Below are 57,671 nucleotides of genomic sequence, written 5' to 3'. Positions count from 1 at the left end.
TTCGATAGAATTCTTGGAGCAAGTTACAACACTCGATCTGTTTTAGAATCTCTTATAGCACACACTCCTCAGTTTTATCATTGTAAACCAGGTAGAGTTGATAATGTAGGTAGAAATTCAGCTAAAGTCAAAAAAGGACATAAACATTTAGTATGGATGCCTGATAATCCGCATCCTCTTGGTCAACTTGCAGAAACTGAAACTGCTGTCATTATCTCTGAAGTTCCTAGTAATGCAATTTATTATGATCCTATTGATATTACTAATACCCAGAGCCAATTTGAAATAGATGACATTGATATACAACGTCGTCATTCACAAATTCAAGTGGCATTGATTAGAATTGGTGAACAGTTAGGTTTTAGAACATGGATAGCTCAAAATGATAGAGGAATCTTGTATAATAATCGCAGAATTTCTGAAATGTCGAGTGTAGTAAAATCACTTGATACCGAAAATATGATTTTTCCTCACGCAGGTGCCGTTAGATCAGCTCACCTAATTGATTGTATTTGGTTTAAGAATGGGAGATTAATGCCAGCTGTTATGGAGGTTGAACATAGTACGGGTGTAACAAGCGGGTTGACTCGCATGAAGAATTTTTACGATCATATCCCACCATATCGAGATACTCGTTATGTAATAGTTGCTCCAGACGAAGAACGTGGGAAAGTAGTCCGTGAAGCTAATCGACCACAGTTCAGAGATTTAAATACAAGATTTTTCTCATATTCTGCAGTCGAAGAACTTTATTCTTTATGTCAAAGAAGACGAATTCGAGGAATTACAGAAGAGTTTTTAGATAGTTTCATGGAATCAGTTGTAACTGATGCAACTCATTTGCCATATTCATAATATGATCCAATATAATAAGAAAATTTTTCTAATCCTGAAATACAAACTTTTAATGTTGTATTTTAGGATTTTTTTATAAGGATAAGAAATACTGTATGAAAAACGACCATTATGTATACAAAAATGATTAGTCTTTCACAAATGTGTATTTAGTTGGTCTATTACATAATTTAAAGTCTATTAACTCATCTTTTTATCAATATGCTTTAAATAGCGTTTTTTACGTAAATAAGACAAATAGAACCTGCGTTTGTATTTCGACATCGAAATGCAAACGCAGGTTTTACAGATTCATTCATTGAATTAGTACAAACAAGTATTTTATACAGTCTCACAAATTAAACATATTTTAAGTTAAGCAATCAGTAAATACACTTATTTTAGTCTACCGTAATGACTATCGGATACCACTTCCAACCATTCTGGTGAACCAGCTGTGATTGCAATATGCTGGAACCAACTATTTTTAGAAGCTCCATGCCAGTCCTTTACTCCGTCTTGTGTGACGACCACATCTCCAGACGTTAGAAAACGGGCTTCTTTCCCTTCTTCCTGATACCATCCTTCGCCACCTGTCACTAAAAGAATTTGATACCCACCTCGATGGATATGCCAGTTGTTCCAACAGCCTGGCTCAGAGGAACGATGACACTCGAGGTGATTCTGCCAACTTGTGCCTGATGAATGGCGTTATACCATAGGTGATTATCATCTAATTACTTACATTCAAGATGAGATAGTCACTACCTTGCTGGACATTAGAGCAATGTCTATAAATGATATCTATGTATGCGTAAAAAATTTACATCATTCGTGCGGATTTCAATATACATCGCATATTCTGCTGCGAGGCACTATCCAAAATCGTCCGTATCGATAAATATATTGATACCGATTCGATAGAAATGATCTAACGAGCATTAATTAATTACTATCTATATAAATTTAAGGTTTTCGACAAGTTCTATCATGGTTTCAGCAATTTATTCGTTTCTATCATGAAGAATAATGCTCAGGTCTTTTAACTGGATTGGGTCCGTTAGAATTCTGGATTCAAGACAGTTAAGAGTTTTCTATTACTTTAACTACATTTAATAAAAGCAGTTCACCACAGATACACATATTTTTAAATAAAATATAGAGAGTATACAAAAAAGAAACGACTTTAATAATTAGTCGTTTCAAAAGGCATTACTTAAAATTATCCCTTCTAATTCCTACTGCAAGATAATCAGCTTATTTCCTGCATATTTTTTAGTTCTTCTACCCCATAAATTATTTGTGTTTGTCTAACTTTTAATTCTTTATTAAGAATTAATAATTGTGGTGTAGTCTTAACATCAAAAGCTCTATAAGCATCGTCACTAAGTAAGACATTATTATCCATGTCGCCACTGTAGTTCGATGGGAAGACAATTTTTACATTAACGTGAAGTAAATGGCGTTGATTAAAAATTTCTTTGCACGTTACACATGTTTCTGACAGAAAAATAAATGATAAATCTTCTTTCACGGTATTTAGTTCACTCAGTTTAATCGTTTTTTTATTAGAATTTTTAAAAGTAATATCGCCTAATTCCATATCATTTAAAGCTTGATTTTTATAAGTAAGATTCTCTTTCGAAAGTTTGACTAAATTTTGTAGTGTTTTCATTAAAAAGTAAATAATTCCTGATTGGATAAGCAATACTGTAGCAAAGATTAAGTATAAGACTGTATTTTTCATTATTTTTTCTCCTAACATGATTATGATTATGATTATTAGTTTAAAATTTGTTTTGCGTATTTTAACGCGTATGTCGTAAGTATAAGAGTAAATCCTAATTCTAAAATGACTAAGTTAAAGCCAGTAGAACTATACGTTTCTAAATGAAAAAGAGAATAACTTATGCCCATCAAAATTATATTCCTAATTAACAATAAAGATTTAGGAATATTGATCATATCCATAACACCACCACATTCGCATTTTTCTTTAGCGAATAAAATAATGTATAACGTATAAAGCGTTAACAAAGATAGAATTAAAAAATTTGCTTCTATATAGAACAAAAGAATGATTGGTAATATACATTCAATTATTCCAAATAAAACAGCGATTTGTGAAAGATTTTTAAACCCAATCGATTTTACCATGGGATTGATATCTCCCAAAATGGTCGCATAATAATTTTTTTTAGAAATTTTACTCAGTCCTGCTGAGAAAAACAATGTTATAAATATTATTTTGATTAAAGTAGAAAAATAGAAATCAATCAAAATACGGACACCTCACTTTTAGTTAGTAATTTTATTCTTTTGTTCCTCAATTCATAACAATGAGGAGTTATTTCTTTTAGCCTTGGATCATGTGAAATTAAAAACACAATTTTTCCTCGTTGTTTTAATAAATTGAGATCTTGAATAAGCATTTTAATTTTCTGGTCATCTAGATGATTAGAAGGTTCATCAAAAATATAGACATCACACTCTTTCAATAAAGTTCTGGTTAAAAATAAGAGTTGCCACTGACCACCAGAGAGATCAATACCATCCTCAAATTCTAAATCAAGAATTTTTGAAAAATCACTTTCAAATTGTTGGTAAAAACTATTTACCAGTTTAAAGTCGCTATGTAACACAGAATCGTGACTACTTAATAAATTGTGTAGAAAATCTCCGACCATTTTTATATTCCATTGATGTAGCACTGAAGCTTTTTTCTGCATAAAACTTTTTAAAGTCTCTTTGTCTAATAAATAGTTATTGTTGAGACTAACTTGAATATTAGAATCATAAATCCCAGTCAGACAGTTTAAAAGAGTACTTTTGCCTTCCCCATTTGCTCCCTGTAGCGTAAATATTTCTCCACTCTTAATCGTAAGTGGTTCTTCAACTTTCAATATTTCTTTATTAGGAAAAGCATAATTTAAACGCTGCAAGCTAAATGTATGTATATTTTCTTCTAAAATAGTGTCTTCAGGTAATGACTCTTTTTTCGAAGAGATATCTGTACTTTCTAATTTTAAATGAGTAATAAACTCTTCAATATACCTAGTTCTATTCTTAAACTCTCTTAATTCCACGTAATTATCACCTAACTGTGAAATTGAGGACTGAAAGTTATTCATGCTTTGAAGAATCAATACAATTTTAGCTGCAGAAAACGTAGCAGATTTCCAAATAAAGAAGCAAATAAAAATAAAACTGCTTGTCATAATCATTTCAGTAGAAATGTTAAAATGACTAAGTTTCTTTAATTGTTGAGCTTTTATAGATGTAATTTTTTCATAATGTACAACCCATATTTTAAATAACTTTTTAAAGCTGTTATTCAAGTAAATTTGTGGTTGGTTTTTTGAGAACTTCATTTCAGACAATAACTTATCATTCATTCTTGTATCATTTAACAATTCGATCGTTTGTTCAAATTGAAGCTTACCTATGTAACGGTTTACTGCAATCGACAAGATACTCGCAATCAACACAGATAATACAATGAAAATATTTAAACTTAACACTAACAAAAGAGTTCCTGATAATGTAATCAAATTTCTAATAATAGAAAAGAAAGTCTGATATAAGCCTGAAATTTCTTGATCAAATCCTTCTATGATCGATACTTTATTTTGAAATTTTGGTGATTGTAAGTATAAAAAATCTTGCTGTGAATAATAGGTATTCAATGTTTCAACAAAATTCTTTTTTATGTTCTTATTAAGATGTAAAAGAACAATCTTCATATAATCATTTATAACTGGACCGCTTACAATGCTTAAAATTAATAAAAATGAATACAGGATAAAAGAGTCCAGAGACTGATGCTCAGTTACAATCTCAACAATCTTTGTAAAAAGATATACACCTGCAACCGGAAATATTCCTAAAAGAATATTTCCGAATATCAGTTTAATGATATTCTTATCGAAATAGCGGAATAACAAAAAAAACATATTACCTCCTAAATAATTTGAATATTGACAACAGTTAAATATTAACTCATAATCCAATATATAGCCAATATTAATTGTTGAAATCCAATATAAGGTTTCGGAGGTACTATGCTTGTTCTCTTTCTGATCATTTTAATTATTTATATCGCAATACTTTTTAATTTTTCTAAATTATCTAAACGTTCTAAGGAAAATTTACCTATTGTCCTTTCCTTATCTGATATGATACCGTTGGATATAGTTGGAAAAAACGTTTCTTCTGTATTTCCAGAATCAGTTTCAAAAAGTATTCTTCCAGATCAATATTATGTATGGGTATCTAGTACTTGCAATGCTTGTGAGAAGTCCTTAAAAGAGGCCTGTGAACTACTAGATCATAATAACAATATTGAGAAAAAATTATTAATTCTAACTACTGAACCCAATACAAAATATCAAAAATTACATTCTAAATTTGAAGAAGTATCTTTATTCGAAAAAATCTCTACTTATGATATGGGAGAAATTCTTTATTCAACACCTTGTTACTTTAAGGTAGATGCGAACAAAAAATTTTCTGATATTTCACTTAATCCTAATTTTCAGATTTAATATCTTTACTTGAAAGGAGGTGAGAAAAATGACTAAGTTCTTCCAAAAATTAGTGGATAATGGTCCACAATACATTGTTGTATGTTCAAGCACTTTTCGTGATTTCAAATGCCGCAATAAAAGTGGTTGTGGTGGTGTAGGTAGCAATGCTACATATTCTTATGACCGCGATCGTGGTACAGGTACTGACTGTGGCGGTTACAAATTTGAGAACTGCGGATGTTTCATCTAATCAAAAATCCGTAAATATCAAAAAAGAGCATACTCTATGCTCTTTTTTGGTATTTACTAATATACTTGAGGTATCCATCAATGAATGCTAAAAAAATGTATATATTTACACTAACTATTCTAATAGTAGTTGTAATTATAAAATTTACATCGGCTTATACTTACGTAACATATATTAAGGCTCCAGAAAAAAAATATGACACGTTCGACTTTTTTGAGCGAAAATCGACTGGAGTATCTGTTAAAAGACCTGAGGGTGATGGCTATGACCTAAGAACTTCTAATCAAAAAGGTGGAAGCGGAGGCAGCCCGGGTGCAGATACTTCTAAAAGTAGTCTTTGGACAAATACGAAAAGTTTAGTTAAAACAACTAAGTCCTTTACTATCCCTATAGCCTTAGTTGTTTCTATCATTTTAATTTACTTCTATCGACGTAATAAACGTAAAAAAAGACAGAATACTTCTGTTAGTTTTTCAAAAAGTGTAGATGATCTTCAACTTGCCATGCATACAGTGAAACCATTACATACTGAAGAAAATCAATTAATTGATTTCAATTCTAGTTTACGCAAATTAATTTTTACATTTAATGAATCACTATCTTCCAAGCTAAAAAGAAAAGAACATGAAACACTCTCAGAATGGTTTAATCGTATTCACTTTTCTCCAACAAATCATTTTGTATACGAAGAACATCGTTACGGAGAAGTTACTCTCGACAAATTAAATTCGGATGACATTAATTTATTAACTAAAGAAATGAAAGAATTTTTAGGGGGATAAACCTATGCATATTCAAGAACTACTTAAAGAAATCAATACTATCTATCTTGGGAAACCAGAAGTAGTTGAACTATGCTTTACAGCATTGCTAGCTGATGGACATATTTTATTAGAAGATGTACCAGGAACAGGTAAAACGATGTTAGCCAAAACTATATCTGATAGTTTCCATGGAAAGTTTTCACGGATTCAGTTTACTGCTGATTTACTTCCATCTGATATCATTGGTACTGACTTCTTTAATCTCAAAACACAGGAATTTGAGAACAAGCAAGGACCCATTTTTTCAAATATTGTATTAATTGATGAAATCAATCGCGCAGTTCCACGTACACAATCTGCGTTACTTGAAGCGATGGAAGAGCGACAAGTAACTATCGGAAGAGAAACATATCTCTTACCTTCTCCATTCTTTGTTATCGCAACTCAGAACCCAATTGAATCATCCGGAACTTTTCCTCTCCCTGATGCTCAACTGGATCGTTTTATGATGTGTTTAAACATGGGATATCCTGAATCACATTATGAAGTACAATTACTTGAAGAAATTATGACAAGTACACGACGTTCAACTAATCTTTCTATCTCGTTCAATGAATTGATTGAGCAAAAAAAATCAATTTCAAACATTATTATTTCTAAAGATATTTTGCAATATATTGTTGATTTAGCGGGTGCAACGCGTTCTCATCGATATGTAGAAACTGGAGTTAGTCCTCGTGCTACTATCGCCTTGGCTAAAGCAGCACGTAGTTATGCTTACTTAAAAAATCGCGATTTTGTTATTCCCGAAGATATCAAACATTTGGCACCTTTTGTTTTAGCTCATAGACTTACTTTGTCAATAGAAGGTGAAATCAAAACTACAAAACAAGAAATACTACTGGAAATTTTAGGTCAAGTTCACGTACCGGTAGAAGTAGGGATGTGATTATGTGCATACTACATCAGATATTCCTTTCTACTTAGAGAGGAAACTAATTCCCATACACATCACTTTTATTTTAATCTTTTTATTTTTTCCTTATACATCTTGGATTTCTTATATTTTTGCTATACTTTTATCCTTATCGATTTACATTGAGTTGTATCGGAAAAAGTTACAATCAAAATTCAAAGTTACATTTTCTCAGGAAGATCAAATTCTTTTTAAAGAAGAACGCAGCACATTTTCTATGAAAATTGAGAATAGAATTCTTATGAATGATATGAGCAAGGTTATTCAAATTCGTAAACCACATAGTAATGCGTATTCTGTAACATTTAATAATGAAAACGATACAATTTTCCAATTGAGTGAACTTCCTGATACGTTAAACTTTGATATTGTCGGTCATCAACGAGGACCTTTCCTCCTCGATGAATTTGCAATTATGGTGAAATTACCTTTAGGCATAGGTAATATCGTAGTCTCAGTACCTCCTCTCTTAAACTGGACTGTATATCCATCGATTGAGGTTAAAAATCCAAGGAAAATCCGTACTTTATTTAATTTAGGAGATCGAGCTACCAATCATTCTCCAATCAAAGATCGCTCGCAGCAAATTTCATCACATCCCTATACTATTGAACCTTCGCGACAAATCGATTGGTTTGCAACTGCTAAGCGAGGTAGTCTACAAGCTAAAATTTATCAGCCAAGTGCACAAGATACATTTACTATTATGCTTGATCTTTCTGCTTTAAATGGACCCGGTCTTCATCATCAGTATGAAGAACTCATTTCTCAAACTGCACTTGTAAGCAGAGAACTTATTTCAGAAGGCGGTAAAATCGAGCTATTTATTAACAAAATAGATGGGACAGGTAGAGTGACACATCTAAAAATACAAGAAGGTGCTGGTCACTTAAAGAAAATCTTGTATGTTCTTTCACAACTCTCCGAACGTGATGTATATGTCCCACATGTTAGATATAATTCTTACGTCAATCGAGTAAAAAATAAACAAAGTCAGTTGGTAGAAATCGCATTACCTTAATCATCAATCTTTAGAAATTAAAATTTTTGCTCATAGTGAACTGAGCCCTGAATAGCGGAAGATTGATAAAAAAAACCATTCGGTTTTTTTCAGATTGTAGACAAACCCTCATTTCGTAATTGAAATGAGGATTTGTTGTATGTAATGGTGACTAACATATGAATAAGACACGTTCAATTGTTTCCTGATATTTTCGATACAACGCTCGATTCACATCTGTTTGTCTGAGATGCTCTACTTAGTCCATCGCTTCTTGCCAGAGATGACCGAGAATGATTTTTCTGTGATCACGACTCTGCGTACACCGCGAAAGGCGTGGACATGTCTCGCAAATACGAGGATCAGAGACATACTCCCAATATTTATCCCGTGTCGTCGTCCGATAATGGAGAACTTGATTGTTTTCGCATAAATAACAGTCATAATGTTCGTCATAGTAAAAGTCTTTTGTTTTTAACATTCCTTTCACGCCTCTGGGGCGTGTACAAGGGAAGACGACACTGTCGTGGACATTGCCAGGTGTTACAATCATTCCTAGGATAAAAACATGCCGATTCAGATGGTATGACACGAATAAGCGAATTGCTTCTAACGTTCCTCCTTCACGTAATAGCCACTCTCCGGATCTGTCGTACTCTCCTTTATCTGACGTTCTTTAACACTCTTCGTTTTTGGGATGAAGGGCTTTTTTCCATGTAAGATCCGATCCTCTTGAACTAATTCGTCTTTTTACTGTTGGGCAGCGCGTCGAACGAGCTTCTTCTTGAAGTTTCTTTGTTTGCGTTCGCCTTGATGTGGGTTGAGTCGATAAAGATGACCGAAGGGGCACACGAACCCGACTTCGACTCCTTGGGTGAGGACGCGATAAAAAAATACTCTCAAAGACGTCCGTCCCCTGAAAGCGACGGACGTCTTTCTTCCCGAATGTAGAGAAATGGGGTACCTTCTGCCAGCCCAAGACCTAAAAACCAACGGTACGGTACGCCATGTTAGTCTCAATCTCTTTGATGGTACGTCGCATGGAAAGAATACCGAATACATATTGAAGAAGCGCCATCTTGATTAACAGGACGAGGTCGATGCTTGGTCTGCCGGTGTTTTCGCTATGCAATTTCTCAACGGCACGATAGATGAAGTCGACATCGATGACTGCATCGATTTTTCGGACGAGATAGTCTTCGGAAAACGATTCGAGGTGAATAAAAAAAGCGTACTCTTTCTTATTTAAGAGAAAAAACTGCACTTTGTCTTTAGTCTGAAAAGTGTACGCTGGCGAACACTTTTTTATCAAAAAATCCAAAACTAGTTTTTATAATAATGAGGATGAACTAGTATTTTAAAATTTTTCATTGATTTATAATAGAGAAGTCAGCTGTGGAATATCAATAAAGAAAAGTGTTATGAAAAGGATTATAAAAATTGGTCTTATTAAATTAGAGAATATAAAACAAAGAAAGGTGACGTAGGGTTACTGGTGACTACACAATTACTCAAGTTCATATCTAACTCATCAAGGAAAAACAGACCGGAAATGCGGTCGCCGAGATTGCGAAGTACTCTGCTAAAAGTAATGACATGGGCGTCAGTCTAGCAATATTCTAGACCTTCTACAATTCTTTGAAGGGTAAGCAAGTCATTTCTTGTAGTGGTCTCTTTAAAGAGTACATGTTGAAGTACAAAGCAAATGAATTAGAACATTACATGGAGAAGGATAAGAGCGAATACTTTTACAAAATCATGGCGAACTGGATTGCTGATTAATCTGAAGTTGTGCTGGAGTAATCCAGTTAACAGAACTCGAAAAATTAAAATACAATGGCAAAAATATTGATGAATTTGATATAGATTGATTTTACGAAAGGGTTGTTTAGATGAGTAAAAGTAAAGAGAATAATTTTTGGAAAACTTCATTTTTTAGTGGTATAGGTCCTGTTATTTTTACAGGTTTAATTACATTTTCGATAGCGTATATGAATTTAATTGCTGATGGTAAAACTAAGCCGATAAGTTTTAAAGGTTTCTCTCTTTCGGAAGATGTTCAGTTTATTTTACTTTTATCTTTTGTGGTTTTTATAGTTCTTTTAACTTTGAGAAGTATAAGAAATGCGATAGTTAAGTACAATGATTCAAAGCAAGAAACAGAAAGTTTAGGCGGGTCTTTTTATGGCGGCAATATTAAAGGGAACTTAGTTTTTAGAGAAACTTCAGAAGTGAGTTTTTTCTTTGAAACTGAATCTACAGTTTCTTCGGATCTTTATGGTAATGACAATTCTCCAATGATTTCCAATGTATATGTCAACGATATTTCTGGACCTTTTTGTAATCAAGATGATTTAGAATATGATGGGGTATGTGGTACAGAATTAACTGAATCTAAAACTTTTTTTGGACGCTACACATACGAATGTGTCGGTTGCGGAAAAAGAATAAAATCAAATTATTCTTCTCCCACACTAAGAGCAAAGGTTGAAAAACTTACTCTATCTTCGTTAAAGAAACAACTTAAAACAGGGCAGTTAAAAAGATAATTTTATCTTTTTGTAAAACATTAAATCTAAAGGAGAACGGAAATGGCTCAACAAATCTTTTTAAAAAAACAAGAGAAGATCGAAAAAATTCTTTCTGAATACGAAAAACAACCAAGTATTGAAGAATTAAAAAGAGCATTCAAATCTTTTTATCCTGATGATTGGAATAAAATAAACGCTAGATATAATAAGCATGAACAAAAAAGTAAAGGTAAACCTTTCCCTATGCCTCATCCTGAAAAGTACTTAGAAAATATATTCAAAGTACATTTAAAGAAAAAGAAATTAGAAGATCAAAAAATGATTGTGTAATGCAGAATAGGAGTGCAGACTTGTGCGACGGAAACGTACACAGTTCTGCACTCCTTTTGCGAAAAAAGAAAAGGACTTGCCAGCACCCACAAATTCATCCTAACGTTTAAGTTGCGAAACAAGAACGTTAAGGAGATGAAAGGAATACTAACAATGTCCGAAATTAATTGTATCAAATTTTTAAGGAACCATAAATCCTATTCCATCAATAAGATCGCGAAAGATCTTAACCTAAACTGGTGAACTGCTAAAAAATATGCCGATGAGTCTTTTCTACCAAAAGAAAGTCATTCTTCAAAGCGTGGCATGATGTACGGCACCCGTTGGGGCGAAATGATCGAGGACTGGCTACAGGAAGATGCGATGATGAAAAAGAAACAACGACGAACCAATAAAAAACTATATGAGACATTATGTACATATGGATTTGAAGGGTCCTACCGGACCGTCTGTCAATTCATCAAAGAATGGCGCCTAGGTCGCGATGTAGAAAACGATAGTCGGTACGAGCGTTTGGCCCATCCTCCCGGAGAGGCGCAGGTAGATTTCGGTGTCATGGAAGTCGTGAAAGACAGTCATGCGGTCGATGTGCATGGCCTGATCCTATCCATGCCGTATAGCAATCGGACAGCTGCGGTGGCGTTACCCGCAGAGAACTAGGAATGCTTCCTGACCGGGCTGAAGAGACTGTTCGAGGAGATTGGAGGCGTGCCGCAGCAATTACGTATCGATAATCTTCCGGCAGCCGTCGCTAAAGTACGTACGACAAAGGAAGAAGCCATCTATACGGACGCCTTCCAACAATTCGTGGCGCACTATGGTTTCGAAGTACAAAGCTGTAATCCCTACAGTGGGAATGAGAAAGGGAGCGTCGAAAACAAGGTAGGGTATGTCCGTTACAACTTCCTCGTCCCTTCTCCCGTAATGAATGACTTCGAATCATTGAACCGAAACCTCGCTTCATCCCTCAGGGATGATATGGAACGTATCCATTACGAAAAGAAGGTACGCATCAAGGATCTAGTCGCGGCGGAGCAAAAGCACCTTCTTCGACTGCCGGAAGAAGAATTTCCAGTATTCAGGGAGGAACTGTTGAAAGTGAACAAGTATGGAGAAGTGACTATCGATCAAACGAAGATCCTCGTTCCATCAGGTTCTCGACATGGACAAGTGAGAGCAATCCTGAAATGGGACCACATGAAAATCATTTCTCGTCACGGAGAAATACTGTATGAAGAAAAGCGACCATACATGATGACGAAACGTGTATTGCCATGGGAAAGTATCCTCAATGAGTGGTACAAAAAACCATGTAGTTATGGTCATTCGCGCCACGCAGAGTACCTCCCCGGACGAATTCGGGAGTATCTGAACATCCACAATTTGATAATCCGTAGAGAACGTCTGGGATGGTTACGCTCTAAATTAGTCATGCATTCGCTCAACGAGATCGATGAACGATTGTATGAGTTACTGAGTCAGAGTGATGCGTATTCCGACATCGAAGAGCATCCCTACGATGTCGACTGGAGTAAATATGACAGTCTGAACCGTCCATGGCAAAGTGAGGTGCAACCGTGAGTTTAAAAGAGATGTGCAAGTCCCTCCGATTAGCTTACGTCGCTGAAATTTATGAATCGATTCCGATGGAATCGTCCGAGAAGTTTCTCACGATACTCTTCGAGACGGAGATGAGACTTCGTGAAGAAGCAAAGGCAGAACGGCTCATAAAAAAAGCGAAGTTCATTAATAATAAATCGCTTGAAGACTATCGCTGGCATGACAATATTTACTTCCCCCGTCACCTGAAGAAAGAGGAATTGATGTCACTCTCTTTCATCGATCATCAACAAAATGTGGTACTCACAGGTGCCCCCGGCACTGGTAAGACACATCTTGCGATTGGTCTAGGACGGGAAGCCTGCCGCAAAGGAAAAGAGGTGCGTTTCTTTCGTGTTTCGGTGCTCGTAGAGCAACTCACAAAAGCATGGCGTGATGGAAAGCTGAGTAGCTTCCACTCACGTCTCGAATCTGCGGATCTTATCGTATTAGATGAAATGGGCTATCTTCCATTATCCAAAGAGTCCGCAGAGCTCCTCTTTCATCTCATAACAGACTGGTACGAAAAGAAAAGTATCATCATCACATCGAATCTAGAATTCAGTCAATGGAATCGTGTTTTCGCAGATCCAAGATTGACGTCAGCACTTGTAGATCGCGTTATCCATCATGCGCATATTCTGACATTCACGGGTGACAGTTATCGAGTTACACACGCATTATCACGAAATTGAAGCCTACTGGCAAAGTTCTGTACTTTTTTCTGCAATTCACTGCACAAACCTATTGCAAAATACAAAAATGATTGCAAAATCTTTAGATTTATAGAGTTTTTTATACTTTTAACGTTTTTTCTATATAATTTTTTAAATGTGTATGTAGACCTTTTTTAAGATTTTAATGTAGAAATTAATAAGCATGGTAATAAGATTCTAAAGGTGATGCTTAAGCGTCACCTTTTTTCGTGTCCAAAACATGAAACGACATCTGTCTTTAGTGGCGCAACCATTCTCTTTTTACCTCGTAGAGACCGTCTCTTGCTTTGCAAGAGTATAGCGGGCTATGTTCATATAAAATCAACGCCGACAACTTCCCCTCTCGCTTCTCTCGGTCTTTGTTTGGATAAGGAGGAAAAAACTATGTCGATCGAATTCGCCTGGAACGCTCAAAAGAACCAAATGTCTGACATCAAAGGCAAGGAAAGAGAACAAGAACGAGAAGGACAAATCAAAAATGACATGATAGATCGAAACCGCCCCCACCTCAATTAGGACCTCGTACAAAGTGAATTAAATCTCTATCAACGAGCAAAAGAACGGGTCGATCAATTCAAGTCTGAAAACAAACGAGTTCAAAAAATCGGTCATCACTTATCCGAATATCATCACCATTCCAGAATCTACAGCAAAGAAAATATCGAACGAACAAATGCACGATTACTTCAAAACGTATCATGATTATTTCGTTGATCGATTCGGAAAAGAGAATGTCCTCAGTTCGAAAATCCCCCCGACGAATCGACGCCTCACATACACCTTCACTTCATGCGCATCGACAAAGAAAACGGACGATAATGAATAAGGCGACATTGAACGAGATCCATGACAAGATTCCGGAAAGGCTGCGGGCAAAAGGATTCGATATTGTGCGCTGATCGGGAGAGAAAACGAAAGAGAAACTTGATATTCACCAGTACAAGGCAAAAAAAGAATTTGAAAAAGAAGTCGAGAGTATTGGGAAAGAAATAGAAACACTCAAGTTCAATAAATCGATGATTAGTCGTGAGATCTACCAAGAGAAAAGTCGAGCGTCCGTAGAAATCATGAGCATCAAGAAGAAAGCCAAACAACAGATTGAGGATATCCGAACAGAAGCCAAGCAAACCTTCTCTTTGATACAAGAAAAAGTGTAGACTTTCAAATTCGATATGACAGAACAACAGGAACGTCTCATCATGGACACACAGGACATGAACCGACTTTTGGATGCCACAAAGAAAGACATCGAGGAACATCAAAAACAACTCTTTGAGCGAATCGGTGAATCTCGATCTGAAGCCGAACCTATTGAACAAAGTATCGATGTCGAACGATACGTTTTTAGAACTAAAAAAGCGAGCGGAAGTCGCGGGACGGATGCAACGGGCATTGCGAATCTCTGAGCAACGAGTCCAGACGCTGGAGAAGGATAATAGACAAATGGAGAATAGCGCTTTGAAGCGTCAGAAAGATAGCCAATTAGGTGAGATGTTCACCTTGGGAGTCGAGGTCTTCAAGCGAGTGATCGACAAGATTCGAGACATGGTAGCGGCTCAACGGGATAAGGACGGGAATCCACAAGTAACGAAAAAGTTGATGGAACACGCTTTGTGATATGCGAAAGAATACGTCGGTCAGAAGATGAACATGCAGAAAGAAGCCACGCCACGAAATGAGTACGAAGAGATCGGGAGAGACATTGCGATCAAATCGCTTGCTGCCAAATAGAAAGAAAAGGGATACGGCTCTGGTTTAGAGCGTTAGGAGTCCGTACGCCCGTTTCTAAGCTATAATATTGTCAACTGACGGAATAACGAATAGAACCCCTCAGAATCACTCGCAGGGCGTTGAACCGAACCCTGAATGGTGGACAATTGATAAAAGACCCCATTCGAGGTTCGGTTCAAACTCTAGAGCTCAATTCATATTTAATAATCACTATTATTTTTTATTTTTAGCTTGATATTCTTATCATTTGTGTTAATAGTTTTTATGATATTTTCAATTTTTTTTACCAGTTTAATTTTATTTTCAGAGAAATAAGGATTTCCCAATTTATCATGGCCCAATTTTAGATTTAAAAATGCTCGAAGGATAAACTCTTCATTAGTAAATCTTTTATTAATGTTTTCAAAGCTACGAATGAATACAAATATTATTCCATAAAAAATACCTAGTGATTTTATAAAATCAATCATTGATGAGAATAAGATGCCCCACCAATTTGTCATTTCTATTTTTGTTATTTCAATTCCAAATGATATTACATAACCATAAATTGCTGTTGCGAACAAAGCAAGAAACGCAGTAAAAAATTCAAAGATTCCAAAGATTCCAACTGTATGTTTGGAAGTTTTTAAATAAAATAAATTATAAGAAATTAATAAAGTCAGATATACTCCGAAAAATAGTAAAAAAATCGAAAGTACTATAAATAAAATTAGAAGAGTATTTTGAGTATTTAAACTGTACTTTTGAATGAAAGTAGAGGTACTTGTAACACCTCTATGGAATAGAGAAACTTGTTTACTTGTAAACAACCAAAAAATTAATGGCGGCATCAAATAACATATATAGAGTAAGATACTCAGAAGTAAAACTTTTAATTTTTTCAAATTTATTTTTTCCTCCTATGTCTTGAACGATTTTTAATAGTCGACCTTCGCACAACATTTAATTTATATAAAGTAAACTACTTTCTCACTACACACACTTCAATTAGTTCATGACTATATTCTTTTATATGACTCTAAAGTCGTACCTCCTATCTTTTACTACAAGTAATTTTATCAGTCTTCTACTGGAGAAATATATATCAATACATCTTTTGTATACATTATCTCATTTTGATGTAAATAGCATTTGAATCGATTTTCTTCAAATGATCTTAATGTGCCATAAATTAAATACAAAGACAGATTATTATCATTATATACATTAAAAAAAATTAAAGAGATTAAATAAGAATTAAAGAAATTAGAAAAAACAAAGCAGCTAAAAACCCTTTTATATCAACAAATATCAGATATTTTAACAGCTGAGAAACGAGTAGAATAATTTGCATTAGTTCAGTTATATTTTTTTTAGATAGAATAATTTTTGAGTTACTTCGAAATTTATTGTTTAATTAACAATTTTACTTTTTTATTTGTTCAATAAATTTGTTTTTTTTCCTAAATGGTATAATGCTGTCTTCTTAAGTAAAAATATAAAACTATTGAAAAAAATCTGGTCATGTAATCTCATTTTAATTTAAATCAATGAAAAACTAATGGTTTTCATTGATTTTTTTCATAAAAGAACATAACAAATAGACTATCATGCGATAGCCAATTTTTCTGTATGTCTACGTAAACGCTCATTGAGGTACAGTATAGGTGATTCAAAAAACAGCTGATAAATGTCTGATTCTTGAAGAAGCTCACCGTATTGATGGAAGTCATTGCGAATTGCGCGCAGTACTTCATCGCATGCTGTGAAGCCATAAGTGTCACTAAGCGACTGAAGAGAAGAAGAAGATACTTCAAGTCGATCAAAATCGATATAGTCACGCGCTACTTCGCGAAGATCAAACCAGCTAATGAGTGTGCTTGCACGTTCAGTTTCCCGGATTTTTTTACTATCCACTTGAGCTTCTAGTTTCACGTGGAACATAAGCGGACGAGTAACGGTATGCATCCGGCGTTTAAGTGCAGCATTTTCTTTTAAAGCAGATAGGAAGTCTTTTGTATTTTCAACAAGATGAACGTTGAAGAAGCGCGACAGTTGATCAAGCATACCCTTCACTGCGAGACGATGACCACAATAGCGTGGTAAGAACCCACGAACCTCATCATACGTGAGTGTCGCTTTGTCTTGCGACTGAACATGGATATCTCGTTCTACTTGTACGAGTGCACGTAATGCTACTCGTAGAATATTGACATGATCAATGTCCATTAGTTGTCGAACCATTCCACACCAAAGTGAAGTATAGCCTGTCTTAGAGCGATGTGTATCGGCTTCTTCAAAAAGATCACGATAGTTTTCAAGATAGTCAATGAGTTCAATTGTCACAACGCCAGAGAAATGAACGGAGTAACGAATGAGTCCAACTGATTCAAAAAGGCGTAGGTTATTATGTAATGAACGAACTGAAGTTCGAGCATAGTTAGCTAACATATCATTCTCAACAAGCGAAATAATACCTTGATCATCGCAATGAGATAGAAGAGTCAAAAGATGTCGAATACGAGACTTCGTCCATTTCAAATCCAAGAAAGGCTTAGGGATATTATAGTGATGTTGCTCATACAAAAAACCTTCTTGTCGCTTTGTCCAACGAGTTAATCCGCTCATTGCAATGAGTAATTTGTTTGCGACTAATACATGTCGATTTTCTTGATTCATTGACATACCTACACCTCCTCTACTATGAATTACTACAACTAGTATCCATTTCCATAAAAGAACTGTCAAAACGCGTTTCTGGTACGGTAAATGACGACCAACCTATTAAAAACGTTGATATGAAGCCATTTTCAGCTACAAAAAAAGTGTTATTTCAGTACGGTCTAAAACGACCAAAACATCAATAATCCCTTCGTAGCGCCACTCATGGCACCTAGAATCATAATTTTTCATGATATTAAACTAAGTAAATGTCGTTTCGGTACGGTAAAGAACGACCAAACCTAATAAAGTGTTGTTCCAGTACGGGATATTTCGTCCAAAACATATAAAAGTGTAACTTCGGTACGGTAAGAAGCGACCATTTAAAGAAAATAGTGCTCAAAAATAAATTTTAAAAAAGTGATAATTTTCGTTAAAGGTCATTCTGGTACGGAAATTTTTGACCAAAATACTTAAATGTCGTTTCGGTACGGTATTTCGCGACCAAAATACTATAAATGTCGTTTCAGTACGGTTCAAAACGACCAAACTACTTATGTATTATTAGAAATATGCAAATCTAGGACGAAACAATATTACCAAAATTAAAAAATGGTCGTTTTTCGACAAAATTCGATATGAAGGTACATTTTAAACTGATTAGTTAATGTACAAGGTAGATCGTATGACCTTTATTCATACAAAAAACGCTTATATAATTTTCATAAGACTAAATCTTAAAAAAATATAAAAGCGTTTTTTAAATTACTTAAATTTTGAATTTTTTATATAAGTTATTTCTTTCTTGTGAACTGTACTTAATGACTTTAAGTATTCATTTATTTTTTATGAGAGGATAGTTGTGTAATGCAGAATAGGAGTGGTTCTTACGCAATGTTAGTGAATGTTGACGAGCATATTCCCAACTAAACATTATCATTTTCTTACAATATTAATACTCCGGATCTGGATTGCGACAGAGCACTCGAATACGGAGTAGATCGAAGTTAGCCCGCCCATACATGAGGCGTTTGATCATTTTCAATCGATTGACATTGCCTTCCACGTAGCCATTGTTTTCTTCGTACTGACAGGCTGCCAAAATGACCGGAAGGTCTTTCTTGAGGCGACGCACAAAGCGAGCGAGTCTCGGATGTGCCGTGACTTTCGGGTTCATAATCAAACGAAGTAGTTCATCACTATCTCGCACACGTATTGCTTCTCGGAATCCTTGGATGAAGCAGAATGGGATTGAAAGATCCGGATATTCGCATAACAAATCTGAAACATCTGCGATGTCTTTCTCATTCTTTTTCGGCCATTGCCAGAGTAATCGACAAGCATCTTTACGCGATAAAAAGAGCGGATTTTCTAGAAGCAGCCCCCTACGAATATCTCGAGCCCGATAACGGATAGCCCCGTAAGATCCCTTATACCCTAGACCTCTGAGTAGTCGATTGATTTCCTTCAATGTCAAATGGTTCATGACGTACTCTCTTAAATAATCCATATAGCGATCAATTGAGTGGGAACGTTTCGGTCGTAGTGACGAGGGGTGATAATTAAGCTCATTATACTTCTTGACAGTTCGCCAATTCAGGTGAAGAGAACGAGCGATTGCATTCAGGGACATGCCCTTTCGATGCATGGATTGAACAGAAGAGACAAGTATTTGGCGATTAGAATCAATGGAAGGAAAATCTGTTGTAGAGGAATTCCCGTCCTCTACAACAGACTGGCTCTTATGGATAGGTAAGCGACTAGGTAGCACACGTCTACAAATAGTAACGAGCAACTCCCACAGATTGTGAATCAGATGGAAACGATCACTCACTACGACGACGCCTTTTTTCTGAAGTGTTTCCTGATACCCCGGGAATCTGTCTGAAGAAGCTCGAACAGGTTTTTCAATCAATCGATCCATCCATTCAATCAACTCTTCAGGATTCCGTGAACAGAATAATTCGATTGGACGATGGGTTTGTGCATTGCAGATGATTGTTCCATAACGATGTCCTTTTTTGAAGGCGAAGTCATCAATCCTAATGATATCGGGCTGTTCCGAAGGAACAGGGACACGTCTCAAAATCTTGAGAAGCGTATCGTGACTGATCCGTATACCAATCAATCGTCGGGCAAACACGTGCCGCTTCCTTAGCATTCATGGCAAGCATCAACGTCGTCAATACATGATCGGTCCGGTTGGTCCGCCGAGAATAAGGTACCGCCCACTCGAGGCGTTCAGTAAAAATGATGCGTTCACAGTTCGGGTTATCGCAAAACCATTTCGGAACTCGAAGCATGAGTCGGATACATTGCTGTATTCTGAACAGATCACGAATCCTTCTCCAAGTGAAACCGTGCCTTCTGTCACAACGTGTACGGCAGTCCGGACAGTGGCTAGTGCAAGAAACGAGATGCGCCATAAGGTGTGTCTCGTGATCATTCTTTTCCATCGTCATTATGCGAATACGCGGATCCAGTTCTTCGATCTCGTACATAGGAATCAGTCCTTTTTAACTCTATTCCCATAGTATTGAAAACATTACCTCACTAACATTGCGTAAGAACCACAAACCTATTGCAAAATACAATAGTTACTACAAGATTTATAACTAATAGACCAATTAATATTCCAACGAACACCTTTTTTCTTGTAAGTTTTAATGTCCCCTTTTTTTTCATTCTAAGAATTAAAAGTATAATTAAAAAAATTAGTCCTGCTTGTATTAACGATTGCATAATCCCCTCCTTATTGACGTTCAGTCGATACGTTACTGCCCATGTACTATTGGCAATAATACGACTAGATTGAGTTGTTCTATACCTATTTTAATGTTTCTATTTTTACAGTGAAAGAACATTGCTGCGATCATCAAGTTCCCAACGTTCTAAGGGATGGAAGTAAAGAAAGTAGTAATCTCCTGAACGATGCCAGTCTTGAATAATAAAATCGAGTTCTTTAATTCGATCAAGATTCGTTTCGAGTTCCTTTAAGTTTTCTGCTTTCCGACTTTTATTGAACCGGATAGAGTGCGTGAACTGTCGCCAGTGCCGCTTCGCCGGGATCTCCTCCTTGAGTTGGAAAGAGTTGAGGCGTTCTTTTTGTAGGACGAACGACAGATGATAGGCGAACGTGCCCTTCAATCGTTCGATTTGCTCTCCGTAGATGCTAATAATCTGTTGCTTGAGCAGATCGTCATAGACCTCTTCCGAGACAGTCACAGTGATTTGCGTGTCGCGCTGGATAGCAGATGCTCCACTGATTTTGACGGACGAAAATAGACCGAAGATGGAAAGGTCACCATCCTCATTACGTACCGCGACCCGGTAGTAACCTAACTTAACGAGACGCTGCGTTGTAAGGGTATAGCTCTTCCCACTGTCATTCCCATAAATCTTCTTGACCAACTTTGAGATAGGGAACACAATCTTTCGATTCGTTTGGAAAGTCAGATCGCGATAAGAAAGAATTTCGTTGAACGCTTCAAAATCACGTGAATCAAGATCAGGCACCTTTCCATCTAGTTCGGCAAGGAACTCGTTGCTAACGAGGACGGAGAGGTTATTTGGTACACCCTGCTTGTATTTAGGTACGACGGCTGAGTAATCATGCAAGTCTAGTGAAAGGTCCGTCAAAGTTCCTTCCCCTTGGTTAAACTTCTCGGTCGTGTTCTTCATACGATCTGATAGACCGAAGAACGGTACGGTGATCGAGGTAGACGTCGCTACATGCGCTTTTGGTTGTGCACGTTTTAATTCCTTAGCCACTTCACCAATAACCATGAGGATATCAGTTCGCATGGTCGTTGTTCGTTGATTCTTAGTCTTTTGTCCCCAATGTGGATACGTATGGATTAAGAGATTATTGTTTTCAGCCCATTCTTCTAGTTCACGTATGTGTTCTTGCATTAATTGTTCAACGCTAGCAACAGAAAACTTTCGCTGGAAGCCTTCTTTCCCTGCAATATTCCAAAATTCGTGGTACATTTTGTGGAGTCCCCGCAGCTCTTTCATTGGTCCCTTGTTTTCAAGATAATTTCGAATTGCTGAGCGGACCCAGCGACGTTTTAGTTTTTTGAACGAATAGTAACGGAGCTTAGTATAAACGTCTTCTTCATTTTGATATTCATAGTATTCTTCATAAAGTTGATTGACATATGTTTCTACGTCAGCGATATCAATGGATGCAAGTTGTTCAGTGACATCATTTTCGAGCAATGTCTTCGCTGCTTGAGAAACAACGAGCTGTCTATGCTGTGTGGATGATGTAGAATCCATAATGCATCTCCTCCTTAAGTCATTGTAATTAGCATATCATGAGACATCGTTTTTAACTTAAAAAGTATAAGTTGAAAACATGTGTAGAAATGTATATGTACACATCTATATATGAGTACAAGACAGCGGAAAGTACATGAATGAAAGTGTTTAACTATACGTAAGTACATATATGTGTGTGTATATGTATTTAACCATACATAAGTAAATGAGTACAACCATACCGAAGAACGATAGTTTATTTTTAATTTTAGTTTTTATATAGAAGAAACTCGTTATAAAATGATTCGATCTATTGGTTATACTACACATAATTGATGTACGTTTTTCTAAGATTTAACTGATAATCCGACGGGATTATGCCTGATTTCTTTCGTAATATCTCGGTACTCTATTTTTCACCTTGCTGTCGTTCTCCTTGAACTGGTATTCTTAATAAGTAATGTGTACAACCATACAGGCTAAATACTTAATCACAGTGTATAACTCATCGTATTATGAATGAAAATATTTTTTCATAGGGAGGTTTCTTTTCATGTCGAAACAAGCCATCGTCATCAATATTTCGAACTTCAAGGGTGGATCTGGAAAGTCGACAACGACAGTCGGTGTCGCTCACGAAGTTGCAAAGATGGGGTTTAAAACTCTCGTCGTTGACTTCGATCCTCAAGCCGATGCGACAGCGTTCTTAATGCCTGATTTGAATCTAGACGAGAATATGACCGTGTTCGAAGCGTTTCAAGCGGGAGACTTGAAGCTTGCCTTATACAATGTCCGTGAAAATCTCGACTTGATTGCATCTGATTTTGACCTAGTCGGATTGCAACTGTATTTGAATAAATTCAGGGGACTCAAGGCACGTGCAAGTGTCCTTCATGCATTGATTGAACCGTTACGTGAGGAGTACGATTTCATTTTCATCGATATTCCACCGACGTTATCGGATAACGCAAACAATGCGTTCGTAGCTTCAGATTTTCTCGTGATTTCCTTGCAGACTCATGGTACGTCTCTCCGGGCAGCGCAAAAGTTCTTGCCGTATCTTGCTGAAACAATCACGTATTTCAATGAAGATCTTCAAATCGCTGGTATTCTATCTGTCATCTTCACGAAGGGGGCAAGTAGTGACACACGAGTCATGAAACAAGCAGCGGAGCAATTTGGAGATGCAATGTTCGATTCGACAATCCTATACCGCGAGCGTATCAAGTCTTGGGGAGAACACGGTCTACTCGACGAAGATGGCGATCGATGGGACAAAGATGCTCTTAAACAATACCGCGAGTTCGCTCTTGAACTGATCGGTCGCATTAATCAATTTAACTCTGAAGAGGAGGTTACCTCATGAGCAAACGGATGAACGAAGACTTATTAAAAAATACATCACGTACTGGTAAACGTAGTCCACTTTTACCGCAAACAACGCAACGTCATACGGTACAAGTACCAAGGGAATTACACAGACGCCTTCGTCAAATTGCTTTCGACAAAGAAATTTCAATGGCAAAAGTTATCGAAGAAGCTCTCGATAAAGCTGGACAATAAACGAAGATCTACCGATATAGCAGCTCTTCAGATTGTAAACAAACCCTCATTTCGCAGTTGAAATGAGGGTTTGTTGTACGTAATAGTGACTAAAATACGAATAAGACATGGATCCCAGGAATCTCAAGACCAATTCGCGAGCTTTTTAAGATTCAAGGCAATGAAAGAAAATATCGCTTGAAGCGTCGTTTTTTTACTCCACAGTAACGAACAGGTCTAACGCATACCATGCTTTTCTTTAGCGTCTTCGAAGACACGTTCATTTGTTTCCTGACGTTTTCGATACAACGCTCGATTCATAACGTCTTCTAAATACGATGCGCATACGTATACCAAACGTAAATACAATTAAAATAATAAAAAAATAAATTTGATATCGCAGAAAATCTAAAAAGAGTCACAAAGAACTCGACAAAACATCGGTTTAAAAATGGTACTCACGTATCATTACATGTTCTCTAAGAACTAAGCGTTTTTGAACACAGCCATAAGAGCGAAAATTCCTCCTGCTCTTATGGCTTTTTCTATAGCTGTAGAATGATAAGAAGCTTATTGAGCTGGCTATCTTTGGTTCATATTTTCAAAAGAGAACGGAGATAAGTAAACAATCATGATCGTAAAAGGACATCTGAAATAAAAAAACAGAAGAGATTAAAAATATAATACTGAGATGAAAAAATAATTGAGGAGATTGTTTCAATTTCTTCATCCAACGGATGAGATGAGTTATAAGATCGCAGGACAACCTGTGATCCTAGAGGAAAGGAGGAATAACGCATGCCCAAACTCAGATATTGGAGTGACCGAATTACTTTAGCACAGCAACGCGATGTTGATGGAAAAATCCGTGAACTCGGAAAGCAACTTCAACGTCGCACTGGTGACTTTAGCGCTTTGGATTTGTTTAACGCGGATATTTTTGCATACGGTGTTTTTCTAGATCTCGACTTAACAGATGAAGAAATCGTTGCACTGATTCAAGAACGACTACAGATTTTAACTAGAATGAGCAAGGAGTTTACAGCTATCCAGTCAGAAAACGGATTTCATTACATGTTTTCTGAAAAGTAAGCGTTTCTGAACAAAGACATAAGAGCGAAGATTCTTTCTGCTCTTATGTCTTTGTTCGTATTGCGAACATCGAGACCTTGTCGAACGACTTTCTTGACGATCTCTTTGAAACGCTATTCCTTTATTTGATAATTGCAGCTCGTTGATTGTCACGTAATCCTTAGCTATACAAAATCACGAACTTGCCATTTACCGGAAACTACTTTCCTCGTCCGGTACCGCATCATGGAACTTCTTAAAATCTTGCTTTGATTGATGCGAAATATGTCTTTCAGAATAAATTATGAAATCCCCTTCCGGACAATAGACGGGCGGCGTCATTCAGATGATGCATAAGGCACGTGTGAACGTGTCCTCCGCTCGCGAAAACCTTATTGACCACGTGTCGACACCAAAGCAAAACGCTAGGACCGGTCGTGGTTTGGACTGGTAGCGCATCGATTCTCTCTCTTTTCTTATAATAAAACTTGCTTACTGACAGTGTTATTGGTGTGCACAACCATGAAAATATACTTGAGTACAACCATACGCGAGTACATGTACTTACGACATCATGTAAATAGTTTTCCTTCGGTCGGGAATCGTTCCAGGAACAACTCATAGTTTTCCTTCGAATAAAGGTCGAGGACGATATCCGTGATTTCATCGTACTCTTCCGGAAGGTCATGGTGATGGCGGTCTTCTCGATATCCGATGGCGACGCTACCTTCTTCAATTTTCTTAACGGTCGGGTGACCGAGATACGATAGGTCGGGTGAAGACGAATCATTTTGATAGACGATGAGGCAATGTACGCTATTGTCACCGATCCAGAAGTTCTCGATATATTTAATATCACCGGGGACCAAATACCAGAAATGCTGCCATTCACTCGTTGGGAATAATCGTTGCCCGACATGTTTTTTAATTGGTTCGATCAAGAGTTCCGCGACGGGCAACATTTTGATGTTCGACTGAGTTGTTTCATATACTTTGATCTTGTCCTGCATCTTCTTGATTTTTTTCTTCAGGCGACGAATTTCCTTGTTCATCAGATCCATGACGACCCGTGATTGCATATATTCGTTTTGATATTGTTCACGACCTTTTTGATTGTTCGTCTCAGGCATGCTAATATCCCCTTTACAGTTTTGACTCGTTCATCGTACCTAAAAAAATCAATCTTGGCGAGTTGTGACAGGTGTAGATTTATATAGATCGGATAGGGTCTGTTATTGATTGTATACAGTAGCTATCGCGCGCTCTATTGATGTGTACAAACATACGTGAGTATATATGTACATGTATGATTATATGTTTGTATGGAGTATGAATGTTTACGTGCGAGTATTTGTTTACTTTGAATGTGTTCAAAAAGTAACTTGGAGCGAAGTGGGGGGGACTTCTCGGATTTACTCCTCGTCGATCCGGAAGAAGTGATTTCGATCACTTTGCTCGGTCACTTGCTGGTTAAAGTAATAGTGGAATGTCTCCCGTTCGTAGACCTCGGACTTCGCGTCACAGGAATATTCGACGCCGTGACGACGGAGTAACAAGAGACCATAAGGATATTGCCGATGGAAATGGAGTTCCGTATCGCACTAGTCTTCCTGATGGGTCACGACACATTTTTTGATGAACCGATCAATCTTTCCTTCGAGCATCATGATATCACTTGCCAGGTTTGTTGAACTGTCTGATACGGGAATCCATCCTTCGTGAAATAAAGTAGATGATGATCCCGTCCATACTTGACGAGCGTTCCTTTCGTACTCAGATCAGTACTCATGACATGGATGAACTTCTTCAAGACGAATCAGAACGCTTGTGTAATATCTTGCTCGAGCGATGCGGGCGACGTGTCCGAAATAGTCAAAGAAATAACAATCGGTATAGACGCCGGTCAAGAACCACTGATCCGCTGATTCATAGGCGTACGATGCATTGAATCGTGCCGTTCGTCTTCGAATAGAAATGAAAATTCGGCATCTTCGAACCGCACCTCGAAGGTTTACTCCTCGACATCAATCACTAGAAGTGGTGCTTTCATAAGGAAACGATCGAGGAAGACTTCTAAACTCTTTTTCATGTCATCGCTGTCGAACTGGATGGAACGCTATACATTTGCTAGAGGACGACAGGACGGAAGTGAGACGGCAATTCATAGTATTCAAACAGGTTGATCATGTGGATGATGCGTTTCATTTGGGTTCTCCTTCCTTTTGCCAATACCGCTCAAATAACGCAGTGTGCCCGGTGTCATACATGGATGATGTTCTCCGAACTGGTAAAACAGTTCGGTTTGATCTTTCGCATAATCGAGATGATCCAGATCTTGTACTTCATGATATTTATAAAACAGCTGGTAACGGTATCTTCAGCAGGTTCATATGCTTGAGGTTGGCTCTGACTATACCCTTTTTTCGCAAATTGTATCGTGGTCGTGTGAAAGAGAACAAAAAAAGAACGATCCGAAGATCGTTTTGTCTCGTTTTATTTTTTGAACGATACGCTGTGAATCTCTTGTCCGTTCGAATCAAGAATCCGCATCGATTTGTAAGGTGCCTGAATACGATCCGCTTTCTTCGCTTTCGGACCCTGGTCCTCTATGAAGGTCATCGGATAAAAAACAGCCGGATCTTCGGAGCCGACGTTGCTGACGCCAAGATAATACACCCAGTTGTACCGGGTGTCGTAACAATAGAACATGACCTTAGCTGGTCCTCTTGTTTTTTCACCGATTTTTGGATTGGTCATCAATTCCACCATTAGACTGAAGAACATGATGCGGTACTCCATTTCTTCATACGTTTGCGGGTTCTTCTCTTTAAGAGAAGCGATCGTCAGCTCGCCTGATTTGATCATGGTGTTGATCTCAAGGTTTGTCCCTAAGTTAAAATAATGCAATCCAATCAAGTGAGGGAACTGCGCATACTTGAAATGAATCTGAAGCGGAGAGACTTTATTGTCAGTCTCGTAAATAAAGGTCTTGTTTGCGAAATGTTCTTCATACATTTCGAGTAGACCAAATAAAGTAACCTGATCAAAGAAGTCAGGACGATTTTTTAGTCGTTTCATCACGATTAATCTCCTTAGAATGAAGTCTACAAAAAAGAGTGACCCTCGAAAAAGGGTCACTCCCGAAAATTAATCGTACGGTACGACTGGACATTCTCCAGTGGGATGCTCCTGTGTATTATTTCTCAGCTTGTCCTTTGTAAAAACATAAAGACAAGTGTGCCCCCAGGCGGGTCCGGATAGTACCACGTATCCTTCATAAGTATATTACCCCTAATACGACTGTTAAAACAAGCAAATTCGCTCAGTTTATGTCCTTTTTCGACAGTTTTATGTCTAAATCGGACACTTTCGTAACGTATTGGCATCGGACGACTCCACTCGCTTCGAGGAGATGGTCGTGCACATCAGGCATATACTTAGAAGACTGTCGAGGCACCAATCAGCTGATCGAAGCGTACGATTTCTTCTTGGAAATTACTTTTTCGTAGTAAAATAGTGTCTTTTTCATAATTGAGTTTCTCAACATATGCGTTGAACTTATATTCGATTTCGGTGTGATGCGTGACAATACGGAGGAGCCCTCCGTTAAAGATTGCATCATTCAACACATTTTCGATTTGTGGATCCAATAGCTCGTCGTAATTCGGGACATCCAGTTGATGTACTTCCCGGTGATACTGTTTGAGCATCGCCTCGTGTTCAGGCATGAGAAATAATACCCATTTCAAGTTTCCGCGGTTGACGTATCGCGTCATTGTGAATCACTCCTCTAGGTTTCGAAAAATAAAGAACATTCGTTCCTAATTTATACCCCAGATTCGTGATCCGCAATTCTGCTCTTCGCAACGGGTACCACGTCGAGAATGGCGTCGGCACCGCGCTAACTTTGATGGGTCTGGTTGTTTTTATGCATGTTGGCTCAGCGGCACTCAGACGACGTCTCGTCCGTTTACAGCCGATTAGAGTGCGATATTGCACCCATTTTGATAGAATTTTGCAGGAATTCGCTCGTTTTCGCTCGATTTCTGCACGTTCAGGAAAAAATGATGATTGTTATTGCGTTGAATGGCTTCGCTGCAGTCGTATGATCAAGACGAACTGAGCAGGTCTCCTTCTCGTGAAACGATGGTGACATTAAAATATATAGGAAAAATAGGAGATTTTTTTAACAACAATTTTAATTTTTTTGATTTTCATAAGCATACGCCAACGTTGATGAAGCGGAAGGGCACTTTCGTACGCCTTCACTCATTCAATTATGGGGCTGCAACATGCCTAGTAACAAGCATAACTGACCTTACTGACAAGCATAATTTTAAAATAGTGCGTTGAATTGGAGTAGCAGCAGGTGACCTACCTGATGCCGATGATAATACATGTGTTTTATTCTACTACATACGATAATTTTTGTGATGTCGATAAACGTCTTCCGAACAAATATCGGAATGCGTCAAACAGCGGAATCACGCTGTGCCAAGCTGTCATCGTACGGACGAATTGATTCGTTTCAAAGTAAAACAAATACTCCATTCGAGGCGTATTAATTGAATCCTTTAATCGTTCCCCTGAAGAATCCCTCCATGTGTACATCATAGATTAAATTATGACAGGTTTGCGACCGAAGTTCGACTCACTGATGAACTACATCTAGTAAACGAGGGGTAATCCTTACTGTGTTTCGTTGGTATTGCTGGCGTCATAAAAAAACGACATACCCGGTGAGACCGAACATCCTCAACGTGAGTTACCGCTTGCATATGATTCCCCGAACAGTGTATATAGAAAAGGAATCTGCACGAAAGGTGACATGATGGTGGAATTTGCTACCGGCCAGCTGAACCGGTAGCGCCTCCACAAGAGATATTTCGAGCATATATGAGAACTGTGACCGCGAATGGCTCGAAATGCGATTCACAGTGTAAGAGATGTATGATTGTGACGAAATCGAAGAATCCCGATTTGTAGCAAAGTGGCTCCGCGGCTTTAACGAATCCGTTTAGTGGTGTTCGCTGCTTGTTCGTCAGCCGATCAGGTGCGATTCACATTTCGAAGCGAATGCAAATGCCGAACTGGGAACTCGAAATAAAAGACCGCCGCGTGACCAAAATGGCTTGTCACCCCCGATACTTCCTCATCGAAACCATTAGAGGTTTCAAAGTCAATATACTTCGCAAACTTTATGAATATTCCGCTCAGATGTCCGAGCAGTCGGGAAAAGGTGTCTGATAATGATCCAGAAACGCACGCCCTTTTCTTCCCTGTATTCTATGCGGCGCCATCCGAAAATTTTTTTACATGATATCTATTTTTGAAAATGATTGGAGTTATAAGGAGGGGCGACGTCCTTTTTGATGTATGCTCTCCTCATGTACGTCATTGTGTCACAAAATCAAAACGAATGTGCGGTTATTCGGTGTGACGTCGAAAACGAAACTTTGGTATTGCTAGAGAAATCGATGACGACGCTGAACGAATCATCCGTCATCGTGTTCATCCTTCCTATTTCCGTACTTGCCAAAAACGCGATAAAAAGGACATTTGTTGATGAAATAGTGTATCGAAACTATAAAAGTTGTTCGATGATCTATCTTCTCGTCGTACTTCCTTTGATCTTCTCGACACTCGGATAGACTTTTTGACCGTTCCATGATTCGTCTTGTTAACTGTGATTGGTAATTTGAATCACACCAAAAGAAGGAATCATCATGAACAACACGAAGCACTCAAGACCCGCGGCAAAGTCAAGATTCATCAAATCGGTAAATGGTCATGGATTTGGAAGAAACGCTGTTTCCTGCACATTTACTAGACGCTTGGCGGGAAGAAATTCAAGTTTAACGCCCGCTATACCGACGAACCGCTCTACGGTCAACTCTGGTACAAAGGACGAGTCGATGAATATTGAGCGCGACTTCGGTCGTTCTTTTTTAAGCTGATGAAATCCGCTACCGCTTGCCACGTATAATAGAAGAGATACTAAGAAACGCGGTGATTAATTGATGGACTGGAGTGGATGAAGATGGAGGCACAGCACAAGACACGCCAACAAAAATAGACGTCGCGTCCGATTACCTTGACCGAGATCAAGAATCGCGTGAACGGTGGAACCGGCGTCCACACCTCACAGACAGCGGAAGAAGTTGTTCACGTTCGGATTCGCACGATTGACGAGCAAGAACATCAATGCCATCACGAAGATGGTGAAGTCGTCGGGACGGAGTATAATCTCCGCGTGTTCCAGATACAATTCGGTGGGGGAGAGGACTATGAGTTCAGCATGCCGCATTTCGCCGACGACCGCGATCATTGATTGATCATACAACGTCACCTTCAAACGAGGGTGGCGTTTTCTCGTGTTTAGGCAGGAGAAACGGTGGCATGAGTGGTAGTAAAGGTTGACAAGGAGGTAACGTCATTGAGGAAGCAATCAGTCAGAGCACCGCGCGTCGTCCGCTACACCGAATTAAAAGAACAGGGACTCGTCGAGATGTTGCATGAAGGAGACGACCTGATCCGTTTGCTGCAAGAGCGAGGATTCATCTGCGTAGAAGGAAAGGTCACCTTTGCTCCGTATCGTCTTATGTTGGAACTGGAGGAAGAAAGAATCGAGTATCAAGTGAAATCGTTCGGGGTCGATGATGTGCATGTGAATCCACACAGCGAATTCAGCTTGCCGCATTTCATCGATGACCGCATTATTAACGTGGATGGCTTCCGCGAACCACGACGGATCAAGCCGCCGAACTTCGTGCCGCGCAATATTTTCGACATGACGTTCAGTGAAGCGTCGGCTTACACACCGTTTCTGACGGAGGATAACAAAAAGGGGCTCTTGCAGATGATCCGAAATTTTGGATTCGTTGGGACGAATCATCTGTCGTACCGCTTAGTGCATAACTTGAATCTCCGGAAGACGGAATTCATGATGCGGAGCTATGTCGATCATGAATCCATCTCGTATGAATTCCAACTGGAAGGATTCATCGATGACCGTGAGGACTCGGATTGAAGGGAAGGGACTTGAGGTCTCTTCTTTTTATTGTCGTCGAATAACTGTGATTAGTATGGTGAATAAAAATCATCCACACAAAATGAGGAAATCGTAATACATCAATTAAAGGAGGAATGGAAAACTACGATAACTTGAATTTCATCATCAATAACATCGATTAGGTGATAGAAAGAACTATTAGACGCTATCTTGAATAAACAGACATTACTGATGGGAGATACTATGACGAATAGATTTAACCATCGGTACGGGAAGATTTACATCATTGCCTACTATGAAATAGTATCTTATCGATCTCTCGATGGGACTCGTCATTTCGAGTGTGATGGGAGATCACGATCTGACGAGGTGTTAAAGAAGAACGAAACTTTGTGAGGAACGAGAGGCAATTTCACAATCAGTTCTTTTAGATGGTGAGTGAGAAGTTGATTTATGAAGAGACGATATCTTCATTGCAATGATTAAAGAGCATTCGAAATATATCCGCTACGAATAATAAATTTATGATGTGTACAACCATACATAAATTTATGTACTCAAGTATGAATGAGTACATATATATAGTTATATTCGAGTACATATACACGCAAAATGGCTGAAGGATTTGTGATTCAACTATTAGGCGCTATGATCAAAGAAACGATCAAGACAATTAGTATAAAACGAAGGATATCACGGAACTCTATAGCATCAACGAAAGATCGTAACTTGAACTATCAACACTTGACGATATATGCCTGGAAAATATTATTTCGACAACAACAATGTTCCAAATCGATCCAAACGGTTAGTAATTTAACACCTTCAAGATGTTAAGTGACGAAGGGTGTTCCATATGGTCGTCTCCAAGACAACCGAATATCTGTACCTGAAACAATATCAGAAGGTGATGGCACAGATCGACGCCATGCTGAAAAAAATTGGAGCTTGCTCGTTCAGACTGTTCGCCGCTATTGATCCACTAAACTAAAAAAGACAGGTTTGACCTGTCTTTTCATATAGTTACCAAGCTTCTTGAATCGCATCGCGCTTGCTCGCACTGCAGCTTGCCGACTTCGAACTCCAACACCTCGATGTATTTCGTATAGTACTTCGCGATTTACTGGAGTGATTTCGATTCCGAGTCGAGCGTCTGAACATAGACGCTTGTTGTGAAGGGGATCGCATCTTAGATATACTTCATTGCCTTCTCGATGTAATCAATGCGATTGATTTTATTCACGGTCGGCGCATCCGTCATTTCTTGATGAACGGGATTGATTGACTCCAAGGTAAAGTCATCAAAAACATTAGAGAATAAGCAGTTATCTAGAAAACAAGGAAATGCATTCTTAAAAAAATGGATTTTTTTATTTCATTTACTATAATTCCAAAAATAACAACACGAAAAAAGTCTCCTTCATTATCTACAAAATGATCATAGATACATTTTCATTCTTATCTGAAGAGTGCTTGAGACCAAGATCAAAAACGACATGAAGAGATATACCCTATTTTTTAAAATTGATCTCGTGCTTCTTAAGAAATCGCTAATCCATCTTTAGTTAGTATCACGCTTGATCAATTACTTGTACGATTTCGCTAACGCCTGGAACTCCTATAATTGGTTTCTTTCTTCCTTTTTTGACGCCAATCGTTCATACACGTTAGATTTGCATCTATAAACACCTATTTTTAATTTCGCTCTCAGTTGCATCGACAATCAATTCAATGACCAACCACCTGACTCGATGCAACTGAACGAAAAAACGACTTATTCCCTTATTTTAATTGTAAATCGACGATTAGTAGATTCTTCCTCGAATTTCAGATCGCTCTCTTTTTTTTGCTATTTTTCACATCATTGCGTGAAATGATAATTTCACGACATTTTATTATTGGTATTAAGCCAATTACTATTTCACGCATCTAGATACTGAGATGCGAACATACTTTCACCTGGTTGTATGATTTACATAATTTTTTTATTGTAATTAAGGTGTTTGAAATAAATATTTTAATTCCTAAATATTGGATAGAGTATAATCACTCAGATACATAACCCGATTTGATCCATACGAAAATGTGTCCAAAACCGACGTATCGATAATTTTACGAGGATTAAATAGTTTTTATGATTAAACGTGGTGAAGGGAAGATAAATTTTATAATTGGAAATAAAATTGTGATTATTCAGGTGATTAATAGCACTTAGAGTGTCCTTTGTAGGATTACACAACACCACTTAACAACCGACGAAATGTTCGTTGTCCTCACGAACTTCGACATCCATCAAGAGGACTCGACTATGAATCAGCTAGCTACTCGCTTAATTGAAATCACATCTTTAATCTTATAAAGAGTAAAGCAGACGCTTTACTCTTTCCGAAAGGTGACACATATCATGAAGAAAATTGACGTCATTCGTATCTCCATCCGACTTCTTGAAACGAACGCTCCCCATGCCATCCTTGCCTTACCAGCAAAGAAACGAGAACTTGACCGATTGCTCGCGGACAAGGAATACGTCCCGTCAAGTTCCTGTCGACGACCTGAAAGGGGCACTTCGCATGAAGCAGATCGACAGTCGGATCGCGGAACTGAACAAGAGCCTCGAGAAGTTGGAGCACGCGATTAAAGGGTATAAATATCGGCTTCCGCAACTCAAGAAGATGCTCTAAAACCTTGAAGCGATTGAGCGACGAGAAAGCATCATACTAGCGCCTTGAGAACTATTTTCTTTGCCTGAAATTTCGTGTACATGTACTTATGTATGGTTGTACATATATATATTTTCATAGTTGTACACGCTGAAAACGGACTCATGTTAACGAATATCGGTACCCTGCATTCTTTCGAGGTCTCATCGTCTCTGATCTTCTCGAGCTACATTTCGTTTACTTTACCTCCTCGTCGTCGTTGCGAAGGAAGACGTGCAGAAAGGACTCAGCTACGATATTTTTCAGGCGACGGTCAACCAGGTATATGTCGAGTACCATCATGAGTTCGTCCGCGAAATCGCTAACTTCAATCACAACTTTGAAATCTGATATCGACCCGCTGCCTCGTCACCCAATAGGAAGAACACATTATGCAACGTGAAGAATATTATCAATCGTTTCATTTCAAAACTCGTCTCGCTCGAACTTCCACGCATCTTTGACGCTGCCATCGTCCATACCTTCGAGAAATACGGGAGCGTCGTCAAATGTCCGAAGACGTTACTCGAGCAGCGGATGATCTATGCCGACATACCTGTCTTATGCCTTAACCGAAATCGAAACAATCCTGACCTCCGAAGCACACAACGACGTCGAAGTGCATGGTCTTGAACGCATATAACTGTGATTGATAGAGTGAAGAAAGGTAGCTTGGTAAGAGCATTCGTAACAACGCGAAAGAAGTCGGTTCGAATACGACCATCCTATTTTTGACGAAGGAGGAAAGTGTCATGCTGGAGATCATTGAAGTCATCTTGGGCGAGTGCATCTGCCGGCTCTGTAACGCTGTCATCGTCAATCGCTGGTTAGGTCCTTAAATCCGAAAGGGGAATAACAACATGCCTTTATTTTATGTCGAAGAAAATCAAATAAACTTCTTACAAATAATTATCAGTCACCTCGAAAACATCCCATCCCTCGACGCTAAAGCAGAAGCTCTTCATCTCAAAGGAAAGTTCGTCGAAGAGAACAGTTGGTCCGTCATTGAAATGCAAATCGAGAATATCATCAGCGAGGTCGAATAAGAAAAAGGCATCACCATCCACTACTCGAAAGACGACCTCAAAACGATTGCGCGTAACCTGCGCCATTTCGACAACTCAGACCTGTATGATTCGATTGAGGGAGGGATTCACGATACCTTGTTGTGAATATGGAGGTAGTGCTTCAATCCGCATGTCTTATAATATAGGAGACACCAATGAGAGGAGCACTCCCACGGAACCATTCGAACTCGAAGAAGAACAACGCCAGCAAGTCGATACTGTCTATGACATCGACATTCATGGTCCCATATCGATCGACGTCGTCACAGGACAACCGTTAGGCGTCGGTGACCACCTCTCAAGGTCATCGACAAGGGAACGTCGGATCGACAAGTACTTGTCGAGCTGACCGTCGCTGGCCCCGCCTACCTGGTACTCGATCGACTCCGCTTCGCACTCTTGAACTTCATGAACGGCAACATCCAGCGGAGCGAAATCGAAACGTACTTCCGCTCATTGTAAGACGCCCTCTAAAGAAGAATCATCATGAAAAAACCGAAGACACTGGAGCAATCCGTATCCCTGAAGAAGACCTATCGTTCCATTCGTATGTACAAGGTCGAAGAGGTACTCGATGAGCAATTGAGCTATGACCCGGTTCGTAACCCTAAGACGCTCGCCACAGTCGCTAAGAAATTGATCGACGACAAAGACCGGGAGCACTTCCTCTTCCTCGTCATCGCCCTCAACTAAAAAATGAGGTGATCGGTGTTCACATTGCTCACGTCGGTCAGCTCAATTCTTCCTTGATGCATCACGTGAAATTTTCAAAATTTTAATCATGTGTAAAGCTGCGTACTATGCCTTAGCGCATAACCATCCTTCCGGAATGACCGAGCCTAGCGAGGTAGACGTCCAGGCGACAGACCGCATGACCGACGCCGGATACTTGATCGGGATTCCACTCATCGACCACGTCATCGTCAGTAAAGACTATATGCGTGAATTCTCGAAACGACAACATTTCGTTATTCACGGACTGAATTTCAACAAACCCAACCCGATATTCAAAGACCCTAGTTCCATTCATATTTTATGAGAGATAACCCACTGCTTATCTGAAATAACCCGGCATGTAAGTGTCGGATTTTCTTATTATCCTCGCTTGTCAAGTTATATTTTCGACGTTCCAACTGGAAATTTTTTCCGTTTACTGAAGCTAATTTTCACACCCATAGGAGGATCACTTATGTAAATCCAACAACTCACCCGTTCACACTAGAAAGCGTCCCGACTGGTCAATTCTTCGCTCGTTCGAGCATGGTCCATCTTTCTCCGGTCATATCGAACCAATCGATTGCAGAAATCGAAGGCACTTAGCCCAATCTTCGGAAGACAACCTATACCTTCCTCGTACCAGAGAAGAAAAAACGCTTCTGTCATTGCGCCACACGACATGCTCGACGTCATCACTGACACGAACTATTGCAAAGTGAAATCTACCGGATGTATCAAGTCTTCACACATCGATAAACAAAACGCCCTCCGGATTGGAGCGCGTTCATCTTATTTCTTTTTTTCGTCTCCTTCCTGTTTCAAGGCTTCATAGGCGACAACGAGCTTCTCCAGGTCTTTCTTACTGACCGCGATCGTCACATTCCAGTCGGCACTGTTCGCTAAATCATTCTTCAATCGGTCCAGTGCTTCCATCGGTTTCTTCCCTTTCGAAGGAGGACAGTAAACATTCTTTTTCGGATCATCTAATTTGATAGTCTCATCTTAATCATAAAATCTAGCTATTCGGAATTAGATTTTGTGGATATTGCAGTTTTGAACGATTACGGATTTACAAACATATTTAACGAAATAAATACAAAAATATTGATATCAAAATTCACTTTTATTTTTATTAAGGAAAGAATAAAATAGCATTGTTATAGAACTAAAAAAATGTAAATTTTACTTTTTATGTTACTAAAGGTATTGTATAAATAACAGGTATTATATAAATAACAAGATAATAATTAAGGAGATTAATAATGCTTAAAAACCTAAGTATAAATAAATGGAATCAATTCAATACAGTTAAAATTGATTTTCATCCAAAAGTGACTATAATAACTGGATCTAATGGTGCAGGGAAAAGTACATTATTTAGAATGCTTTCTTCTGATATGGGATGGGGATACGCAGAAGTATCTAATCCTGTTCGAAGTAATAATGAAAAGGAAGTATCCTCATTTAGAGCTGGTCTTACAGAAGAAATTTATAAAAATAGTTTAAAAAAAATTAAAATAAAAGAGCTCGAAGAGCTAAACAGTCTTAAATCTAACTATTATCGTAATCGTTATATTCCCTATGATGGCAATCTAGAAGTTCGACTCATCGAATTAAACAACCGGGAAAGAGAGATACTTTTAGGTAGTGGCTTTTTAGATGATTTTGATGAAGAAATTCATGAACCTTATGCTCATATAACTGATAATCATGCAAAAATAGGGAAAATAGAACTAGATGAAGGTGTCTTTTCATATTATGTTCCAGTTAAAATTGAAGACAGTTCATATAACTTCACATCAAAATATGAGCCAATCGACTATTATAATCTAAAAAATAAAAAAGATAAATCTATAGAGGAGGAACAATCGTTCTCAAATTCTGTCATGGAGTATGTTAGAGGAGCTCATTTAAGAATTCCCGGTCTAAATATTCCTTCGCATAGGCACACTTATACTTATGAAAAGATTGAATCTGTTCCAATTCATGCATCGGATACTAATGAACTAATTAAAGACTATTTTGAGAGCATCAAGAGAAGAGCATTAAATTATGCTGACGCAGAATCTCCTATTATTACTATGAAGAAATCTATAATATCCTTAGCTTTGTTTAGTGAAAGTAATAGTTTTGTAGAAGGAAATTTGGATTTTAAAAATATGTTTAATAGATTTAATCAAATTCTTAGAAAAATGTTACCCGATCATATAAAGTTTAAAAGTTTATATATTGGTTCAGGAGAAGTAGTATTAGAGACAGAGTCAGGAAACTATCTTTTAGATGCTGTTTCTGGAGGAATAGGTGCTTTGATAGATATAATTTGGCAAGTTTTTATAGTTGATTTTGAGAGTGATAATTATGTCGTCTTAATTGATGAATTAGAAAATCATCTTCATCCATCTATGCAAAGAGAAATTCTTCCCAAACTTCTTGAAACGTTTCCTAATGCACAATTTGTAATAAGTACACATAGTCCTTTTGTAATTAATTCAGTGAATGATTGTAAAGTTTATGCGCTTAAATACAATAATGAAAATATGATTAATAGTCACGAATTAGATTTTGATACTAATTCCGGAGATGCATTCGAGATACTAAAAGAAGTTTTAGGTGTTTCAGTTACAATGCCAATTTGGATGGAAAAAGAGTTAAAAAGTACAATAAATCAACTTGAAAACAAAACTTCATCTTCTTTGACATTAGAGGATTATAATAAATTAAAAAAAACATTACATGAAAAAGGACTTATTAATAAACTACCAGACCTATTAAACCTTCTTTTGGAGAATGATAATGATAACATTAATTAAATTAGATGAGCCTAAAATTTTATCTGATAATTATCAAATTTGGACAGACGAATTAAAATTACATCAACTTAAAGAAAAGGCAAAAGGGAAAAAAATACGATCATATATAAAAAGTAAATATAGTCATAAAGACATAAAAGATCAGTTAAAAAAAGAAACTTTTAAAAAATGTGCATATTGCGAGAGTAAATTTTTAGCTACTGGATTTGGTGATATCGAGCATGTTATTCCCAAAACACATGATAGCGACATGTGGTTCAAATGGGAAAATCTAACTATAGGATGTCAAGTGTGTAATAATAACAAAGGAAGTTATTATGATGTTAATCTTCCTATTTTAGATCCATACGTTGATGATATTGATAAACATATTTTTTTTGCAGGAAGCTTTTTAGTTGGTAGAACACAGAAAGGAAGTCATACTATAAGACTTCTTCAGTTAAATCGGATTGAACTTTTAGAAGCGAGAGAAAGATATTTAAGCAAAACAATACAACCTTTTATTGAGCTCATAGTATCTCATTCGAATCAAGCTTTAAAACAAATTGTTTTAACGGATTTAATTGAACTGACAAGAGAGTTTAATGAATTTAGTAAAATGGCATCTACAGTAGTTTCTCAATTTAATGATCCTACGAAATCTGCATCTTAAAATTGAACTGAACCCTGAAATTATAGAAACTTTATAAAAGACCTCCATTCGGGGGTTTTTTTGTGTTTAATGATAAAATAAAATATATTAATAAAATTAAAAAGTAGAAGAAAAAATAAAGAAATGATGAAAATTAGGAAAACAATAAAAGCTTAATTTCAAAATCATCCATAAAGTACAATTACAGTTTTGTTGCGGAGTACAAAATAATGAGTGAAATATATAGAGAAACCGTTGAAGCTGTTATGTCTGACATAATTCGACATTAGTAATCATACTGACATATTGAAATAGTTGTTGAATTGACAGAATAATCTGCTATATTCTAACTATCACTAGGAAAACATTGTCATACTTTAGTTCTCGAAGGAAAGGAGCATGTATATGTACCGATTCGGAGAGTGGTTACGACGAGAACGTCTAGAACATGGTTGGAGTCAGGTACAGTTAGCTGAAAAGACATATGGAGAGATTTCACAAGCAGCCATCAGTTCCTATGAGCGAAGTCGTTCACTTCCTTCTATCCTAGATGTCCAAATCCTTGCGACAGCCTGTGAACAGACACTAGGATCCATCCCTTGGGATGAATTCGACTTGAGGATGGAGAAGAAACGAAATTGGTCGCACCTGAAGCAGGAACGTTTCGATCTAGCGGAGCTCCCACTCGCGGATTCTGTCCGCACATTTGATGGCAAGACTTATCAACTACATGGTCGAATTGCAATCGAGCAAGAGAGTAAGGAGACAAAAGAGATTGCGCAACTCTATTATCGGATCCGGACCGTCGTCGGAGAGAATCAAGTCATCGCCAAACGAAAGCATCCGGATGACGAGTTGATCCACGTCTCGCGTCGCAGATTGATTCAATAATGACGACGAATGAATACGTATCCACTTACGAAGTGAAATGAACAATCATCGAGGAAATGATGACCGTAGCAGCATATCGCTAAGGACAGTCACTCCAATCACATACCGGCGTGTCCCTCATATGTGACCGGATGAGCGGGATATACGCAGAAATGGTTCGGCGAGAGTCGCCTAAAACTCGCCTACAGGTCACGTATTCGTTGAGGGTCAGCGAAAAACCCTAGACAGATGTTCCGGTATTTGGATATCAGAGTTCGTGGGGGAACGTGCTCTAAACCCACCGCCTTGCTTCACTTCGACTGTCCTTAAGGATGTGCTGCTGCGCATCGACCTCAAGGAAGGAGTGTACGCCATGCCGACACGTGAACAGAAGCAGAACAAGACCTTTGCCGAGAAGTTGCTCCGGATTCAAGGAAAAGACTATGAAGAGTGGCTCGACGCCCAGCATCAACTCGTCATCCAAGAGAACCAAGAACTAATCTTAGAAGCACTCGACTCAAAACTGAACTTCACATCGACTGCATCCGCGTCACGGGATTGAAAGGAGGAAAACAGATGGGATTGAATGAGACAGGACTCAGCTTACTCCAGTTCTTTCAAGGACTCGCTGTCATCGCAGCAGCCATTGCTTTCGCAGTTGGTGGCTTTTACTTCATCTTCGGGGGAGATCGTGGACGATCGAAAGCAGTCGGTTGGCTCGTCGGTGGTGCCGTCGGTCTGATCATCGTCATGGGTGCCTTTACGCTGGCTGAGATGGTCAACGATAATATCAAATTTTAATTGAAGAAGTGATCACACAGACCGTCATTCCAAAGTGGATGGCTTTTTTTATTGCTTTCGTTTCGATGTCTCGTTTTAAAGGAGGAGAATGTATGCTCTTCGTCCGTTTCACGGATGTACCGAAAGATGCCTTTCCGAACTATGAGCGTCTCCCATATGAGGAAGCGCTTTTATTATCGACTCAAGTCCATCAAGAAGCTCAACAAGCGAACGAACGGTTTGCGAGCGAGTTCCGGATCTTTGATGATGCCGACCAGCTCGTCTACAAAGGAACGTTCCAGTTTGGTGATCTGACCTATCCGAACCTTTATCTGCAGCTGAAGGATCGAATCCCGCGTATCCGGATCCGAAAGGAGGATGCGACGAAAAAGATTCTATTACTCGAGAACCTAGAACGTTTGACACCGGAATCCTACAAGACGATGACGGCGTCGGCAATTCAGCAACATCCGGATACGACACATGTCTCCCGCTTACGTCGCGGGCAACGTCGTCTCGTCTATAGCGTCAGTGGTGTGTGTCTTTTGCTCCTCGGTGCGCTATCCATCGTTCAACTGACACAGCCCGACTCACCAAGCAATGTCCGTGCAGCATCGTCAGGGGATTGGCAACCACTTTATGAAGAAGCGTTAAATGGCAAGACCGATGCACTCATGCAGCGTCTGGAAAAACAAAAGTCATTGAGTAACGAACAACAACAGTTCCTGATTACCCAGTACGTCGAAAATCAAGACTACGATCAGGCGGTTGCTGTGACGAACAATCCGATCGATGTCGAGACGATCATCATGCAGTCGAAGCCATTCGCAACAGACCGTCAAGAGACACTGCAAGCCTTCCAAGCGGTCCATCCGACGGATGAAGGTGCCTTCGATCTCGCCATCCTAGAGAAAGACTATAAACGTGCGGTCTCAATCCCGGACGTCGAGATGACGACCGTGCGCAAGGAGGCGAAGACACGTGCCTACATCGCGTTGAAAGATGTGACGAAGGCACAAGAAAGCGTCAAGATGATCCAAGACGAACAACTGAAACAGCAAGTGGTAACACTTGTCCAACTGGATGAAGAGATTCAAGCACTCGAAGATCAAAAACGACAGTTATCGGAGAAAACGGACAAAAAAGAGCTCGAGAAGCTCAATGAGTCGCTCGAAGCGAAGCAAAGACAAGCTTCTTCTCTTCTGTAATGAAAGTGTGGTGAATGAAATAATGATGAACTTCTCACTTCGTTCCCTCGCTACATCCACTTGGCTGTGGCGATGCCTTGCCTTTTTGATCGCTTTACCCATTGTATTGTTCTTAGTACTCAATGTGGTGTTTCAGTTCCTGCAGCAGACAATCCAAAATCTCTTTCAGGACGGGAAGTTGACGACCGGTTCCCCACTTCAATACGATCCGAGTTGGTGGACGACGCTCGCATGGTCGACCTCCCTCGCGTTCGCGCTTTTCGGTGCCTGCTTCCTCCTGGGAGGGTTTCTCTTATGGAAGTATTGGCTCAACTTCCGCGATCTTAAGGCAGCCCAGAAAGGAAGTGCTCGCTTTACGACGTTCCGAGAGCTGAAACAGCAGTATCGGGACGTTCCAGACCGCAAAGAGACGTACACCGGATCCGGTGGCGTCCCGGTCGGTCGCTATCGTGATCGCCTCTACATCGATGACAGTGACGTCAACAATCTCGTCATCGGGACGACCCGATCCGGGAAAGGCGAGACGTTCGTCTTCTCGACGATCGATCTCTACAGCCGTGCCGAACGGCAAGCGAGTTTAATCATCAATGATCCGAAAGGCGAACTGTTCGCTGCCTCCAAAGAAACACTCGAGGCACGTGGGTATCAAGTCGAGGTCCTGAATCTGATGAACCCGTCTCAATCGATGTCCTATAACCTGTTGCAGCTGACGATCGACGCTTACCTGGACGAGAACTACTCCCTCGCCCAACAGTATGCGCGTTCGGTCGCCTACATGCTCTACCATGATCCGAAAGCGAAGGATCCATTTTGGAGCAATTCCTCGACGGACCTCTGTACCGCCTTGATTCTTGGACTTTGTGAACAGGGGAAACACGAACCGGAGAAAATCACGATGTATAACGTCGCCCTGATGCTGTCCGATCTCGGATCTCGGATAGTCACGGATGACATGGGACAGGAACAATCGGCGCTCGACGCCTTCTTCGCGTCGTTCCCAGAGAATCATCCGGCACGCATGCAGTATGCGACGCTTCATTTCTCCGGTGGCCAGACGCGCGCCAGTATCCTGGCGAACACGAATGCCAAACTTGGGATCTTCACTCTTGATGCGACGGCACGATTGACGGCACAAAACTCACTCGACATGAAGCTGATTGGCTTCAACCGCTGGATTCGTGGACGTGCCCTCCCCTTGTCACGACTGTCCTTCTGCTTTCCGAGCGGAAAACAGCTCGCCTTGACGACGGACGACGATGGGAGTTTCGTGCTGCATCATGAAGAAACACTCGATGTCGGATCTTCCATCACAGTAGAAAGTGAAGGGCAAAAGTACACCGTGGCACTATCGGGTTGGAAGGACGAGGTGAATGGGATCTTCGACGGTACGACCGATGCTCCGATCGACATCCGTGAGATCCGCCAACATCCGCGTCCAGTTGCCGTTTTCCTGATCGTCCCGGACTACGATCCGACGTTAAACGTCATCGCCTCACTGTACGTCAAACAAGTCTATACCTCACTCGCTCGTGTCGCCTCGCAAGCGACGAGCGGACGTTGTGAACGCCAGGTTATCTTCCTGCTCGACGAATTTGGGAACATGCCAGCGATTGAAGGGATGGCGAACATCATCACCGTCTGTCTCGGTCGGAACATTCGTTTCAACCTCGTCATCCAGTCCTACGCGCAACTCGAGAACCTTTACGGAGAGGATTGGAAGACAATCGACGGGAACTGCGGAAACACGCATTACCTACTGACAGCAGATGAATCAACAGCAGAACTAATTTCGAAGAAACTCGGCGAGCAGACAATCGTCACGAAGTCGCGTTCCGGACAGACCTTCTCACTCTCGAAATCGAAGACGGAAAGCGTTGATGGCCGACGCTTGCTGACGGCAACAGAAGTGATGGGATTGAAGGAAGGCGAGATGCTGATCATCCGTGTCATCAAACGACAAGATAAACAAAAGAAACGGATCCAGTCCTATCCCCTCTTCCTGACTGGACGGACGGCGATGAAATACCGCTATGAATACTTAGCGGATGACTTTAATACAGAACGTTCCATCAACGATCTCGTGATTCCATGCGCGCATGCCCATCTCGACCTGAATACGCTCCGAATCCCGTTCCAACTCGGTCCCTCAGTGGCATCGAAGAGCATTGAGACGAAAGAGGAGACATCTGATGCAACAGAATGGCGTGTCTGTGAGGTTCTGCAACCGAAAATCCTGCGCTCCATCTTCGAGACGACAGAATACGACACCCTATCTATCACTGTGTTCGAGCAAGGCATTACGGATAAAACGATTCCTGTGACGGACAACCAGCGCCACTTTTTGAAGACGATCATCAGTAAACGACTTGAAAAACTTCGTCATGGCGTCTAAGGAGGGCATCATATGACAGAACTGACACGCACCGAACGCGTCCAGCGCGAACTCCGGGTCATCGCGACCATCATCAAGGAGAACAAGAAGCGCCTCCGTCGTGGTGAAGTTTTAAACATCCAGACCCAAGATGGCTTTTTAGTCGTATTTGAGGAAGAAGACCCAGACTCAGGCGACCGAAAAACTGTTACGCTTATAGACACATTCGATTTCCGGGTCCACGTCAGCAATGATGACCTGACAGGTCCGGAACAAGTGTCATCATAGGAAAAGGGGTGGAGGCATGCAAACGAAACGAGTACTCTCCGGACTATTGATTTCCTCTGCGTTACTTTTAGTCGGTTGTAGTGAAAAGAGTGAAGCGAAGTCTTTTAAACAAGTCTCTGTAAAAGAAATAGATCAGTTGAAAGACAGTAATAAAAATGAGTTCATACTTGTCGATAGCGACAGCAAAGCAGAATTTGAGTCTTATGTAGATAAAGTGAAAGAAGTCGCCGAAAAGGAGGAAGTACAAGTAAAATTGTTTAATCCTTTTCAACCTAACGGGAAAGACTTAGAAGATCGTGCAACAGATGATCATGGGGAATTAAAGGGTGGTCGCCTTTATAAGTTGCAGGATGGTAAATTCGTCAGTTCTCTAGACCTTACGACGTTAAGTGATAACACGCTCGAAGATGAAGTAACTTCTTTCATTGATTAAATAGGCAGAGAAAGGAGGGCCATCATGGCTAATGGAGATGTAGCATCCAAACTAGAAGAATTTCAAGACTTATTAAGCATCAGTGATTTGGTAAGCGATGCGCTTCGTTCTGTTGGTTGGCTTTTCGTTAGAGGTCTCTCCTTCATCATCGATGGTCTTGAACAGATTACGAATGACATACTTCTCCTAAAAACATTCTTTAATAATCCTCAAGTGGTTGAATTCGTTCAGACGATTCAACCATTTTTATATGTTATTTTAGCTGGTAGCTTTTTATTTACCGGTTACTTGATGATTTTTCAGAAAAAATTTGATCGAGAAGGCTTTTTAATTAATCTGTTCATCACGCTGTTAGTTTTAGGGTTACTGTCTCCTACGATGGTAAAAACAAGTGAATTTACGGACACTGCCATTACAAGCTTCAATCAAGATGGCATGTATGAAAATCAGGATCATACTTTATCACAATCAGTGCTTCAAAAAAATGTACATGATTTAGTCGAGTATGATAAAACCGCTTTCGAAGATACGAAAATTAAAAAAACGAACTCCATTCCAGCAAGTCAAATTAAGAATATAGACATCAATGATGTATTTGATAGCGATGAGTACCGATTGAGTAAAGAAGGTGAAGACATTTCACAAAACAAGCTAGCTTGGAATGGGAAAGAAATGACTGAAATTGAATTAGATCAAAGTGGCGTTGAATGGAACAATCAATATTACTATCGGTATCACCCGAACTGGCTGACAATCCTCGTCACACTTGGAGTGATGGGCTTTACTCTCTTCTCGATTGCCTATAAGCTGGCTCGACTCTCGTTCGAGTTGGCTTTTAATTATGTCTTGGCGATTTTGATAGCACCTGCTGATCTACACAGCGGACAAAAGACGAAGAAGGTCATTCAAAGCATCTTGAACACCTTTCTCGTCATCATTCTGATCTTCGTTTCGATCAAACTCTATACGATTGGAACGGCATACCTGGCCGATACACTGGACGGACTCGCTTATTTGATTGCGTTGATTGCCTTCTCTGCCGCTTTGATTGATGGACCAAACATGGTCGAACGTCTCTTCGGGATTGATGCCGGTCTGAAGCGTGGTTGGGGTGTCGCACTCGGTGCGTATGCTGTCGGGAAAGGAACAGCGAAAGCGGGCGCTCGTGTCGCCGGTCAGACGATGAAGATGGCATCACACCCTTCCACTCCTTCTGTATCGGAAGCAGCGAGTACGAAATTGCCACCGAATCCGCCACCGAATGGCGGTACACCCGCGAGTCGTCCAGATCGTTCGCCTGAAATTGTTCAGAATCCATCACAAGCACAAGAGCGGACATCTCGTCCAGCAGAACCAGAGAATCAACAAATCGAGTCAGTTGAGATGTCAATGCATGGTACGGCGCAAGAGGCTCAGACTGCGGCAGCATCACCGGAATCCATTCCACATCGTCCAGACTCTGACTCACAAGCAAAACCTGTGCCATCGACTTCGCAATCGACAATACCTGCTACGCAACCGAAGATGTCCAATATGTCGTCGAATGAACAACAGGTTACTTTACCTGAGGAGCTCGAAGCGCCTGAAATGCCTACGACATCTCATCAGGTCACACAGTCTCCACAGACTTCCGAAGTAAATCGCAATTCTGTTACTTCTTCAGCGAATTCGACACCATTCGACAAAACGACTACTAGTGCGTCCGCTCATTCTGTGGAAACAACAGAGAATGTGTTACCGAACGTCACATCATCTAACTCTTCCAGTGGATCACCATCCATCAGTGAATCATCGCAGGAGACATCATCCGGAACGCAACGTCAGCGAAAATCAATCTATCAGACACTCGAGACCACGACACAAAAAGAACTCAAGCATGTCGAACAAGCCCAGACGCGCGTGACGCAGGAATCGTCCCGGATGTACTCGACAGATATTCCGCGTCCAGATCCGAAAAAGGAGTGAGAATATGCAACAGCGCCAATACCGGATTCCGAAAGAAGTCACGACCGAACTGAAAATCAATAAGATGCTCTACCTCTATGATTTACTGTTTCTCGTCGCCTTGATCATCGTCCGGTTGATCGCCCTGCCGTTCATTCCGTACGTCTTGCATCTCCCATTCACGTGCTTCCTCGTCGGCTTCGGACTCTTTCTCGTCATCCGACCGACAACGAATCCGGAAAAGCGGATGGTCCACGTGCTCTATTACGCACTGATCAAGAAGAAAGACACCTATATGGCGTTGGCCGACCGGAATGAATCTTCGAAAGGAGCGTGATCAGATGAGTTTATCGGAAGATACACGATTGAAAACAAGTCCCATGACCGATATCGCATGGCTCGACGAGGTTCAGTTGACGACACCACCAACACGCAAGGAGAAGCGTGTCCGCATCCCGCCGTCTGTCGCCTCCATTTTGCCGATTATCGACTCAACGGCGCTCGATGTTCTCGAGATGCAGGACGGGACGTTTTGCGACATCATTCAACTGACTTCAAAGGATATTTACGGACTATCTGAGACGGAGAAGGACCATGATATCTTCTCCCTCGCCTATCTCTTACAGGCATATATCCATCCATTGAAGGTGATCCCGCTCAATACACCGCTTAATCTAGAAAAACAGAAACAACGAATCGAGCGACAGCTGCGGCAGAATCAGATTGCCGCCTATCGTCCGTTTCTTCAAAAGAAGAAACAAGAACTGATCTACCTTGAGGAGCATCGCACGAATCGCGATTATCTCCTCTTTTTTTATGCGCCGGACGAGGCAATGCTCCGGGAACGGAAGCATCAATTGACGAAACTCCTTCGACGTAGCAACCCGATGGTCGAACTGACGATCGAGCAGAAAATCCATGTATTGTTCCAACTGCACAACCCGAATACGAAACCGACCCAGGACGGAAAGGAGTGATGACGTCATGTGGCGTACACGTTTTCTACGAAAGCAGGATCCTGAGACAATTAAACAACAGGACGGCTACAATCCGACATTCGTCCAAGCGATCCAGCCGCAAGGCGGACTCCGCTTCGAACCGAACTATGTCCGGACCGGTGACGGTTATCTCGCCTGCCTCCATGTCTATAAGTATCAGTCGACCGTCTATGATTTTTGGCTCGAGCCAATCCTTAACCTGCCCGGTGTCCTGACGACGCTCGACATCGGGACGGCGGACAAGCGAGAGATGATCCGGACAATCAACAAGTCGATGGCCGAGCAGAATACGCGCTTCGAGAATGCGAAAGATAATGTCGACCGGATTGATGCGCGCGAGACGTATAAGGAACTGAACGAACTCTACGAACAGATCACGCAGGGCGAAACGATGAAGTATCTGCACCTCCGACTCTACGTCAAAGCGAAGACACTCAACGCACTCGAACGACAAGTCCAGGACGTGATGGAGGAACTGGAAGCGCGGAACTTCCGTGCTACTGTCTTCCTCAACGAACAGGAGTGGGAATGGCAGAGCCTCTTCCTCAGCTATGAGCAACAGCAAAAGCTACCAAACCGCCGTCGTGGGAAAGAGATTCCATCGCTCTCGATCGCGGGTGGTTATCCGTTCCACTTCACGTCGCTACAGGATCCGACTGGGACCTACTACGGGACGACCGACACGAACGGGAGTGTCATCTTCGATCTGTTCCATAAGGATAAGCAACGGAAGTTTTATAACGCCTTGATGATTGGGAAGATGGGTTCCGGGAAGTCGACACTGCTCAAGAAGACGGTCCTCGATCAAGCGATCAAAGGCAATCACGTCCGGATTTTGGACGTGACAGGGGAGTTCTCCGACCTCGTGCGGCAACTCGGCGGAAAAGAGATCGCACTCGACGGTTCCGCTGGACGAATCAACCCACTCCATGTCTATAAGACGGTGACACATGCCGATGGAGCCGCAGACGAAGCCCTCTCGTTCATGCAACACCTGTCGAAGATTGCTGTCTTCTATCATTACATCAATCCGGCAGCCTCACAGGAAGAAGCGAACGAGTTCGAGATTCTGCTCCGTCAGCTCTATCTGGAAAAGGGACTCTGGAATGAGGACGGTGACGCCCCAATCACGACGCATCCAGCGAACACCTATCCTGTTTTCTCCGACTTCTTAGCGCTGGTTCGCTCCGAATTGTATACGGACGCAATGCGGACATCGATCCGCGAGACCATCAGCACGAACCGTGTCAGACGGCTCGAGAACATCGAACTCGCAATCACGAACCTCGTCCATAACTACGGCAACATCTTTGACGGACATTCCTCGATCGAGCGGTTCGATGAGGAAGCGATTGTCTCGTTTCCCTTACGCAACCTGACGAACTTAAAGGACGAAATCTTTCAGGCACAGGTCTTCAACCTGATGAACATGCTCTGGGACGGGATGATCCTCAACGGTGCCGGGCAACTTCGGAGCTACAACCAGGGCGAGTTGTTGATTGAGGATGCCTTCAAGTATCTGATCGTCATCGATGAGGCTCATCACTTAATCAACACGCGCGATATTGCGCAACCGGCGATTCTATACCTGCAACAGTTCATGCGCGAAGCGCGGAAATACTTCGGCGGCATCTTCTTCGCTTCCCATTTGATTACGGACTTTGTTCCGACCGGTTCGAAGTCGGAGAACGCCGAGAACGTCAAGACCCTGTTCCAGCTGACGCAGTATAAGTTCATCGGCGAGCAGGATGCCGAGAGCATCCCGACGATCCAGACCGTCTTCGACGGACAACTGACCGAGAGTGAGACGCGGTTGATTCCGTCGCTCGAAACTGGTCGAATTGTCCTTAGTATCTCCGGTGTGAAGACGTTGATCTTCGATGTCGATGTCTCACCCGAGGAGCTGACCTTGTTCGGAGGTGGTGCCTGATGTGGAGTACGGTCCGGCAATCGGCATGCGTCGCCGTCCGGATGAAGTGGCGACTCTTGACCTTGAAATATCGTTTGATTGCGCTTGGTATCGCGCTACTATTGTTGCTTCTGATTATCATCGTCGCAGGCATTCTCGATGCGTTGACCGAGATCGAGAACGATCAGGCGACCGAGACACCGATTGCTTATTCGGACGCGAGTCTACAAGTCAGTGATGACGTCTTACAATATCGCGAGACAATCGCACGCGAATTAAAGAAGCAACAACTCGAGGCACAGACGAACGTCGTCCTCGCCTTGATGATGCAGGAAAGCGGTGGACGTGGGAATGATCCGATGCAAGCCAGTGAATCAAAGTGCGGACTGATCGGCTGCATCACCTCTCCCGATGAGAGCATTCGTTATGGGGTGAAACACTTCGCATCCGTCTTCCGACAAGCGAACCAAGACGTCAAGTTGACGCTCCAGAGTTACAACTTCGGGAGCGGCTTCATTGATTACGTCCAAGAAAAAGGTGGACGCTATACGAAAAAACTTGCAATCTCTTTTTCACAGATGATGTACCAACGCGTCAAGAAAAGTGGCATCTATCAATGTCATCGTCCGAGCGCGATCGAGCATCAAGCCTGTTACGGTGACATCGAATATGTCGATGCCGTCCTCCGGTATCTGACGCCGACGGTACTGGCAGAAGGCAAGACGGGACCGATCAAAGGGAAGCTTCATGCGCCCCTCGACATCCCGCTTCAGATGACGTCGGGATTCGGATCACGGGTCGTTTTCGGAAAGACGGACGTTCATACGGGCATCGACTTCAGTTGTCACGATACCGATACCGTCCACGCCGTCCGCTCCGGTACCGTCACGTATAGCGGCTTACGCGGACCTTATGGGCAGCTCATCCAGATCAAACAAGGAGAATGGATCACTGCCTACGCCCACCTTTCCGCGCGCCAAGTCAAGACGGGTCAGAAGATTGAAGCCGGTCAAGCAATCGGGATATGTGGATCGACCGGTCGATCGACGGGCAACCATCTGCATATCGAATTCAAAACCAGCGACTGGTCTGGACACATCGATCCGGCACCACTGTTTTCGCTATAAGGAGGGATGCACCATGGCATTGACGAGTCGTCATCTCCTGTGGCTCGTGTTGTTCTGTCTGCTGCTATCGATCAGTGCCAATGTCTATCAATATCGTTCAATGGCATCAGATAGACCGCATCGAATCGAAGAGAAAGCTGAGAAGAATGTGTTACCAAAAACGACGGTGTCAGATCCACCCATCTCGACTGACAAACAAGAGCAAGAACAGAACTCGACCATTTCTAAGACCGCAGAACGCTTCATCACGTTCGCCTTCACATGGGAAGACGGAACCTATCCGACACGCAAACGTCAAGCCGGTCAGTATATGTCGGAGTCCCTCAAACGGACGGTGTTCGCGAGTAGCGGAAGCGATGACAAGTTCACTGCTTCCGTTTCTGAGATCGAAGTCTTTCTGAACCGTGACGATCCGAAACATTGCCTTGTCCGCTTCAAACGGACGTTAACAATCGATTCAAACGGTTATGAAGAGACATCCGATGAGCTGGTCGAACTGACGTTTACGAACCAAGATAGTCGTTACATCGTCGACCAAATGAAGAGTCTCAAGTCGTCAGGGGGTGTTTAAATGCAGACAGGAAAACGAAAGACGTTGACCCGTGACTGGTCTCGCTTGTATCTCGGAACAGGGATGTTTTTCTTAATCGGCTTTCTGTTTTTCGGTTTCTCTTCACTCTTCTTTGCTGAAGAACAACCGATCAATGCGACGCCGATTGGTGAAGAACAACGATTGACGAATGGTCAGACCGTCACGCTTCTTGACTGGTCGCATGATGAGGAGCGGAAACAGATGCGTGTCCGCCTCCAGTTCGATCAACCCCAAGACTACGCGACGAAACTTGTCGCGCACGTCGCTTACAAGGAACAACCGACGGATGAGAAGCGCGTCCACATCGTCTACCACCAGGACGAGCACTATGTCTTCGAAATCGAAGATGTACCGCGCGACTTTGATCAGCTAGCCCTTCGCTTATATGTCATTGAATCTCAACAGTCACTCGAGAAGCTGAGTGCTACAAAGAGAGAAGAGGCGCTCGTCGAATCACTTTATATGGATCAGCGACGTGTCTTAAGGACATCACTTTCTACTCAACAAGCGAACGATTATGCACAACTTTTTCTCGCTGACGAGCACGTGCAAAGTCAAAAACGGATCAAGAAAATGAAGCGCGAACAGATGGAGCAAGCTTCTCTCATCCAGAAAATCGAACAGGATATCGAGACGAAACAAGCCACCTTACCCGACCTGACACTCGATGAACAAGTCGAACGTGAGGACGAGATTTTCAATCTGAAGCAGGATAAAGAGGACGCACTGTTACGACAAACGGAATTGAAAAAACAACTCACGCAAGAAGAAAAAAGACAAGATCAACTACGCATTAAAGCACGTGAACTGAAATGGTAAGGTGGCACACGCCGTGCCAAAATACCGTTTTTAGTGGCACGCGGTGTGACCTTTTTGCGATTTTGATGATATCAGGGAAACACTAGGCTCCGCCTAGGCTAGCACGCTTCGTGATAGCAGTTTCCCCTTATGCTCTTTTTTCACGGTTTTAGGTCCATCTCTGTTTCTACGGTTTCTAAGTTTTGATTGGAGACAACTCATTTTTTCTGTTTGATTGAATAAAAAAACGAGCATCGCAGCTCGTTGAATTCGCTCCATGATTAATTTTTAAACGTCTCAAATACTTTAAACATGACATAAAACGAACCGAAGCTACAGGCTAATCCGAACAAAGCGAGTGTCCAAACCGTCATCCTCAATTCCCCCTTTCATCCTTATACATGATTTGGGAGAGCGAGGTTTCAACAAATGGAAATTTTTCTTAATTCACTCTTATCTGATCTTTATTCGATTAATGGACGTCACTCATATTTGGTGAATCAGATTCACGTGTGCGCGTTCTCGAATACATGTTTTTCAGGAGTTCGATGATCAAGGAGACGATCAAGGCTTCTCCGAGTGTATAACTATGTTCGATGATTGACTGCATGTAGTTCCCTCCGTTCTTCGTCTGGGTAGTATTACCTTTCTCACTTCTAATGACAGGAAGAACGGTCGAATTGTTCGGAAAGAATTTCATTTTTTTAGAAAGCCGAGACTTACTTTCCTAAAGGAAGGAGGTAAAGAGATGGATCTCTTGATTCGCGACATCGACTCCGTATTCGTCAAACAACTCGACGAGCAGGCGGAGAAACAGATGTGTTCCCGACAAGAATTATTGAAAGGATTACTGACTACTTGGTGCGTAGACGGCATCCAGTCGACACAGGTTGCGCGCCTCGAACGACAACTCGAAGCGAACACGTTACACCTAAAGCGGAGTGCAACAGAACTTGAACAATTGACCAAACTCTTTCGTGAGGTGATGCAGGATGACTAACGTTCCTGGTGTCATCATCAAGTCGAAGTTCAAACTCCCTCAAACAATCCGACGTGCGCGTCGCTATACGACGTACCTCAGTTACATCGATCGACCGGAGACGAAAGCACGGTCGCAACAGTTTGAGAACTATCACGATTATATGGAGGATGAACTGAAATCGAGCGGTCTGTTCACAGCGACGCAAGACCGATTGAGTGCGATTGAACGAGAGCAATTGCGTGAAGTCTTTCGACGGGCACAAGAGAACGGCAGCATCCTGTGGCAAGATGTCATCTCTTTCGACGAAACCTGGTTACAAGAAGTCGGTGTCAAAGAAAATCACTACATCGATGAGCAACGTTTGATGCAGGCGACAAGGAATGCCACCAATTTGATGATCGAAAAGGAACAGATGCTGCATGCGACATGGACTGCTGCGATCCATTACAACACGGATAACATTCATGTCCATGTTGCGACGGTCGAGACGGTTCATCCGCGCGAACGGGGCAAGCGCAAACCGAAAACGATCGAGAAGATGAAGGCACAAGTCGTCCATACCCTTGCCGATCGAACACGTGAACAAGAGAAACTGAATACCTTCATCCGGGAAGAAGTCCTAGCCCACAAACGAAATCGTTCGACGACGTCCGCTTCGAATCGAATCCTGCATCCGGAACTCGTTCGGCAGTACAAAACGATTCAGAAACAATTACCGGACGACAAGCGGCAGTGGTATTACAACATGAACGGCATGCACGAACTGCGTCCTTCACTCAATCAATTTACCGACACGTATCTTGCGACCTACTTCGAGAAAGAGCACAGCGAGTTTAAACAACAACTCGATACCGAGGTCGCATTCTACGAGCGAAGTTATGGATCGGCATCCCAAGCATCGGCTTATCGAAAGACGAAAGAACAGGATCTCTACACACGGATGGGAAATGCCGTCCTGTCCGAGATGCGTGAGTCGTCCAAGCCACCTCAGAAGCTTGCGAAGAAAGCTGCATCCTCACCCAAACAAAGAATCCGGTCAGCGTTTCGACGTGAACGGATCATGCAAGAGACGCTTTATCGGATCGGACGACACATGAATGATGAGTGGGACCACATCAAGAACCAGCATGCTTTTGAACAACTCGAACAGGAAGTCCAACATGAAAGGTAAGGTGAAATGGGATGGAAGAGACGAAGCAAGTCCGGATCCGGCTGAGTGCCGTAACCGCTGAATTTTTAGAGGAGTATCGTGAGAGAGAACGACTGTCAGGAATCGGTCCGGCAATCGATCACATCATCCGCGACTATCAAGAGATGATCAAGAAGCAATGGGATTTGAACTATATCAATCGTTCCGTATCAAAACAGATCGAACAAGAGTTGACCACGTTCTGGGAAGAACAAATCACAAAAAGTCTCTCTCCGTTACGAAAGAGCGTCCACCAGACGGACCTCCAGACACAGGTATTGATCGAACTGGTACAAGCCTTGATGCAGACGGAGAGTATCGAGGATATCATCCCGACGACCGAATACCGTCCTTCGTTCCTTGAGACAGCGGAGACGGCCGTCAAATCACGGATCGAACAACGAAAGCAGCATAAGCATTCCGATGAGGAAAGGATGACCCACAAATGAGACGACTAGAAGCTTTCACACTCGCAACGTTTCTCGAACTGCAACCGACCCACGTCACAGTCTTGATTCATCAAGCGCGATACGACATCCCTGTCTCATATGACGAATATTCGTTCCTTGCGATCCTGCAAGAAGAGCCTCTGTTGTTGCTACCGGTATCACGTGATCGTCGTCATCTACTACTGGATCGACTTGCTACCGACCCGATGGTTTTAGAAGAGTTGAACGACTTTGAAGGTGCTGCTGATTCATCCGTTTCGTCTGAAGGAGCGTGAGACACATGGCATATAAGAAGAAAACACGTGAGGATTATCAGAAGGAAGTACAAGCGTTGACCGACAAGATGGAGACGCAGCTCGCTTCTCACTTCGTCAGTCAGGAGAGCATCAAGGAACATCTCAACTTCATGAGCCGGTTCCATCGCTACTCGACTCGGAACATGTTACTGATAGAGGAACAGTTCCAAGGCGCACATGCTGTCGGTTCTTATGCGTATTGGGAAAAGCAAGGTGTCCAGGTCCAAAAAGGAGAGAAAGGCATCAAGATTTTCGTGCCCTCCCCTGTCACCTTCATTAAACGAGAAAAGGATTGGGTTTCATGGAAGGACGCGACGAAGACAGAGCAAAAACGTGCGAAGGAAGGTGCTCTTCCGATACGCAAAGCAATGTATTACAAGATCGGTCATGTCTTTGAGTACACGCAGACCGATGCTCGTGAGAAGGGTCTCGAAGTCTCCGAGCTGTTTGCTTCGTATCATCGGAACGGTTCAATTCGTGAAGCAGAATCATTTCGCCGTGCGTTGAACGGGATTGCTGAGACACAAGACGTGACGTTACTTGATAAACCGTTGAATGAGCTTGGTACAGCGAAGGGATGCTTCTATCCAGATTTAAACGCGATTGCCCTGAATCCACGGAACTCGGACATCGAGAATGTCACCGTCATGATCCATGAACTCGCGCATGCGAATCTGCATAACACAGAACGAAACGAAGAGCGTGGAATCGAGTTGAATCCGCACGAGAAGGAATTCCAAGCGGAGATGGTCGCCTACACGGTTGCAGCTCATTTTGATTTTCCGACAGATGAGTTTTCGTTATCGTACCTCGCCAGTTGGACACAAGGGAAAGACTTACGCGATAAAGAAGACTTGTTGTACGAAGTCCATCAGACATCTGGTCACTTCATCCGCGAAATCCATACTTCGCTCGAGCACGAACAAGTACTTGAACGGGAAGCATCGCCTCTCAAGATGATCGAACATATAGAGAACGTTGCACAAATTACAGATCAAAGGATGCCATTAGCCGAACGACTCGAGCGGATCATGCAGCACACACCGGAGAATGTCGGAGCTTACTTGACGAGCATCGCCAAGCAGGACACGCAGCAAGACCTATCAACGTTTGACGAACCGATGATGCTCGTCCATGGGTCGACAGACTTCTTCGAACCGTTCGCGAAAGCCAATGACCGTGACTTCGACGAACACGAGACGATTGCCTATACATTGGTTATTCCTGGAGAAGAACCGATCAGTCAACACTTCCAGGGTCTTGAGGAAGCCAGTAGCCCGTTACATCATATCCTTAAAACAGAGGTCGTCAGCAAAGAGACAGAGCAAGTACTTGAGAACGCATGGTATGACGAGATGATTTCGACGGAAGACCGCGACTTAGAAAAAGTGAGAAAGATTGTGACACGTCACTTTAAAGTACCCGAACAGGATTTCCGAAGTCGCTAAAAATACATCTTATTCCCTTTTAAAATCAAGTACTATAAAGGAGCAGGATAAAACTGACAATATAGGTGAGATGGAGGAATGGTCATGAATAATAATCAAGCGATAGCTTATGCCATCATCGCAATGGCGCAACTCGGCTATACACGTGAACAGATCGAAAAGGTTCAAGCGAGTATGCTGTCTGAGATGGATTGGTCGGATGAAGAAACAGCAGAAAAGAAAGCAGCTACTATCTTAAAGGGATAAAACAAAACAGCAACATCGCTTTAAAAAAAAA

General features: G+C 41.0%; 60 protein-coding genes and 3 pseudogenes (1 of these 63 running past the window's edge). 47 read left to right on the top strand and 16 right to left on the bottom strand.

Annotation, left to right across the window (positions count from 1 at the left end; all coding sequences use genetic code 11):
* Positions 1 to 855, top strand: the 3' portion of a protein-coding gene (locus tag A0126_RS18955; protein WP_088838537.1) for a restriction endonuclease. It extends 231 nt beyond the left edge of the window; 855 of the gene's 1,086 nt are visible here — the last part of the coding sequence; the start codon falls outside the window, past its left edge; its stop codon occupies positions 853 to 855.
* A gap of 375 nt (positions 856 to 1,230) precedes the next feature.
* Here the strand turns inward: A0126_RS18955 and A0126_RS19690 are convergent.
* The 4 genes and pseudogenes from A0126_RS19690 to A0126_RS18935 form a co-directional block, all read right to left on the bottom strand.
* Positions 1,231 to 1,491, bottom strand: a pseudogene (locus tag A0126_RS19690) (cupin domain-containing protein); the annotation flags it as partial.
* 595 nt (positions 1,492 to 2,086) lie between these two features.
* Entirely contained in the window at positions 2,087 to 2,581 is a 495-nt protein-coding gene (locus tag A0126_RS18945; RefSeq protein WP_088838356.1) for a hypothetical protein, read from the bottom strand.
* Between the two features lie 35 nt (positions 2,582 to 2,616).
* Positions 2,617 to 3,114, bottom strand: a complete 498-nt coding sequence (locus tag A0126_RS18940; protein ID WP_088838355.1) for a MauE/DoxX family redox-associated membrane protein — start codon at positions 3,112 to 3,114, stop codon at positions 2,617 to 2,619.
* Positions 3,111 to 4,787, bottom strand: coding sequence for an ABC transporter ATP-binding protein (locus A0126_RS18935; RefSeq protein ID WP_088838354.1), 1,677 nt, complete (start codon positions 4,785 to 4,787; stop codon positions 3,111 to 3,113). Before A0126_RS18935 ends, A0126_RS18940 begins: the two co-directional genes overlap by 4 nt.
* Before the next feature lie 108 nt (positions 4,788 to 4,895).
* Here A0126_RS18935 and A0126_RS18930 point away from each other — a divergent pair, with 108 nt between their 5' ends.
* The 5 genes from A0126_RS18930 to A0126_RS18910 all read left to right on the top strand — a co-directional run bounded on the left by A0126_RS18930 (position 4,896) and on the right by A0126_RS18910 (position 8,371).
* On the top strand, positions 4,896 to 5,378 hold the full coding sequence (locus A0126_RS18930; RefSeq protein WP_088838353.1) for a hypothetical protein: 483 nt from the start codon (positions 4,896 to 4,898) through the stop codon (positions 5,376 to 5,378).
* A 28-nt stretch (positions 5,379 to 5,406) separates the two neighbouring features.
* On the top strand, positions 5,407 to 5,610 hold the full coding sequence (locus A0126_RS18925; RefSeq protein ID WP_088838352.1) for a hypothetical protein: 204 nt from the start codon (positions 5,407 to 5,409) through the stop codon (positions 5,608 to 5,610).
* Between the two features lie 80 nt (positions 5,611 to 5,690).
* Positions 5,691 to 6,392 (top strand): hypothetical protein, encoded by a 702-nt coding sequence (locus A0126_RS18920; protein WP_088838351.1) that lies wholly within the window; start codon positions 5,691 to 5,693, stop codon positions 6,390 to 6,392.
* 4 nt (positions 6,393 to 6,396) lie between these two features.
* On the top strand, positions 6,397 to 7,323 hold the full coding sequence (locus A0126_RS18915) for an AAA family ATPase (RefSeq protein ID WP_088838350.1): 927 nt from the start codon (positions 6,397 to 6,399) through the stop codon (positions 7,321 to 7,323).
* Between the two features lie 4 nt (positions 7,324 to 7,327).
* Positions 7,328 to 8,371, top strand: coding sequence for a DUF58 domain-containing protein (locus tag A0126_RS18910; protein ID WP_088838349.1), 1,044 nt, complete (start codon positions 7,328 to 7,330; stop codon positions 8,369 to 8,371).
* Positions 8,372 to 8,537: 166 nt separating this feature from the next.
* On the opposite strand, the pseudogene A0126_RS19685 reads toward A0126_RS18910, so the two are convergent.
* A pseudogene (locus A0126_RS19685) lies at positions 8,538 to 9,551 on the bottom strand (transposase); the annotation flags it as partial.
* A 691-nt stretch (positions 9,552 to 10,242) separates the two neighbouring features.
* Here A0126_RS19685 and A0126_RS18895 point away from each other — a divergent pair.
* The 7 genes from A0126_RS18895 to A0126_RS18875 all read left to right on the top strand — a co-directional run bounded on the left by A0126_RS18895 (position 10,243) and on the right by A0126_RS18875 (position 14,932).
* Complete coding sequence (locus A0126_RS18895; protein ID WP_088838346.1) at positions 10,243 to 10,899, top strand: hypothetical protein; 657 nt, start codon at positions 10,243 to 10,245, stop codon at positions 10,897 to 10,899.
* 42 nt (positions 10,900 to 10,941) lie between these two features.
* Positions 10,942 to 11,211 carry a hypothetical protein gene (locus A0126_RS18890; RefSeq protein ID WP_088838345.1) on the top strand — a complete coding sequence of 90 codons (270 nt, stop codon included), beginning with the start codon at positions 10,942 to 10,944 and terminating at the stop codon, positions 11,209 to 11,211.
* A gap of 366 nt (positions 11,212 to 11,577) precedes the next feature.
* Positions 11,578 to 11,871 (top strand): hypothetical protein, encoded by a 294-nt coding sequence (locus A0126_RS19680; protein ID WP_239456787.1) that lies wholly within the window; start codon positions 11,578 to 11,580, stop codon positions 11,869 to 11,871.
* Positions 11,872 to 11,919: 48 nt separating this feature from the next.
* Positions 11,920 to 12,792 (top strand): hypothetical protein, encoded by an 873-nt coding sequence (locus tag A0126_RS19675; RefSeq protein ID WP_239456785.1) that lies wholly within the window; start codon positions 11,920 to 11,922, stop codon positions 12,790 to 12,792.
* Between the two features lie 11 nt (positions 12,793 to 12,803).
* The gene (gene istB, locus A0126_RS18880; protein WP_088838536.1) at positions 12,804 to 13,505 is read left to right on the top strand and encodes an IS21-like element helper ATPase IstB; all 702 of its coding nucleotides are present in this window, start codon (positions 12,804 to 12,806) and stop codon (positions 13,503 to 13,505) included.
* Between the two features lie 405 nt (positions 13,506 to 13,910).
* Entirely contained in the window at positions 13,911 to 14,042 is a 132-nt protein-coding gene (locus A0126_RS19670; RefSeq protein ID WP_239456783.1) for a plasmid recombination protein, read from the top strand.
* 683 nt (positions 14,043 to 14,725) lie between these two features.
* Positions 14,726 to 14,932 carry a hypothetical protein gene (locus A0126_RS18875; RefSeq protein WP_088838344.1) on the top strand — a complete coding sequence of 69 codons (207 nt, stop codon included), beginning with the start codon at positions 14,726 to 14,728 and terminating at the stop codon, positions 14,930 to 14,932.
* 525 nt (positions 14,933 to 15,457) lie between these two features.
* Here A0126_RS18875 and A0126_RS18870 read toward each other — a convergent pair.
* From A0126_RS18870 to A0126_RS18850, 5 genes are all read right to left on the bottom strand, one after another.
* Positions 15,458 to 16,144, bottom strand: a complete 687-nt coding sequence (locus tag A0126_RS18870; protein ID WP_088838343.1) for a hypothetical protein — start codon at positions 16,142 to 16,144, stop codon at positions 15,458 to 15,460.
* Positions 16,145 to 16,847: 703 nt separating this feature from the next.
* Complete coding sequence (locus A0126_RS18865; protein WP_088838342.1) at positions 16,848 to 17,924, bottom strand: hypothetical protein; 1,077 nt, start codon at positions 17,922 to 17,924, stop codon at positions 16,848 to 16,850.
* A 928-nt stretch (positions 17,925 to 18,852) separates the two neighbouring features.
* A complete protein-coding gene (locus tag A0126_RS18860; RefSeq protein WP_162288278.1) occupies positions 18,853 to 20,043 on the bottom strand; it encodes a transposase in 1,191 nt (396 codons plus the stop codon).
* On the bottom strand, positions 19,943 to 20,326 hold the full coding sequence (locus A0126_RS19930) for a transposase family protein (RefSeq protein WP_369834798.1): 384 nt from the start codon (positions 20,324 to 20,326) through the stop codon (positions 19,943 to 19,945). The genes A0126_RS18860 and A0126_RS19930 overlap by 101 nt, the downstream gene beginning before the upstream one ends.
* A 421-nt stretch (positions 20,327 to 20,747) precedes the next feature.
* On the bottom strand, positions 20,748 to 22,181 hold the full coding sequence (locus A0126_RS18850) for a hypothetical protein (protein WP_088838339.1): 1,434 nt from the start codon (positions 22,179 to 22,181) through the stop codon (positions 20,748 to 20,750).
* A 535-nt stretch (positions 22,182 to 22,716) separates the two neighbouring features.
* Between A0126_RS18850 and A0126_RS18845 the strand changes: the two genes are divergently transcribed.
* Both A0126_RS18845 and A0126_RS18840 read left to right on the top strand, forming a co-directional pair.
* Positions 22,717 to 23,529, top strand: a complete 813-nt coding sequence (locus A0126_RS18845; RefSeq protein WP_050678792.1) for a ParA family protein — start codon at positions 22,717 to 22,719, stop codon at positions 23,527 to 23,529.
* Positions 23,526 to 23,726: a hypothetical protein gene (locus A0126_RS18840; protein WP_050678793.1), complete on the top strand. Its 201-nt coding sequence runs from the start codon at positions 23,526 to 23,528 to the stop codon at positions 23,724 to 23,726. The genes A0126_RS18845 and A0126_RS18840 overlap by 4 nt, the downstream gene beginning before the upstream one ends.
* A gap of 123 nt (positions 23,727 to 23,849) precedes the next feature.
* Here the strand turns inward: A0126_RS18840 and A0126_RS19665 are convergent.
* Positions 23,850 to 24,026: pseudogene (locus tag A0126_RS19665) on the bottom strand (transposase); the annotation flags it as partial.
* 477 nt (positions 24,027 to 24,503) lie between these two features.
* Here A0126_RS19665 and A0126_RS18835 point away from each other — a divergent pair.
* Entirely contained in the window at positions 24,504 to 24,797 is a 294-nt protein-coding gene (locus A0126_RS18835; RefSeq protein WP_088838338.1) for a hypothetical protein, read from the top strand.
* A 551-nt stretch (positions 24,798 to 25,348) separates the two neighbouring features.
* Here the strand turns inward: A0126_RS18835 and A0126_RS18830 are convergent.
* Positions 25,349 to 25,906, bottom strand: a complete 558-nt coding sequence (locus tag A0126_RS18830; RefSeq protein ID WP_088838337.1) for a hypothetical protein — start codon at positions 25,904 to 25,906, stop codon at positions 25,349 to 25,351.
* A gap of 252 nt (positions 25,907 to 26,158) precedes the next feature.
* Here A0126_RS18830 and A0126_RS19325 point away from each other — a divergent pair, with 252 nt between their 5' ends.
* Positions 26,159 to 26,329 (top strand): hypothetical protein, encoded by a 171-nt coding sequence (locus tag A0126_RS19325; protein WP_157898511.1) that lies wholly within the window; start codon positions 26,159 to 26,161, stop codon positions 26,327 to 26,329.
* A 940-nt stretch (positions 26,330 to 27,269) separates the two neighbouring features.
* Here A0126_RS19325 and A0126_RS18820 read toward each other — a convergent pair.
* Entirely contained in the window at positions 27,270 to 27,854 is a 585-nt protein-coding gene (locus A0126_RS18820) for a PBECR4 domain-containing protein (RefSeq protein WP_088838335.1), read from the bottom strand.
* 359 nt (positions 27,855 to 28,213) lie between these two features.
* Positions 28,214 to 28,552: a YolD-like family protein gene (locus A0126_RS18815; RefSeq protein WP_088838334.1), complete on the bottom strand. Its 339-nt coding sequence runs from the start codon at positions 28,550 to 28,552 to the stop codon at positions 28,214 to 28,216.
* A gap of 2,339 nt (positions 28,553 to 30,891) precedes the next feature.
* Here A0126_RS18815 and A0126_RS18805 point away from each other — a divergent pair.
* The 8 genes from A0126_RS18805 to A0126_RS19925 all read left to right on the top strand — a co-directional run bounded on the left by A0126_RS18805 (position 30,892) and on the right by A0126_RS19925 (position 36,593).
* The gene (locus A0126_RS18805) at positions 30,892 to 31,107 is read left to right on the top strand and encodes a hypothetical protein (RefSeq protein ID WP_088838332.1); all 216 of its coding nucleotides are present in this window, start codon (positions 30,892 to 30,894) and stop codon (positions 31,105 to 31,107) included.
* A 105-nt stretch (positions 31,108 to 31,212) separates the two neighbouring features.
* Positions 31,213 to 31,806 carry a hypothetical protein gene (locus tag A0126_RS18800; RefSeq protein WP_088838331.1) on the top strand — a complete coding sequence of 198 codons (594 nt, stop codon included), beginning with the start codon at positions 31,213 to 31,215 and terminating at the stop codon, positions 31,804 to 31,806.
* Positions 31,807 to 34,192: 2,386 nt separating this feature from the next.
* Positions 34,193 to 34,426 carry a hypothetical protein gene (locus A0126_RS19320; RefSeq protein ID WP_157898510.1) on the top strand — a complete coding sequence of 78 codons (234 nt, stop codon included), beginning with the start codon at positions 34,193 to 34,195 and terminating at the stop codon, positions 34,424 to 34,426.
* 460 nt (positions 34,427 to 34,886) lie between these two features.
* Entirely contained in the window at positions 34,887 to 35,120 is a 234-nt protein-coding gene (locus tag A0126_RS18795) for a hypothetical protein (RefSeq protein ID WP_088838330.1), read from the top strand.
* Positions 35,121 to 35,347: 227 nt separating this feature from the next.
* Positions 35,348 to 35,533 (top strand): hypothetical protein, encoded by a 186-nt coding sequence (locus A0126_RS18790; protein WP_088838329.1) that lies wholly within the window; start codon positions 35,348 to 35,350, stop codon positions 35,531 to 35,533.
* A 151-nt stretch (positions 35,534 to 35,684) separates the two neighbouring features.
* Complete coding sequence (locus A0126_RS19315; protein WP_157898509.1) at positions 35,685 to 35,903, top strand: hypothetical protein; 219 nt, start codon at positions 35,685 to 35,687, stop codon at positions 35,901 to 35,903.
* Positions 35,904 to 36,040: 137 nt separating this feature from the next.
* The gene (locus A0126_RS18785) at positions 36,041 to 36,247 is read left to right on the top strand and encodes a hypothetical protein (RefSeq protein ID WP_088838328.1); all 207 of its coding nucleotides are present in this window, start codon (positions 36,041 to 36,043) and stop codon (positions 36,245 to 36,247) included.
* A 70-nt stretch (positions 36,248 to 36,317) separates the two neighbouring features.
* The gene (locus A0126_RS19925; RefSeq protein WP_369834797.1) at positions 36,318 to 36,593 is read left to right on the top strand and encodes a JAB domain-containing protein; all 276 of its coding nucleotides are present in this window, start codon (positions 36,318 to 36,320) and stop codon (positions 36,591 to 36,593) included.
* Positions 36,594 to 37,060: 467 nt separating this feature from the next.
* Here A0126_RS19925 and A0126_RS19310 read toward each other — a convergent pair whose 3' ends face one another.
* Positions 37,061 to 37,204: a hypothetical protein gene (locus tag A0126_RS19310; protein ID WP_157898508.1), complete on the bottom strand. Its 144-nt coding sequence runs from the start codon at positions 37,202 to 37,204 to the stop codon at positions 37,061 to 37,063.
* Between the two features lie 329 nt (positions 37,205 to 37,533).
* On the opposite strand from A0126_RS19310, the gene A0126_RS18775 reads away from it, so the two are divergent.
* From A0126_RS18775 to A0126_RS18705, 16 genes are all read left to right on the top strand, one after another.
* On the top strand, positions 37,534 to 39,081 hold the full coding sequence (locus A0126_RS18775; RefSeq protein WP_088838326.1) for an AAA family ATPase: 1,548 nt from the start codon (positions 37,534 to 37,536) through the stop codon (positions 39,079 to 39,081).
* Positions 39,065 to 39,733, top strand: a complete 669-nt coding sequence (locus A0126_RS18770) for an HNH endonuclease (RefSeq protein ID WP_157898507.1) — start codon at positions 39,065 to 39,067, stop codon at positions 39,731 to 39,733. Before A0126_RS18775 ends, A0126_RS18770 begins: the two co-directional genes overlap by 17 nt.
* Positions 39,734 to 40,117: 384 nt before the next feature.
* Positions 40,118 to 40,603: a helix-turn-helix transcriptional regulator gene (locus A0126_RS18765; RefSeq protein WP_162288277.1), complete on the top strand. Its 486-nt coding sequence runs from the start codon at positions 40,118 to 40,120 to the stop codon at positions 40,601 to 40,603.
* 352 nt (positions 40,604 to 40,955) lie between these two features.
* Positions 40,956 to 41,144, top strand: a complete 189-nt coding sequence (locus tag A0126_RS18760; RefSeq protein WP_088838323.1) for a hypothetical protein — start codon at positions 40,956 to 40,958, stop codon at positions 41,142 to 41,144.
* Positions 41,145 to 41,158: 14 nt separating this feature from the next.
* Positions 41,159 to 41,383: a hypothetical protein gene (locus A0126_RS18755; RefSeq protein ID WP_050678812.1), complete on the top strand. Its 225-nt coding sequence runs from the start codon at positions 41,159 to 41,161 to the stop codon at positions 41,381 to 41,383.
* Between the two features lie 92 nt (positions 41,384 to 41,475).
* Positions 41,476 to 42,570, top strand: a complete 1,095-nt coding sequence (locus tag A0126_RS19360) for a hypothetical protein (RefSeq protein WP_162288276.1) — start codon at positions 41,476 to 41,478, stop codon at positions 42,568 to 42,570.
* A 22-nt stretch (positions 42,571 to 42,592) separates the two neighbouring features.
* Positions 42,593 to 44,962, top strand: coding sequence for a VirD4-like conjugal transfer protein, CD1115 family (locus A0126_RS18750; protein ID WP_162288275.1), 2,370 nt, complete (start codon positions 42,593 to 42,595; stop codon positions 44,960 to 44,962).
* Positions 44,963 to 44,974: 12 nt separating this feature from the next.
* Positions 44,975 to 45,229: a hypothetical protein gene (locus tag A0126_RS18745; protein ID WP_088838321.1), complete on the top strand. Its 255-nt coding sequence runs from the start codon at positions 44,975 to 44,977 to the stop codon at positions 45,227 to 45,229.
* A gap of 16 nt (positions 45,230 to 45,245) precedes the next feature.
* A complete protein-coding gene (locus A0126_RS18740) occupies positions 45,246 to 45,662 on the top strand; it encodes a hypothetical protein (protein WP_088838320.1) in 417 nt (138 codons plus the stop codon).
* A 24-nt stretch (positions 45,663 to 45,686) separates the two neighbouring features.
* On the top strand, positions 45,687 to 47,627 hold the full coding sequence (locus A0126_RS18735; protein ID WP_088838319.1) for a pLS20_p028 family conjugation system transmembrane protein: 1,941 nt from the start codon (positions 45,687 to 45,689) through the stop codon (positions 47,625 to 47,627).
* Between the two features lie 4 nt (positions 47,628 to 47,631).
* The gene (locus A0126_RS18730; protein WP_088838318.1) at positions 47,632 to 47,943 is read left to right on the top strand and encodes a DUF5592 family protein; all 312 of its coding nucleotides are present in this window, start codon (positions 47,632 to 47,634) and stop codon (positions 47,941 to 47,943) included.
* A gap of 4 nt (positions 47,944 to 47,947) precedes the next feature.
* On the top strand, positions 47,948 to 48,583 hold the full coding sequence (locus tag A0126_RS18725; protein WP_088838317.1) for a hypothetical protein: 636 nt from the start codon (positions 47,948 to 47,950) through the stop codon (positions 48,581 to 48,583).
* A 7-nt stretch (positions 48,584 to 48,590) separates the two neighbouring features.
* The gene (locus A0126_RS18720) at positions 48,591 to 50,534 is read left to right on the top strand and encodes a VirB4 family type IV secretion system protein (protein ID WP_088838316.1); all 1,944 of its coding nucleotides are present in this window, start codon (positions 48,591 to 48,593) and stop codon (positions 50,532 to 50,534) included.
* Positions 50,534 to 51,640, top strand: coding sequence for a lysozyme family protein (locus A0126_RS18715; RefSeq protein WP_157898506.1), 1,107 nt, complete (start codon positions 50,534 to 50,536; stop codon positions 51,638 to 51,640). Before A0126_RS18720 ends, A0126_RS18715 begins: the two co-directional genes overlap by 1 nt.
* Before the next feature lie 13 nt (positions 51,641 to 51,653).
* Positions 51,654 to 52,211, top strand: a complete 558-nt coding sequence (locus A0126_RS18710) for a hypothetical protein (protein WP_088838315.1) — start codon at positions 51,654 to 51,656, stop codon at positions 52,209 to 52,211.
* The gene (locus A0126_RS18705) at positions 52,212 to 53,051 is read left to right on the top strand and encodes a hypothetical protein (protein WP_088838314.1); all 840 of its coding nucleotides are present in this window, start codon (positions 52,212 to 52,214) and stop codon (positions 53,049 to 53,051) included.
* Between the two features lie 451 nt (positions 53,052 to 53,502).
* On the opposite strand, the gene A0126_RS19305 is transcribed toward A0126_RS18705, so the two are convergent.
* On the bottom strand, positions 53,503 to 53,640 hold the full coding sequence (locus tag A0126_RS19305; protein WP_156508413.1) for a hypothetical protein: 138 nt from the start codon (positions 53,638 to 53,640) through the stop codon (positions 53,503 to 53,505).
* Positions 53,641 to 53,778: 138 nt separating this feature from the next.
* Between A0126_RS19305 and A0126_RS18700 the strand changes: the two genes are divergently transcribed.
* The 6 genes from A0126_RS18700 to A0126_RS19300 all read left to right on the top strand — a co-directional run bounded on the left by A0126_RS18700 (position 53,779) and on the right by A0126_RS19300 (position 57,640).
* The gene (locus tag A0126_RS18700; RefSeq protein WP_035413937.1) at positions 53,779 to 54,030 is read left to right on the top strand and encodes a hypothetical protein; all 252 of its coding nucleotides are present in this window, start codon (positions 53,779 to 53,781) and stop codon (positions 54,028 to 54,030) included.
* On the top strand, positions 54,023 to 55,183 hold the full coding sequence (gene mobP2 / locus A0126_RS18695; protein ID WP_088838313.1) for a MobP2 family relaxase: 1,161 nt from the start codon (positions 54,023 to 54,025) through the stop codon (positions 55,181 to 55,183). The genes A0126_RS18700 and mobP2 overlap by 8 nt, the downstream gene beginning before the upstream one ends.
* 11 nt (positions 55,184 to 55,194) lie before the next feature.
* Positions 55,195 to 55,650: a hypothetical protein gene (locus A0126_RS18690; RefSeq protein ID WP_088838312.1), complete on the top strand. Its 456-nt coding sequence runs from the start codon at positions 55,195 to 55,197 to the stop codon at positions 55,648 to 55,650.
* Positions 55,647 to 55,925: a hypothetical protein gene (locus A0126_RS18685; protein WP_088838311.1), complete on the top strand. Its 279-nt coding sequence runs from the start codon at positions 55,647 to 55,649 to the stop codon at positions 55,923 to 55,925. Before A0126_RS18690 ends, A0126_RS18685 begins: the two co-directional genes overlap by 4 nt.
* A 5-nt stretch (positions 55,926 to 55,930) precedes the next feature.
* Positions 55,931 to 57,394: an ArdC-like ssDNA-binding domain-containing protein gene (locus A0126_RS18680; protein ID WP_088838310.1), complete on the top strand. Its 1,464-nt coding sequence runs from the start codon at positions 55,931 to 55,933 to the stop codon at positions 57,392 to 57,394.
* An 84-nt stretch (positions 57,395 to 57,478) separates the two neighbouring features.
* Positions 57,479 to 57,640, top strand: coding sequence for a hypothetical protein (locus tag A0126_RS19300; RefSeq protein WP_157898505.1), 162 nt, complete (start codon positions 57,479 to 57,481; stop codon positions 57,638 to 57,640).
* Positions 57,641 to 57,671: the final 31 nt, after the last annotated feature.

This window comes from Exiguobacterium sp. N4-1P (assembly GCF_002214325.1).
Note: the sequence above shows the minus strand (reverse complement) of the source record. Positions and strands in the feature narration are given on the sequence as shown.

What these genes read in the sequence shown, in the direction of transcription:
- A0126_RS18750 (WP_162288275.1), top strand. Translation starts at nt 42,593, where the DNA reads ATGATGAACTTCTCACTTCGTTCCCTCGCTACATCCACTTGGCTGTGG.
- istB (WP_088838536.1), top strand. Translation starts at nt 12,804, where the DNA reads ATGTGCAAGTCCCTCCGATTAGCTTACGTCGCTGAAATTTATGAATCG.
- A0126_RS18710 (WP_088838315.1), top strand. Translation starts at nt 51,654, where the DNA reads ATGGCATTGACGAGTCGTCATCTCCTGTGGCTCGTGTTGTTCTGTCTG.
- A0126_RS18935 (WP_088838354.1), bottom strand. Translation starts at nt 4,787, where the DNA reads ATGTTTTTTTTGTTATTCCGCTATTTCGATAAGAATATCATTAAACTG.
- A0126_RS19310 (WP_157898508.1), bottom strand. Translation starts at nt 37,204, where the DNA reads ATGGAAGCACTGGACCGATTGAAGAATGATTTAGCGAACAGTGCCGAC.
- A0126_RS18785 (WP_088838328.1), top strand. Translation starts at nt 36,041, where the DNA reads ATGAAAAAACCGAAGACACTGGAGCAATCCGTATCCCTGAAGAAGACC.
- A0126_RS18715 (WP_157898506.1), top strand. Translation starts at nt 50,534, where the DNA reads ATGTGGAGTACGGTCCGGCAATCGGCATGCGTCGCCGTCCGGATGAAG.
- A0126_RS18770 (WP_157898507.1), top strand. Translation starts at nt 39,065, where the DNA reads ATGATAACATTAATTAAATTAGATGAGCCTAAAATTTTATCTGATAAT.
- A0126_RS18735 (WP_088838319.1), top strand. Translation starts at nt 45,687, where the DNA reads ATGGCTAATGGAGATGTAGCATCCAAACTAGAAGAATTTCAAGACTTA.
- A0126_RS18815 (WP_088838334.1), bottom strand. Translation starts at nt 28,552, where the DNA reads ATGACGCGATACGTCAACCGCGGAAACTTGAAATGGGTATTATTTCTC.
- A0126_RS18875 (WP_088838344.1), top strand. Translation starts at nt 14,726, where the DNA reads ATGGACACACAGGACATGAACCGACTTTTGGATGCCACAAAGAAAGAC.
- A0126_RS19360 (WP_162288276.1), top strand. Translation starts at nt 41,476, where the DNA reads ATGCTCTTCGTCCGTTTCACGGATGTACCGAAAGATGCCTTTCCGAAC.
- A0126_RS18820 (WP_088838335.1), bottom strand. Translation starts at nt 27,854, where the DNA reads ATGAAACGACTAAAAAATCGTCCTGACTTCTTTGATCAGGTTACTTTA.
- A0126_RS18740 (WP_088838320.1), top strand. Translation starts at nt 45,246, where the DNA reads ATGCAAACGAAACGAGTACTCTCCGGACTATTGATTTCCTCTGCGTTA.
- A0126_RS18765 (WP_162288277.1), top strand. Translation starts at nt 40,118, where the DNA reads ATGTACCGATTCGGAGAGTGGTTACGACGAGAACGTCTAGAACATGGT.
- A0126_RS18920 (WP_088838351.1), top strand. Translation starts at nt 5,691, where the DNA reads ATGAATGCTAAAAAAATGTATATATTTACACTAACTATTCTAATAGTA.
- A0126_RS18925 (WP_088838352.1), top strand. Translation starts at nt 5,407, where the DNA reads ATGACTAAGTTCTTCCAAAAATTAGTGGATAATGGTCCACAATACATT.
- A0126_RS18760 (WP_088838323.1), top strand. Translation starts at nt 40,956, where the DNA reads ATGCCGACACGTGAACAGAAGCAGAACAAGACCTTTGCCGAGAAGTTG.
- A0126_RS18895 (WP_088838346.1), top strand. Translation starts at nt 10,243, where the DNA reads ATGAGTAAAAGTAAAGAGAATAATTTTTGGAAAACTTCATTTTTTAGT.
- A0126_RS19315 (WP_157898509.1), top strand. Translation starts at nt 35,685, where the DNA reads ATGTCTTATAATATAGGAGACACCAATGAGAGGAGCACTCCCACGGAA.
- mobP2 (WP_088838313.1), top strand. Translation starts at nt 54,023, where the DNA reads ATGACTAACGTTCCTGGTGTCATCATCAAGTCGAAGTTCAAACTCCCT.
- A0126_RS18890 (WP_088838345.1), top strand. Translation starts at nt 10,942, where the DNA reads ATGGCTCAACAAATCTTTTTAAAAAAACAAGAGAAGATCGAAAAAATT.
- A0126_RS18945 (WP_088838356.1), bottom strand. Translation starts at nt 2,581, where the DNA reads ATGAAAAATACAGTCTTATACTTAATCTTTGCTACAGTATTGCTTATC.
- A0126_RS18680 (WP_088838310.1), top strand. Translation starts at nt 55,931, where the DNA reads ATGGCATATAAGAAGAAAACACGTGAGGATTATCAGAAGGAAGTACAA.
- A0126_RS19300 (WP_157898505.1), top strand. Translation starts at nt 57,479, where the DNA reads ATGAATAATAATCAAGCGATAGCTTATGCCATCATCGCAATGGCGCAA.
- A0126_RS18720 (WP_088838316.1), top strand. Translation starts at nt 48,591, where the DNA reads ATGTGGCGTACACGTTTTCTACGAAAGCAGGATCCTGAGACAATTAAA.
- A0126_RS19305 (WP_156508413.1), bottom strand. Translation starts at nt 53,640, where the DNA reads ATGCAGTCAATCATCGAACATAGTTATACACTCGGAGAAGCCTTGATC.
- A0126_RS19680 (WP_239456787.1), top strand. Translation starts at nt 11,578, where the DNA reads ATGAAAAAGAAACAACGACGAACCAATAAAAAACTATATGAGACATTA.
- A0126_RS18700 (WP_035413937.1), top strand. Translation starts at nt 53,779, where the DNA reads ATGGATCTCTTGATTCGCGACATCGACTCCGTATTCGTCAAACAACTC.
- A0126_RS18840 (WP_050678793.1), top strand. Translation starts at nt 23,526, where the DNA reads ATGAGCAAACGGATGAACGAAGACTTATTAAAAAATACATCACGTACT.
- A0126_RS18915 (WP_088838350.1), top strand. Translation starts at nt 6,397, where the DNA reads ATGCATATTCAAGAACTACTTAAAGAAATCAATACTATCTATCTTGGG.
- A0126_RS19320 (WP_157898510.1), top strand. Translation starts at nt 34,193, where the DNA reads ATGAAGAAAATTGACGTCATTCGTATCTCCATCCGACTTCTTGAAACG.
- A0126_RS18830 (WP_088838337.1), bottom strand. Translation starts at nt 25,906, where the DNA reads ATGCCTGAGACGAACAATCAAAAAGGTCGTGAACAATATCAAAACGAA.
- A0126_RS18790 (WP_088838329.1), top strand. Translation starts at nt 35,348, where the DNA reads ATGCCTTTATTTTATGTCGAAGAAAATCAAATAAACTTCTTACAAATA.
- A0126_RS18685 (WP_088838311.1), top strand. Translation starts at nt 55,647, where the DNA reads ATGAGACGACTAGAAGCTTTCACACTCGCAACGTTTCTCGAACTGCAA.
- A0126_RS18745 (WP_088838321.1), top strand. Translation starts at nt 44,975, where the DNA reads ATGACAGAACTGACACGCACCGAACGCGTCCAGCGCGAACTCCGGGTC.
- A0126_RS18850 (WP_088838339.1), bottom strand. Translation starts at nt 22,181, where the DNA reads ATGGATTCTACATCATCCACACAGCATAGACAGCTCGTTGTTTCTCAA.
- A0126_RS18690 (WP_088838312.1), top strand. Translation starts at nt 55,195, where the DNA reads ATGGAAGAGACGAAGCAAGTCCGGATCCGGCTGAGTGCCGTAACCGCT.
- A0126_RS19930 (WP_369834798.1), bottom strand. Translation starts at nt 20,326, where the DNA reads ATGGCGCATCTCGTTTCTTGCACTAGCCACTGTCCGGACTGCCGTACA.
- A0126_RS18705 (WP_088838314.1), top strand. Translation starts at nt 52,212, where the DNA reads ATGCAGACAGGAAAACGAAAGACGTTGACCCGTGACTGGTCTCGCTTG.
- A0126_RS18730 (WP_088838318.1), top strand. Translation starts at nt 47,632, where the DNA reads ATGCAACAGCGCCAATACCGGATTCCGAAAGAAGTCACGACCGAACTG.
- A0126_RS18725 (WP_088838317.1), top strand. Translation starts at nt 47,948, where the DNA reads ATGAGTTTATCGGAAGATACACGATTGAAAACAAGTCCCATGACCGAT.
- A0126_RS19670 (WP_239456783.1), top strand. Translation starts at nt 13,911, where the DNA reads ATGTCGATCGAATTCGCCTGGAACGCTCAAAAGAACCAAATGTCTGAC.
- A0126_RS18930 (WP_088838353.1), top strand. Translation starts at nt 4,896, where the DNA reads ATGCTTGTTCTCTTTCTGATCATTTTAATTATTTATATCGCAATACTT.
- A0126_RS18835 (WP_088838338.1), top strand. Translation starts at nt 24,504, where the DNA reads ATGCCCAAACTCAGATATTGGAGTGACCGAATTACTTTAGCACAGCAA.
- A0126_RS18865 (WP_088838342.1), bottom strand. Translation starts at nt 17,924, where the DNA reads ATGTCAATGAATCAAGAAAATCGACATGTATTAGTCGCAAACAAATTA.
- A0126_RS18845 (WP_050678792.1), top strand. Translation starts at nt 22,717, where the DNA reads ATGTCGAAACAAGCCATCGTCATCAATATTTCGAACTTCAAGGGTGGA.
- A0126_RS18775 (WP_088838326.1), top strand. Translation starts at nt 37,534, where the DNA reads ATGCTTAAAAACCTAAGTATAAATAAATGGAATCAATTCAATACAGTT.
- A0126_RS18755 (WP_050678812.1), top strand. Translation starts at nt 41,159, where the DNA reads ATGGGATTGAATGAGACAGGACTCAGCTTACTCCAGTTCTTTCAAGGA.